Here is a 45964-nt window from a genome sequence, read left to right as displayed (position 1 = left end):
TCTAAAAAAATTACAGTAGATGTTAAAGGCGAAATTCTCGAACTGAAAAACACGATTAACATCATGGTGGATCAGTTGAGTTCCTTCGCATCAGAAGTAACGCGGGTGGCGAGAGAAGTAGGAACCGAAGGCAAATTAGGCGTACAAGCTGAAGTGCGGGGAGTAGCAGGAACCTGGAAAGATTTAACGGATTCAGTTAACTCAATGGCGGGCAATCTTACCGCACAGGTGCGGAACATTGCCGACGTGACGACGGCTGTGGCAAATGGCGACTTATCTAAAAAAATTACAGTAGATGTTAAAGGCGAAATTCTCGAACTGAAAAACACGATTAACATCATGGTGGATCAGTTAAATTCCTTCGCATCAGAAGTAACACGGGTGGCGAGAGAAGTAGGTTCCGAAGGTAAACTCGGCGGTCAAGCTGAGGTGAAAGGAGTTGCCGGAACTTGGAAGGATTTAACTGATAGCGTTAACTTCATGGCAGGCAGTTTGACAGCACAAGTGCGGAACATCGCTGAAGTGACAACCGCTGTGGCTAAGGGCGATTTATCTAAGAAAATTACCGTAGATGTTAAAGGGGAAATTCTGGAGTTAAAAAACACCGTCAACACGATGGTTGACCAGTTAAATTCCTTTGCTTCGGAAGTAACCAGGGTTGCTAGGGAAGTGGGAACGGAAGGGAAATTAGGCGTACAAGCTGAAGTGCAAGAAGTAGCAGGAACCTGGAAAGATTTAACGGATTCAGTTAACTCAATGGCCGGAAACTTAACAGCACAAGTCCGCAACATTGCTGAGGTGACGACGGCTGTTGCTAACGGTGACTTATCTAAAAAAATTACGGTACAGGTTAAAGGCGAAATTTTAGAACTGAAAAACACCATTAACGTGATGGTGGATCAGCTTAATTCCTTTGCATCTGAAGTAACCAGGGTTGCTAGGGAAGTCGGTTCCGAAGGTAAACTCGGCGGTCAAGCGGATGTGCGAGGCGTAGCAGGAACTTGGAAGGATTTAACGGATTCAGTTAATTTTATGGCGGGTAGTTTGACAGAGCAAGTACGGAATATTGCGGCTGTTACTACTGCTGTGGCAAATGGCGACTTGTCGAAGAAAATTACTGTAGATGTTAAAGGTGAAATTCTGGAGTTGAAAAACACCGTCAACACGATGGTGGATCAGTTAAATTCCTTTGCTTCGGAAGTAACCAGGGTTGCTAGGGAAGTGGGAACCGAAGGGAAATTAGGCGTGCAAGCTGAAGTCAGAGGAGTTGCAGGAACCTGGAAAGATTTAACGGATTCAGTTAACTCGATGGCGGGGAATTTAACAGCACAAGTGCGGAACATTGCGGAAGTGACAACCGCTGTGGCAAATGGCGATTTATCCAAGAAAATTACCGTAGATGTAAAGGGTGAAATTCTCGAACTGAAAAACACGATTAACATCATGGTGGATCAGTTGAGTTCCTTTGCATCAGAAGTAACGCGGGTGGCGAGAGAAGTAGGAACGGAAGGTAAATTAGGCGTGCAAGCTTACGTGCGGGGTGTAGGGGGAACTTGGAAAGATTTAACCGATAATGTTAACTTGATGGCTGGGAATTTGACGGCGCAGGTGCGGAATATTGCGGAAGTGACGAAAGCGGTGGCAAATGGGGATTTGTCTAAGAAAATTACCGTCGATGTCAAAGGCGAAATTCTCGAACTGAAAGACACTATTAACGTGATGGTGGATCAGCTTAATTCTTTTGCTTCTGAGGTAACGCGGGTGGCGCGGGAGGTGGGAACTGAGGGTAAATTGGGCGGTCAAGCTGATGTGAAAGGAGTTGCGGGAACGTGGAAAGATTTAACCGACAACGTAAACTCGATGGCGGGAAATTTGACAGCGCAAGTGCGGGGTATTGCTAAGGTTGTGACGGCGGTGGCGAATGGCGATTTGAAGCGCAAATTAATGCTGGAAGCTAAGGGAGAAATTGCGACTCTGGCAGATACGATTAACGAGATGATCGACACGCTGGCGACGTTTACGGATCAAGTTAGTACGGTGGCGCGCGAGGTGGGAATTGAAGGGAAGTTAGGCGGTCAGGCGAAGGTTCCGGGTGCGGCGGGGACGTGGCGAGATTTGACGGACAACGTGAATGAATTGGCGGCTAATCTGACTACTCAGGTGCGCGCGATCGCCGAAGTGGCAATTGCTGTTACCAGAGGCGATTTAACAAGGTCAATTTCCGTCGCCGCTGAAGGAGAAGTTGCGATCGTCAAGGACAACATCAACCAGATGATTGCCAATCTCCGGGAGACAACGCAGAAGAATACTGAGCAAGATTGGCTGAAAACAAACCTCGCTAAGTTCACTCGGATGCTACAAGGTCAGCGGGATTTAGAAACTGTTTCTAAATTAATTTTATCAGAATTAACGCCACTGGTTTCTGCTCAGCATGGCGTCTTCTTTATGATGGAAACTGTAGAACACGATCCCTTCCTCAAACTGTTAAGTACCTACGCCTACCGGGAACGTAAAAGTTTAGGAAATAGATTCCATTTAGGCGAAGGTTTGGTAGGACAGTGCGCCCTGGAAAAGGAACGAATACTGTTAACAGAAGTGCCGGACAACTACGTTAAAATTAGCTCGGGTCTGGGAGAAGCTACGCCGCTGAATGTGGTGGTTTTACCCGTATTATTTGAGGGACAAGTGACGGCAGTAATCGAGTTAGCTTCGTTCCGCCGCTTCAGCGAAATTCACTTGACATTCCTCGACCAACTTACAGAAAGTATCGCCATTGTCTTAAATACAATTGCGGCCAGTATGCGGACGGAAGAGTTGCTGAAACAGGCGCAATCTTTGGCTGAAGAGTTGCAAACTCAGCAAAAGGAACTAAGGGACACTAACCAGCGGCTAGAACAGCAAGCGCAGGTGCAGAAGACGAATGAGGAACTGTTGAAGAAGCAGCAGGAAGAGTTGCAACAAACGAATGAAGAACTAGAAGAACAAGCTGAATTGCTAGCGCTGCAAAATAAGGAAGTTGAGCGGAAAAACCGAGATATCGAACAGGCGAGGGGGTTGTTGGAAGAAAGAGCCGAACAGTTGGCTCTAACTTCTAAGTATAAGTCGGAGTTTCTGGCAAATATGTCTCACGAGTTGCGAACTCCGCTAAATTCGCTGTTGATTCTGGCTCGATTGCTTTCTGACAATACTGAAGGCAATTTGACTATGAAGCAAGTTGAATACACGCGCACAATTTACTCGGCAGGAACAGATTTGTTAGGGCTGATTAATGACATCTTGGATCTCGCTAAAATTGAATCGGGCACGATGTCGGTGGAAATTGAGCAAGTGTTGTTTACGGACTTGCGAGATCATTTGGATCGGACTTTCCGCCAAATCGCCCTCGATAAGAAGTTGAGTTTTAAAATAGAGCTTGAGGCTGGGTTGCCAAAAGGTCTCTATACTGATGCTAAACGCCTGCAACAAGTTTTGAAGAATCTTCTCTCTAATGCGTTTAAGTTTACAGAGCGAGGTGAGGTGAAATTGCGTGCCGAAGTAGCGCGGGAAGGGTGGAGTTTAGAGATAGAAAGTTTAAGGACTTCCCCTACTGTTTTGGCTTTCTCAGTTAGCGATACCGGGATAGGGATTTCTGCTGAAAAACACAGGGTTATTTTTGAGGCTTTCCAACAAGCAGATGGTAGCACTAGCCGCAAATACGGGGGCACGGGTTTGGGTTTGTCAATTAGTAGAGAAATCGCTAATTTGTTAGGTGGAGAAATTAAATTGACAAGTCGCCCTGGTGAGGGTAGTAAGTTCACGCTTTATCTGCCACAAACTTACCAAGAATCGCGAATAATGAATGAAACGGGTTCGGGAACGGGCAAGCAAACGCCTCAATTACCCGCTGCTAATTCTCCCGCACTTCCTTTGCCGAATTTCCACTTGCCGATCGCGCCTTACCCCTTACCTTTAATTTCTGATGATAGAGAAAATATTGAGAGTGACGATCGCGTGCTTTTGATTATTGAAGATGATGTAAACTTCGCTCGAATTCTGTTGGATATGGCGCAGGAACAGGGTTTTAAAGGTTTGGTGGCTTTGCGGAGCGATATCGGTTTGGCGATGGCGCGAGAGTTCAAGCCAACTGCGATTATGCTGGATCTAAATTTGCCTGTGATGGATGGCTGGACAGTGCTCGATCGCTTGAAGCACGACCCAAGTACGCGCCACATTCCGGTTCACATTGTATCAGTTGAAGAAGGGCGGCAGCGCAGTTTGCAGTTAGGGGCGATCGCCTACTTACAAAAGCCTGTCAGTCGCGAAGCCTTGAGCAAAGCTTTGACTGATATTAAGGGTTTTGTCGAGCGGCCAGTGAAGAGTTTGCTAGTCGTGGAAGACGACGAAACACAGCGTCTGAGCATTGTGGATTTAATCGGCAATCACGATGTTTCTACCACGGCTGTGGGGAGTGGTGCAGAGGCGCTAGCAATTTTGAAATCGGGGCATTTTGACTGCGTTGTACTCGATTTGGGACTACCAGATATGACGGGTTTTGAACTGATCGAGCAGATCAAGCAAGAGGCTAATTTGAAAAGTCTGCCGCTTATTATTTATACGGGCAAAGAGTTGACACGCTCCGAAGAAACTCAACTCAAGCGCATGGCGGAAACAATCATTGTTAAAGATGTGCAATCGCCGGAACGTTTGTTAGATGAAACAGCTTTGTTTTTGCACCGAGTCCAAGCAAATTTGCCGGAACCAAAGCGCCAAATGCTAGAGCAATTGTATCAAACAGATTCGACGCTCGCGGGCAAAACAGTCTTGATTGTTGACGACGATATGCGGAATATTTTCGCCCTCACGAGTATGCTGGAGCGCCATAAAATGAAAATTGAGTATGCTGAGAATGGCAGAGAGGGCATTGCTAAATTGCAAACTACGCCTGACATAAATATTGTGTTGATGGACGTGATGATGCCAGAAATGGACGGTTACGAAACCATGCAAGCAATTCGTAATATGCCTCAATTTGCTTCCTTGCCAATGATTGCTCTTACTGCGAAAGCTATGAAGGGCGATCGGGAAAAATGTATCGAAGCTGGTGCGTCTGACTACATTACCAAACCTGTTGATACCGAACAGTTGCTCTCGCTGCTGCGTGTCTGGCTTTATCGATAATGGAAGTCCGTTGTCAGTTGGCAGTTGACTGTTGGCAGTTGTTAGTTATTAGTTGTCAGCAGTCAGCAGTCAGCAGTTAGCAGTCAGCAGTCAACAGTCAACAGTCAACAATGCCCCATAACCAATTACTAATTAAAAATGCCCGAAAGCCATGAACTTGAAACAATCGAAATTCAACTCCTACTAGAGGGAATGTTTCGCTATTACGGATTTGATTTTCGCAATTATGCTCTTGCCTCTCTCAAGCGCCGTATTTGGAACACTATTCGCTCGGAACGGCTCACCACTGTCTCTGCACTTCAGGAAAAGGTACTTCACAATCCTGCTTACCTAGACCGTTTACTGCTGGACATTTCTGTCAATGTAACGGCGATGTTTCGCGATCCCAGCTTTTACATTAGTTTCAGAAATAAAGTGGTGCCTCTACTGCGTACTTATCCTTTTATTCGGATTTGGCACGCTGGATGTTCAACCGGAGAAGAAGTCTATTCTATGGCAATCTTGCTGCAAGAAGAAGGACTGTATGACCGTTGTCGGATTTACGCTACGGACATGAATGAATTAGTTTTGAGAACCGCCAAAACAGGGATATTCCCGCTGAAACAAATGCAAGAATATACGCAACTCTACCACCAATCGGGGGGCAAAAAAGCGTTTTCTGAGTATTACACTGCTGCCTATGAAAATGCGATTTTTCGCTCTTCACTTAAAGAGAATATTGTCTTTGCTCACCACAACCTAGCAACGGATAATTCTTTTAATGAATTTAATGTTATTTTATGCCGTAATGTGATGATTTATTTCAATTCACACCTCCAAGAGCGGGTACACAAGCTTTTTTATGAAAGCCTGGGAATGTTTGGGATTTTAGGACTAGGACATCAGGAGTCTCTGACTTTTACACCTTATGAAAAATACTATGAACCAATTGAAAGTAGTGAGAAACTCTACCGGAGAATTAAATAAAAAAAAATTTGAAATAGTGGTTGTGGGCACGTCTTTGGGAGGGCTAGAGGCTCTGACTGTGCTGCTGGCAGATTTGCCCCAAAGCTTTCCTTTGCCTGTAGTGATTGTCCAACACCGACATAAGAGTTCTCAGAATAGGCTTACTTATTTTTTACAAAAGCAAAGCTCTCTCCAAATCACAGAGGCCCAAGACAAAGAGGAGATCGCACCGGGACGGGTTTACTTGGCTCCTGCTGACTATCACTTGCTAATAGAATCGCCCTCTGACGAGGAGTTTAGCCTGTATGAAAACGAGTTTACAGAATGGGGGAGCGTGGCAGTGGAGTCAATCCATAATTCAAAATCCCCAATTCCCAATCGCGGAGCTCCTACATTTGCACTATCAACTGAGGCTCCTGTCTCCTACGCGCGGCCCTCAATCGATGTGCTGTTTGAGTCTGCTGCGGATGCCTTTGGGGAGAAAGTTATCGGCATAATTTTAACGGGAGCTAATTCGGATGGCAGTAAAGGGCTGGCAAAAATTAAAGCTGAGGGAGGATTGACATTTGTGGAAGAACCGGCTTCAGCTCTATGCCCGACTATGCCAGCGTCGGCGATCGCAAATGTTGAAGTAGACTGGATTTTACCCCTCTCTAAAATCGCTCCCTGTTTAGTCAATTTGCTAAGAATTAAAGATTAAAAAATTTATGAATCTGCAGCCCCCCCATCGAGTAAATGTCCTTTTAGTTGACGATCGCCCAGAAAATTTGGTAGCTCTAGAAGCTATTCTCAACAGCCCCTCTTATCATCTAGTACAAGCTAATTCGGGCGCGGAGGCTCTGAGATGTCTGCTTCATGAAGATTTTGCGGTAATTTTGCTTGATGTGCAGATGCCGGGAATGGATGGATTTGAGACAGCAACATTGATTCGCTCTAGAGATCGATCGCGCTCGACTCCGATTATTTTTATCACAGCATTTAGCAGTAATGACACCCACGTGTTTAAAGGTTATTCTTTGGGTGCGGTGGATTACCTGTTCAAACCCTTGGAACCGGAAATATTGACATCGAAGGTGGGGGTATTTGTGGAATTGTTCCAAAAAACAGTCGAGGTGAAACAGCAAGCAACACAGTTAGCTGCTGTTAATAGTGAACTAAGTAAAAGTGAAGAGCGGTTTCGCACTTTGTGTGCTTGTTCGCCGCTAGGAATTTACTTAGCTGACGTTGAAGGCCGCTGTACATACATTAATCCCCGTTGTCAAGCAATTTGCGGGTTAACATTGGAGGAAAGTTTAGCAGAAATTTGGCAGCGGGAAGTTCATCCAGAAGATCGCGAGCGCGTAGTAGCAGATTGGTTAGCTTGGATTAAAGAAGGCCACGAATATTCTAACGAGTTTCGATTAGCTGGTAGCGAAACCGTGCGTTGGATTCATGTGCAGTCGTCGCCAATGTTTTCGGATTTGGGAAAACTGATGGGTCACGTGGGCACGGTTAGAGATGTCACAGACCGCAAGCAAGCAGAGGAAGAACGCAGCCGACTAATCCGCGAACAAGTGGCGCGGCAAGAAGCGGAGAGAGCTAACCAGATGAAGGATGAATTTCTAGCTATTCTCTCTCACGAACTCCGGACTCCTTTAAATGCAATTCTCGGCTGGTCTAGGCTGCTTCGTACCAAAACATTTGACCAAGACACTATAGAGAAAGCCCTAGAAACAATTGAGCGCAATGCTAAATCTCAATCTCAACTCATCGAAGATATTTTAGATGTTTCGCGGATTCTGCGGGGGAAACTAAATTTAAATAAGCATCCGATTCGGTTGGAATCTGCGATCAAGCTGGCAATAGATTCTTTGCAGCCGCTGACTGAGGAAAAATCAATAGTCATAGAATTAACCTGCAGTCCAAATGTAGGCGAAGTTATCGGCGATTTCGATCGCTTGCAGCAAATTGTGTGGAATTTGCTGTCAAATGCGATTAAGTTTAGTCCGCAAGAGGGTAAAGTAGAGGTGCGGTTAGAGTCAGTTGGAGATGAGGCTCAAATTCAGATAATTGATAGCGGCATTGGTATCGCTCCTGATTTTTTGCCTTATGTTTTCGATCGCTTCCGCCAAGCTGATAGCAGCACAACTAGGTCTTACGGGGGTTTGGGACTGGGATTGGCGATCGTCCGTCACTTGGTGGAACTGCACGGCGGTAAGGTGCATGCAGAGAATAATCCGGGCGAGGGTGCGAAATTTACGGTGGCTTTACCTGTGGCACAGAGGAACGCCCTCGCTGCTGACGATGATTGGTCGCCGCTCAATGACGCGACAGAGGTTCTCCCCACTCTGGCTAATTTGCAATTGCTGGTGGTGGATGATGACGATGACACGCGGGAGTTTTTGATTGCTTTACTCGAAGACGAAGGAGCTATAGTGCGATCGGCGGCATCGGTGGCCGGGGCTCTAGCTGCACTGGAGAGTTATTGGCCGGATCTGCTGCTGAGCGACATTGGAATGCCGCAAGCAGATGGCTACGAGTTGATCGGGCGGGTGAGAGAAATGGAAGTGATCAGGGGTGGAAAGATGCCTGCGATCGCTCTGACGGCTTACGCGAGAGAGGAAGAGCGCCAGCAAGCGCTGGAAGCGGGTTTTCAGATGCACTTATCTAAACCAGTTGACATAAATAAGTTAATTGCCGCAATTGCTAACCTCACAGGAATGCTCGGAAATCCTGAACCGACGGACTCGGCAGTTGAAACCGCTTTATTGACCCCCCAATCCCGTGCCGATTAGTGAGAAAAATATTAAGCTAGCTTAAAGGACAAGCGATCGACAGTTCGGAACAAGACACCCGTTTTTCCACAAAAAACTGGATATTTGCCGTTTTTTTTGCTTCAACCTGCCGTCAAAGTACAAAATTACCCGCCAATCAATACGTCAGGAACCTCAGCCTAAAGGCATGAGGCTTGAAAGAGAAATCTAACAAGCCATTCTGACCAGCCTCAGTCTTAACTGACTACGTTTTTTGAGTCACGACACCCTGGGATGCGAAGCTAGTCCCTTGCTCTGTCGCTAGTGGTTAAACAGTTCTAAGGTCACTGGAACAGTGCTGCTAGCCTAACAAGCTCACTAAACATTGGCGAAGCTAACTTTACCCCAGAAATGGGAGATTGAGGACAACCATATCCTCACGGGGGGGCAACCATACCCCCCTACCCCGCAAGGGGATTCAATTCAATGTAAAGCCGTCCTGTAAGGACGGGGTTTCAGACTCAAGGACTTTTGATGAATATTTTTAGCAGTCTGCTTTCTAGCCCAACTCAAGCACCACAAGTCAAAAAACAGCGTCGAGGCATTGAAATTAAGTCGGAACGCGAAATCGAAATTATGCGGCAAGCAGCAAAAATCGTTGCAACGGTACTCAAAGAAATTTCCCAAATGGTGAAACCGGGAATGACTACTGCTGATTTGGATGCTTATGCCGAAAAACGCATCCGCGAAATGGGGGCAACTCCGAGTTTTAAAGGCTATCACGGTTTCCCCGGATCAATTTGCTCTAGCATTAATAACGAAGTTGTTCACGGCATCCCCAGCGCCAAAAAAGTAATTCGGGCCGGAGATGTTCTCAAGGTAGATACGGGGGCATATTACCAAGGTTTTCACGGCGATTCTTGCATTACGATCGCAGTTGTGGAAGTTACTCCAGAATCGGCAAAATTAATCCGAGTCGCAGAAGAAGCTCTCTACAAAGGCATCGAACAAGTGAAAGCAGGAGCCTATTTGCTCGATCTGGCTGGTGCGATCGAAGATCATGTCAAAAGCAACGGTTTTAGCATCGTTGAGGAGTTTACCGGTCACGGTGTCGGGCGAAATTTGCACGAGGAACCGTCGGTTTTCAATTTCCGCACCCGCGAAATGCCGAACGTGAAATTGCGATCGGGCATGACATTGGCGATCGAACCAATTCTGAATGCGGGTTCTAAGTACACTCGGACGCTTTCTGACAAGTGGACTGCTGTAACCGTTGACAATGCTATGTCGGCTCAGTTTGAGCATACTGTGTTGGTGACAGAAACTGGCTATGAAATTTTGACCGATCGTTCAAAAGTTTAAGTGGAAGGGTTCAACAATAATTTTGAGTTTTGAGTTTTGAGTTTTGAATTAAAGATTTAATAAGTTTATAATCGTTAGATCAAAACACAACTCAAAACTCTAGAGTTGAAAAACAATTTTTTAAGTTCCTTCGATGGATGGAGTGACAATAAGACTTAACTTCGGCTAAATTAAAAAATAGTGGTAAAGCGTAAGGGTAACAACTATGTCAGCACGATTATTATTGGTAGATGATGAACCGGGCTTGCGGGAAGCAGTACAAGCTTATTTGGAAGATAGCGATTTTGCGGTTGAGGTGGCCAGTAATGCTCGGGATGGGTGGGAACTCTTGCAGCAGTACAATCCCGATTTGGTGATTTCAGACATTATGATGCCCCAGGTGGACGGTTATCAATTTCTCAAGCAAGTGCGGGAAGATCCTCGCTATAAGGCTTTACCGGTGGTGTTTTTGACGGCTAAGGGGATGACGAGCGATCGTATTCAAGGCTATCAAGCAGGCTGCGATGCTTATCTTTCTAAGCCCTTCGATCCCGACGAGTTAGTAGCAATAGTAACCAATTTGCTGGCCCGCCGCGCCGCTGCTAAGGAGACGAGCGAAAATGCTGAAAGTCCCGATATTGCTGCTTTGACAAGCCAAATGGCGAGAATTGAGTCTTTGCTGAGTGGGCGGAGTTCGATCGCCCAAAGTCCTTCGCCGATTAAAATTGATTTGACTCCGCGAGAACAAAGTGTTTTGGATTTGGTTGCTCAAGGTTTGATGAATAAGGAAATTGCCCGCCGCTTGGAAACTAGCGTGCGTAATGTGGAAAAGTACGTCAGCCGTTTGTTTAGCAAGACGGGTACTAACAGCCGTACTGAGTTGGTTCGCTTCGCTCTCGAACACGGCTTGACGAAATAGGAGTCCTCTCGACTTGGCTGGAGGCTCTGCCTCGCCGAGCTGCGTTACCAGGCTCTTCCTGGTAACGAGAATTATGCAACAACTTAGAAATGTTAAGATATAAGTATTGACAGATTTCCGGTGGCTGTGGTATGTCACATCAGCTTGCTGGTGGCAGCGCGGGAGTGCGAAAACTGGTGTGCGATCAAACTTCTCACCCACTTTGCTTTGAGTCTGAGATGAACACTCGCAAAGGCTGGGGAATTACTTAACGGGAAAACCTGACTGTTTAAGAGTTTTCACGTAGTAAATACAAAGGCAAACAGTTGACCGGATATGCTCAGTTAAGCAAACTTGCCGCGAAGAGTCACACATAAGGTTATATCCTGTGGAAAAACAAGCCACTATTAATTAATGACTCTGCTCAAAAACGGATACTTGCAAACGGCAGGAGTGGTAAGTAGCCCACAATTTTAGACCCTAGTTCAAGCTCTCAGATTCATCTGTGGAGTAAATCTAAACTCTAAAATCTAAAATCGACTCACAGCGCTCTAAAGTAGCGGCGGATGTTGAATGTATAGCAGCAAAGCTTAGTTTATATGAGGAGGATACCATGAGGAAAATCTCGGCGCGACAAACAATAAGTGCCATAGTAGCACTGCCGATCGTATTAATAGCCAATACAACTCAAGCTTTAGCCACTGATACCGGTCAGAAAATAGAGCCAATTAAGAAAGTTTCGGATTTTGGCGATGAGCTAGATTTTGATATTGGGCCACCAACAACAATCAGCATTGAAGAAAGCGAGGATTGGGATGAACCTGATTTTACAGCTACTTTAGATATGGAGATTAGTAAATTTATGACAAAAAATCTTCAAGCTGTAATTGATGAGCCGCCCCCGGTAGTTTATCTCAGTGCTGCAAGGGGTCAGTCAAGCAAGGAATGCCGGATTTCAGCGATATGCGAATAACTGAATCGGATTTGTGCGATTTGGGCGATGGCTGGGAACCCTGCAAACAAAGACTCTTTTGCTGGCTAGAATTTGAGCAATTATCAAGATTTCAGTAAAATCCGGTTGATTTTGCTGGGAATATGCGAATAACAGAGTATGTATTTTTTTGGGTATGCTTTAATTGCGATCGGCTAAAACAATAAGTATGCAGGCTGAAATAAACTTAACTAATTGATAGTTCCCACTGATGGGAAATCGCCCCAAATGGCAGAAATAAAATTAATCATGTGATTGTTCGCTGTAATTGGCAAACGTAAAAACGGGTAAAAGTAAACTTAGTTAGAGCAACCGCCAAAACGGTTAGGACATTCTTAATTGCACTTTCCCCCTGCGGTCAATTCCTTCCATCCGTTACACCCCTTACATCCGTTACATCCGTTAAAAAATCCGTTGCCGAACTTCCTTTTTTCGGCAGTTGACAGCACCTATCCTGAGAAACTTTTTCAAAAATTAATTATGATTAATTCGCACTGCCAGCAAGAAACCGCAGCACAGCAAAACAAAAGTTCGCTGCAAACTCTCACCCGGACTCTGAGAATGTCTCAGGGGCAATTTTCGCTGATTTTGGTACGGTGCAATTACAGTGCGATGAGAGAGCAAACGGCACGGCAATTGCGGGAGGAGTCTGGGATCGAGATTCGAGAAATTGTCCTCCCGCCATCTGTTAAAACTCTTTACACGACTATAGAAACCAAAGTTTCCTGCAGCCACCCGTCAGCTTTAATGGTGTTTGGATTGGAATCGGTAAGTGCGATCGATCGACTGCTGACTTCTACCAACTACGTGAGGGAAGAATTTCGGAATAATTTTCCCTTTCCGGTGGTGCTGTGGGTGACAGACAAAATATTAAAAAAACTGATTCGGTTAGTAACAGATATCGAGACTTGGACGACCACTGTTGAATTTGTTCTCGGGCCAGACGACTTGGTGGATTTCCTGGGCAAAAGTGCCGATCGCATTTTTTCCCACATTTTAGAAAGTGGCAATTGGCGTTTAACTAATTCTGCCATTCTCGGAGCCAATTCTTTGAGTGAACTAGAGTCGGCTAGCCAAGACTTGCAAACTTGCAACATCAGGTTAGAACCAGCTATTGAAGCGAGTTTGCAATTTATTCGCGGTAGGCACGAATATGCTTGTCACCGCATCCCTGCGGCTATTGAGTTGTATCAAAAAAGTCTCAGTTTTTGGAAGCACCAAGTAGCATTTAGTGGACAAAAAACAGAATTTAGCAATTTGTTATTTACCGTTCACCCAGCACCGGTTTTAGAGGGAATTCTGCTATTCCACATCGGTCTTTGCTACCGCTTCCAAGCAGAACAACACCGCAGCGGCAACCGTCCTTACTGGACGGAAGCTAAGAATTATTTTCAGGAATGTATTGATGTTTTAGAACGCGCGGGACGATCGGATGCCGTTGGTATATTCATCAATCAACTCGGCGAAGTATTGCAGCATTTAGAAGATTGGGATGCACTCTGGAATTTAGCTATCAAAGCTCGGAGGTTACATGAAAATATGGAAAATTCAGAAGTTAATTTGGCTCAAGATTACGGCTTTTTGGCTAGAGTAGCCTTAGAGCAAAACAACTGGGAAGGGGCGAAAAAATGGGCTTTAGTCGCTCTAGACGCTCTCAACTCAAATTTAGAAGCGACGGGACAGGGAACGCCTGTAAAGTCGCATCATCAAGGCTTGTATCTGTTAATTTTAGCAGAGGCCCAGAGTCAGTTGGGCGAGATGGAGGAGGCGATCACACATTTAGAGCTTGCTCGCTTGGAAACCGAACCTTGCTACAACCCGCAACTGTATTTGCGGGTTTTAGAAATGCTGCGATCGCTCTATTTTCAGCGGGGAAAATATCTCGAAGCATTTCAAATTAAGCAAGATTATCGAGCGGTGGAACACACGTATCGGTTCCGAGCTTTTATTGGAGCCGGAAAGTTGCAGCCGCACAGAGAAGCGGTTAATTCCGTCGCCGAAACTCTTGCCGACGCTGCTACTATTGCTGACGAAATTACTGCTTCCGGCAGAGAGCAAGACCTCAACCGCTTGATATATAGGATGAACAATACCCCCGACAAACTGACAGTAATTTACGGTCAGTCTGGAGTTGGCAAAAGTTCAATTGTCACGGGAGGATTAGTACCAGCTCTCAAACAAAAAAAAATAGAAATGCGGACTGTTTTGCCGATAGTGCTGCAAGTTTACAACAACTGGCCGCGGGAATTGACCCGACAGTTATCTGCTGGGAAAGCTGAAATATTCGATCCGGAAATTGCCGAAGCAGTACCAGAAATTGCTCCTGTAGATTTTCCAGTAGAAGCAGGTGGAGTCAAGGGAAATCTTATTTCGGGATTTCACGGTGGAGCGACTGGGAATAATGAGGATCAAAGGGAGCAGTCACAGCCAGTAGAATTAATCCTACAACAACAGGCGATCGAATACGAAAACATTATCAAGGAGCTGCAAAGAAATTCAGAACATTTAGTGACTGTTCTGATATTTGACCAATTTGAAGAATTCTTTTTCGTGTGGAAAGAGCCAGGGGAAAGACAAATATTTTTTGATTTTTTGCGGGAATGCTTGAAAATCAAATATTTAAAAGTAGTCCTGTGTTTGCGAGAAGATTACCTGCACTATTTGCTGGAATTTTCCCGACCCAAAAACCAGACTGGATTCGTTAACAATGATATTTTGGAGGACATTCTCAGCAAAAATATTCTGTTTTATTTGGGAAATTTTTCGCTGGTAGATGCGCGCTCCGTAATTCGCACTTTAACTGAGCGAGCACAGTTTTACTTAGAACCGGAGCTGATCGAAGAATTAGTCAAAAATTTAGCTGGAGAATTGGGAGAAGTCCGCCCGATCGAACTACAACTTGTCGGCGCTCAACTGCAACAAGAGAACATTAGAACTTTAAGTCAATATCAGGAACTAGGCAACAACCCGCAACAAAAATTAGTCGAAAGATTTCTCGAAGAAGTCATCAAAGATTGTGGCCCCGAGAATGAAGTAGCTGCACGCAGAGTATTGTATTTGCTCACAGATGAAGATGAGATACGTCCCCTAAAAACCCGCGCCGAATTAGCCTCGAATTTAGCGACATTTGCCGAAGCTGACAAATTAGATTTAGTATTAGAACTGTTAGTAAACTCTGGTTTAGTTTTTCGCTGGACGGAACTGCCGGCCGAGCTTTACCAGCTCGTTCACGACTATCTAGTTAGTTTCATCCGCCAGCAGCAGGAATTAGATAAAAAGGCAGAATTTGAGGAACTGCGAAAGCAAAACCAAATTAACCGAGATGAAATTGAACAAATTCGCAAAGACAGAGAGCGAGATGCTTTGCTGTCGGAAGCTAGAGAGAAACAGCACGAAGCGGAAGCTCAACTTTACCAATCTCGGAGATGGCAATTGCGGGCGGCGGTTCTAGGACTGCTTGTACTCGCAGGTGTTTCGGGGATGGCATTCGAGCAAGCAAAATTAGCAGAAAGCGCACGGCAGGAAGCAGAAAAAAGTCGGACTGATGCCCTAAATTCGGCGTCGGAAGCTTTAGTGATATCTAATGAAAAAAATCAATTAGGAGTGTTGGAAAATAGTATCAAAATTGCTCGTGATTCTCAGAAAAGTACAGCGCTACCTGTGGAGACTAAAAATCAAATTTCTGAAAGACTCAGACAAGCAGTTTCCGGGGTGCAAGAACGCAACCGTTTCGAGCAGCACAGCAAGTTTGTTCTGGATGTGAGTGTCAGCCCCGACGGCAATTCAGTTGCTTCGGCAAGTGCTGACAAAACTGTTAAGTTGTGGAGTAAAGAAGGTAAGTTATTAAAAACTTTCAATCACCCAGATAGCGTGACGAGTGTTACTTTTAGTCCCGATGGGAAAACGATCGCTACTGGTTGTGCCGATCGCACAATTAGAATTTGGCAAGTAGATAACGACAAAAGTGCGATCGGCATTTTATCCGGCCACCGCGATATCGTCACCAGCGTCAGTTTCAGTCCCGACGGCAAAACCCTAGCTTCCGCCAGTCACGACAACACCGTCAAAATCTGGAACCTTGCGGACAAAAAATTGCTGCAAACCTTAACCGGACACAAAGACTGGGTGCTCGGCGTCAGTTTCAGTCCCGACGGCCAAACAATTGCCTCAGCAAGTGTTGACAAAACTGTCAAACTTTGGGATCGAGAAAGTAAAACCCAGAAATTTAAAATTAATCCCAAAACATTAACCAAGCATTCTGGCATTGTTTACAGCATTAAGTTCAGTCCAAACAGTCGAGAACTCGTCTCAGCAAGTGCCGACACCACAGCCAAAATTTGGAATCGAAACGGTGAGGAAATCAGAACTCTCAAAGGACACAACGATGAAGTTGTCAGCGCGAGTTTCAGTCGCGACGGCGAAAAAATTGTCACCGGCAGTGCAGACGATACGGTAAAAATTTGGAGTCGCAGCGGCATTTTGCTCAACACTTTTCGAGGACATCAAGATGACGTGAGGGCCGTAAGTTTCAGCGGGGACGGCACTATTGCTTCCGCAAGTAAGGACAAAATAGTGAAAATTTGGAAACCGGATAGCACTCCGCTGAATAAGATTTTATCGGGACATGGAGACTGGGTTTACAAAGTCAGTTTTAGTGCTGACAGCAAAATAATTGCCTCTGCTAGCGGGGACAAAACAGTGAGACTTTGGCGGGCTGACGGCAGTTTATTCAAAATCTTAGAAGGCCACAAGGATTCTGTTACCTGGGTGAGCATTTCACCTGATGATAAAACTGTTGCTTCGGCCAGCGATGACAAAACCGTGAAAGTCTGGAGTTTAAACGGCAAACTGTTAGATACTCTCAGCCACAGCGGCATTGTCAGAAGCGTGAGTTTTAGTCCCGACGGAAAGATAATTGCCGCCGCAAGTGCCGATCGCAAATTGTACCTCTGGCGCTGGAACGGTTCTAAAGCAACTTTGTTTGCAAAACTCGATCACAGCAATCCAGTAATTAGCGTTAGCTTCAGTCCCGACGGCAAAACTATTGCTACTGCTACCGCTGCTGAGGACAAGGCAAGCGGGAAGAAAAAGGCTTTTGAGATTACCGGAGAAAAGAGAGTTTACCTGTGGCAATTTAACGGTTCGTCGGCGAAAATTATGAAAACTCTCGACCACCAAGACAGCGTTAAAAATGTTAGTTTCAGTCCCGACGGCAAGACTATTGCTGCTGCTTGCGCTGACAAAAAAGTTTATTTGTGGGGGTTTGATGGAAAGGTGGCAAATTTAACTGAAAAACTCGACCACAGCGATACTGTAGAAAGCGTGAGTTTTAGTCCAGACGGCAAATTAATTGCGGCGGCGAGTGGGGGAAATACTGTTAAGCTGTGGAATTTTGACGGCAAGAAGGCGCTGCTATCGAAGACTTTGGAGTCGAGCGATCGGGTGTTGAGCGTTACTTTTAGTTCTGATAGCAAAACTCTGGCTTTTGCTAGCAGCGATAAAACTGTAATTCTGTGGCCTGTGGAGAATTTTGAACTGAATAAAATCATTGCTCGGAGTTGCGAATGGTTGGGAGATTATTTGCAGAACGACCCGAATGTTGCTGAGGGCGATCGACTGCTGTGTCTTGGGTTTGGGAAACAGGCGTTAAATAAGAGGAAGTAAACCTGGTTTGTAGTGAGGACTCCAGTTTTCTCTCTGCCTGTGAAGGAGGATTAAAGTCCTTACTGCGAACCTATTCTTGAATAGAGATTAAAACATCTATCTGTTGAGTAGTTTTTTCTGTTGTAAATTTGCGGTAAAATTCGAGTAATAAATTTAACTCCTCTGGCGGTTCCCCCGTCGAGCCAATAGAAGTAAGTCGGTCTGTGGCAGAATTGTATTGTACAGTGCGCTCAAAAAAAACGCTTTGAAAAACAACAAAATTCTTGCCTTCAAAATTTTTATTTCATTCTGCCGAATGCCTTGTGCTCCGGCTGCCTTTCTTCAACTAATCCACAATTCAAACAAAAGGTAAACCACATGGATGTCAACTCCCAAAATGTCCAACCAATCCCGCCATTCAACGAGACAAACGAGGAAACACCAGAGATAGGTGGCGGCTTGCCCGTAATAGAATATTGGGCAAAACATACATTGTCCCCGGAAGGGCCGAAACTTTGGAAAACTTTGCTGCACAAAAGTGCTTGCTTGTCCTGTTCTTGGGGCACTGGCGGGCAGAAAGGAGGTTTTACAAATGAAGAGGGCGAAAAACTTCAGCGGTGCATGAAAAGCGTCGAAGCAATCTCCGCTGAAATCAAGCCGGCTATCTCAACTCAATTTTTTGAACAGCAGAGTATTGCACAACTTCAGCAATTAACTTCAATGGAAGCCGATAGGTTGGGAAGGCTGAGTTTTCCGATGATTTTGCGGGCTGGTTCATCTCATTACGATCGCATTTCTTGGGAAGAAGTTTATCAAATTGCCGAAGCTGCTTTTCGCAAAACCCCCGAAAGAGTCGCATCTTACAGTTCCGGTCGCTCTTCCAACGAAGCGGCTTTTCTGCTGCAATTGATGATGCGGGCGATGGGTTCCAATAACTTAGCAGATTGTTCAGATCTCTGCCACGCTCCCTCGACAACTGGCTTAAGCGAAATGTTTGCCACACGCACCTCGGTAGTGAGTCTAGAAAACTTGAAGCAAGCAGATTGCGTGGTACTCGCGGGCAGCAATTCTTCCTACAACCATCCCCGCTTGATGAACGAGTTAATTAAAATTCGCGACAAAGGCGGTAAAATAATTGTAATCAATCCGGTGATGGAAATCGGGTTAGTCAAGTTTGGTTCTCCCGCATTTCCCGTCAAGTCGCTCATCCCCGGTTCCGATATTTCCTCTTTATACTTGCAACCAATTCCCGGCAGCGATACGGCGCTATTTGTCGGCATTCAAAAGTCTATAATCGAACAAGGATTGCTGGACAAAAAATACTTACAAGCCTATACAGAAGGCTGGGAAGCAGTAGTCCAGCACGCCCGGGAAACGTCTTGGGAAAATATTACTAAAACCTGCGGAGTTTCCCGCGCAGAAATTGAGGCAGCCGCCAACATTATCGGCACGTCCCAGCGGGTTGTCTTCGGTTGGGCGATGGGAATTACCCAACACGATAACGGTGTAGATAACGTTTTCAGCATTGCCAATACTGCCTTAATGACAGGAAATGTCGGCAAAGAAGGGGCGGGATTAATGCCCGTGAGAGGACACTCAAATGTCCAAGGATTCGGCTCGATGGGCGTCACTGTGAAGCTGAAAAAAGAAATTCAACAAGCTTTAGAAAAGTTATTGAATCGTCCCCTCAGCCCTGTTAAAGGCTACGACACTCGATCGCTCATTGAAGCAGCAGATGCAGGCAAAGTCGATACGCTGATATGTCTGGGCGGCAACTTGTACGGGGCAAATCCAGATTCAACGCAGGCCAAACGCGCTTTAGCCAATGTTGAAACCGTTATCTACCTCGCAACCAAACCGAACTTAGGGCATTTTCACGGATTGGCAAAGCACAATACAATTGTGCTCCCCGTCCTGAATCGCTTTGAAAACCCCCACAAAACAACGGTGGAATCTGGGAATAACTTTGTGCGTTTAAATGATGAGGGCGAAACTCATCTCCAGAATTCGGATTTGATTCCTGAAGTGCATTTTTTGACAGAATTAGCTAGCAGAATTCACGGCGATTTTCCCGTTGATTGGCGCAGGCTTCAAGACACAAAATACGTTCGCCAATTGATTGCTAAAACTATTCCTGGCTATGAAAAGATGGCGACAATTGATGAAACAAAAGAGGAATTTACCATCAGCGGTCGCATTTTTACAGAACCTAAATTCCCTACAGAGTCTGGGAAAGCGAAGATGTTTGTCACGCCTTTACCTAAGCTGAAATTACCGCAACCTCAAGAGTTTGGAGTACCGGAATCGGTGCGGGGTTTAGTTGTGGCATTGATGACGGGACGAAGCTATTCTCAGCACAATACTGTCGTCTACAAAATTGATGACAAGTACCGGGGAATGCCGCACCGTAACTGCATTTTGATGAATCGTGCGGATGCAGAAAGCACGGGTTTTCAAGAACATCAGCGGGTTACGGTGCAGGGAAATGTGGGGAAAATGGAAAATGTCGAGGTGATTTACGGGGCGGTTCGTGAGGGTGCTGCTTTGATGTTTTATCCTGAAGTTAATGTGATTTTTCACTCGGAGATTGAAAAGCGATCGGGTACGCCTGCTTACAAGCGCGTACCTGCTTTTGTATACGCGGAAGTTCGGGAACGGATTCTGTAACGGATGTAACTGATGTTATGATTAGCTCTGCCTTATTTCTTCTATAACTCACATTTTGGATGATTTTTAAGAACAGGCAAGATGCCTGTTCCACAAGGAGTTAATTTTTTGTGGGGTGGGCATCTTGCCTGCACCTATGCAAGTCTTAATTAACTCTTAATTTGCAAAGTTCTACCGCGCCAAGTCCATCCCCAACCGGTTTCAGTTTTAATCGCAGAACCGATCGCCATTGCCGCCACTAACGCACCTCCGAAACCTCCTAACCACCAGTATTTCGTCGGAACTTCAGAAATCTCGGCACCCAGGCGGCGCAAAGTGTAATGCTGCCAAATTACGATTACGGATAAACAGATAGTTAACCAGGTAATTGGCAATTGGTAATTGGTAATTGGTAATTGGTAATTGGTGATATTCAGAATTTCTGCGAAGTCCCCGTTTGCCAGCAAAATAGCTAATGCCAACCACGGCATCGGATAAAGAAAAAACATAATTGCAGCCATGTAAACCATCAAGCCCCAACTGCGGTTAGCGCCGAGATACAGATTCTTTGTCCAGCCTTCCCACAATGCGCTCCAAGACCGATACATCCGCACGGATGCCAAATTTGACCCGGAATAAAGTCCGAGCTTTAAACCCGCACGTTTGATGCGCCTAGCTAATTCCACATCTTCAACAATTTCGCTTGCAACTGCTTCGTGACCGCCGATTTTTTCATAAGCCGATCGCCTAAATAACATGAACGGCCCGCCCGCAAAAGCACTGTTTGTTGTCGGATCGTTGACGGCGGTAAAGTCGTAGCAAACTGCTAGGTGACTGAACATTATCGGCTGCACCAACCACTCGGCAAAACACTCGCAAACCAGGGCTGGCATACAGGTGAACAAATCTATTTTCTCAGTTTCTGCTGTTGCAATAGCGGTTTCGATCGCCCCTGGTTTGAGTCGCACGTCGGCATCGATAAATAATAAGAAGTCTCCGGTTGCTATTTGAACAGCTTGGGCGCAGGCCCAGTTTTTGCCGGCCCAATATTGGTTCGCAGGTCGCGGCTGACCTGCTAATATTTTAAGCCGGGGGTCGTTGAGATGCTGTTGCAGGGATTGCCCGATCGCCTTGGTGTCGTCTGTCGAGCGATCGTCTACAATTAAAACCTCTAAGTTGTCCACAGACAGCGGTGTACTCTCCAAAATGGCGATCGCGCAATCCCGAATATTCTCTTCCTCGTTGTATGCTGGTACGATTACCGAAACTTTAGGGAACTGCGCGGCGGGTTCCGGTGAGGGCGTCGCGGAACTTCTGTCGGTTCGAGGCGCATTTTTGACCGATCGGCGCAAATTCTTAGTGTAAGCTCTACTTACAATGAGAGAAAAAATTAGCAGGGTTAACAATATCAAAGCGAACTGACCTCAAAATTTCGGTACACCATTTGTCTCCCTAAATATTAAAAAATATTAAAACAAAAAGCTAGTCGATCGCCCGAAAAGTTATTTTGACCGAAAGCATCCAGGATACAAGCCCCCGGATTCATCCGTGGGGTCAATGCTTCAATCTAAAATCTAAAATCTAAAATCTAAAATCGATTGACCGCCTCTTTTGCTATAATTTGTGAGCATCTTTCGGGTCGCCCGCAGCGAGGGGCAAGACCCCTCACCCAGACAGCGACCGAAAAGCCGAGGATAGATATCAGTTGTCAGAGGAGATTGCAATGGGCGAATTTTTTACAGTCGATGTGTTTGCGAACACGATAGCGGTACTCGGCGCTTTGGGTTTTTTCTTTTTGGGATATCAAGCTTTGCAGATGTTGAAAAAATAAAGTATGTCAGAACACAGATGTTGCACCATTGTCAAGAACGGGCAGGATGCCCGTTCCACAAAGAATGAGTTTTCTGGTGGAACAGGCATCTTGCCTGTTCCTAAACAAGTAATTGAGAATGGTGCAATATCTCAGTCAGAAGTCACAAGTCAGAAGTCAGAAGGAAAGAAGTCAGAAGGAAAGAAGGAAGAGGGAAGAAGTCCGATGGAAGTCGGAAGAAGGAAAGAAAGAAGAAGGAAAGAAAGAAGAAGGAAAGAAACAACTATTCCGAATACCCAATGCCGTGTTTTGCCAATGCCCAATGCCCTGTTTGGCAAATGCCCAGGAACACCTAATTTACCTCAAAAAGGCTATACAACTGACTCAACAGTGCAACTGTTTCTTGCGAAAATCAACCAAAAAAAGGCTGCGTTATTATCATGGTGAGCCAACTTTTAGATGGACGCTATCAAATCATTGAAGTCATAGAAACAGGAGAATTTGGACAAACCTATCTTGCCAAAGATATTCGCCGTCCCGGAGAACCGCAGTGCTTTGTCAAGCACCTGCGTCCCGGTACTACCGAACCGAAATTAATTAATACTACGCGCCGTCTTTTTCAAAAAGAAGCCGAAGTTCTAGAAAAGCTCGGTCAACACGACCAAATTCCTCAGCTATTCGCTTATTTTGAAGAAAATGAAGAATTTTTCTTAGTAGAATCCTTTGTTGCCGGTCACTCGCTATCAACCGAGATTGTACCGGGCAAGCCTCTAACTGAAGAAAAAATGATTGCTTTGCTGAAGGAACTGTTAGAAATTTTAGTGTTTGTACACGGACAGGGAGTAATTCACCGAGATATTAAACCGGCAAATTTAATCCGCCGCTATTCAGACAACAAGTTAGTTTTAATCGACTTTGGCTCGGTGAAAGAAATTCACATCGCTCAAAGACAAGCGCCGGTAACTGTGCGGATTGGCACTCTGGAATATATGCCGATCGAACAATTTCAATACAACCCGCAACTCAACAGCGATATCTACGCTTTGGGAATGATTGGCATCCAAGCAATGACGGGTTTGCCGGCTTACGATTTGCCGAAACTGCGGGATTTGAAAAATTCTAATAAAGGCGAAATAGTTTGGCGGCATTTAGCCACGTGTTCCCAAGCGCTGGCCGATGTTTTGGATAATATGGTGCGCTACGATTTTCGGGAGAGGTACCAGTCGGCGGCGGAAGCTTTAGCCGATTTGAGGAAAATTGGCGATCGCTCGCGGGCGCGGATTCCAAAGCTGACAATATATCGCGAAGAAGTCGATCGGCGCAGCAGCAGCCGCGGTGACATTACAGTAGTCGGTCGTAGAATATTAGATGAACTGCGCGTCAGTTTGGAATTACTGCCAGAAGAAGCAGAGGCGATCGAAGATGAGGTATTGAACCCTTACCGGAAATACAGAGAAAAAGGCGAACGCTACGAACAATCACTGCAAGAAGCAATGCAGCAAGAATATCCCTTTTCTCAGGAAACTCGCGACGAATTAAAACGCTTGCAGCAAGTTTTAGGGCTTACCGACGAAGATGCCGCGAAAATCGAAGAATTAGTGATTCCTAAATCTTTATTTGCTAAATTGTACAAGGCGATATCCGCAGTTTTGGAGGGACACCGCAATCCCAGTGGGCCACCCGCCAGCAGCGCCCCTCAACTCGAATTGCAGGCAAGTCCGGCGGTATCCTCGCAGGTAAATCTTAACGGAAAAACCGATTTCTCGTTAGCGCAGCCCTCGGAGAGGATCGCCAGCGCAGCAACAATTGTCCCTAAAGAAACTCGCAAATTCAATCCTTATCTCGCCGGGGCAACAATTGCGGCTATCTTAGCTGCGATCGGCGGAATTTACGGATATCTCAAGTGGCAAGAATGGCAGCAGCGAGTCCAGAAAGAATCCCAACAGCTCAATCAAATTGAAGCTCTCTATAAAGCCAGCAATTATGAAGGTTGCATCAGCCAAATACCAACAATTGCCAACACTTCCAGCAGCTATTCGTCTGCTCAGGAGTTACAGGAACAGTGCCAAGCAGGTCTGCGGTGGAAAAACGCCAAAGTAAAAAATTTCGCTCAGCATTCAGATGCCGTTGGGTCTGTTGCTTTCAGTCCAGACGGCTTAATGTTAGCGAGCGGTTCTAAAGACAAAACCATCCAAATTTGGGATTTAGCTACAGGCAAGTCGATCCGCACTTTTCCAGGAGATTCCTCCACTATTTGGTCGGTTGCTTTTGACTCAACCGGTACGAAACTGGCGACTGGAACCGGTTTTTGGCGAGTCATGCTGTGGGATTTGAAAACAGGGCAAGTGATTCGCAGTCTCGACCATACTGCTTCTGTTTGGTCTGTCGCTCTGAGCCCCGACGGACAGCTCATTGCTAGCGGCAGCGGAGACAAAACCACGAAAATTTCGGATGCAACAACTGGCAGTTTGATTCAGAATTTGCCCGACCATACAGATTTTGTTTATTCTGTTGCTTTCACTCCCGATGGAAAAAGTTTGATTAGCGCTTCTAAGGATAAAAAAATTACAGTTGTTGATGTAGCCACGGGGAGGTTGCTCAAAACTCTGGAGGGACACGGCGACGCGGTGAGGTCGGTTGCTGTTAGCCCGGACGGCAAGACAATTGTTAGCGGTTCCTACGATGAAACTATTAAAATCTGGAATCTCGAAACAGGAGATTTAATTCGCTCTATCAAGGGGCATTCTGACGATATTGTCTCGGTTGCTATCAGCCCGGACGGGAAGTTTATTGCGAGCGGGAGCAAGGATAAAACTATTAAAATTTGGGATTTTGCTACCGGAGAACTGCTGAACACTTTGACGGGACATTCCGATGAGGTTTATGTGGTGACTTTTAGTCCCGATGGCAAAACTATTGCTAGCGGTTCTAAAGACCATACTATTAAGTTGTGGTTGAGGTAATACCATTTTAGGTTTAAGATTTGAGATTTTAGATTGGAAGGACGGCGTTGCTGATTCACGGTATGAATTACCTTTTCGCTTGAAGTTACAAAAGTCACCCGCTTCTTCCTTCATATATAGCAATCCTAAATCATTATCAAGACTATGATGCAATTATATGCAATACTTGATTCTGACAATAAAAAAATGAATAACTTACAACTGCCACAAAAAGATAGGGAAAAAGAAATAGCTTATGAGAGAATCTTTCATTAAAAGCGATATCGAGGCCAGAGAACTAAAACGAGCAATAGCTGTAAAGATGGCGATCTCAGGTAATATCTACCATGAAATTAGCAAGATATGGCGTGTCAGTAATTTTTTTATTGGTTATTAGATAGAAAAAGCAATTTAAAACCAAAGGCATCGCCGGAATCAAACTAGGACATAAAGGGTATTTAACAGCTCTAAAAAATACTGAAGTAATCGAGTGATTAAAGAATAAATAATATTGGAATTTAGATGAGCTGGTTACTTATTTAGAGCGCTAATTTGGTGTGATATAAATCAAAACAGAGTTACTATGAACTTTTAGACTGGCGAAAATTAGTAAAAAAAACACTCAAAAAACCAATTCTAAATTTGATAAAGAACGGGTCAAAAAAAGACGGAAGAAATTAACGATATTTTATTTAAAAACAAGGCAGGTATAGAATCTGGGGAAATAATAGTATGATTTTTAGAGGAATGTCATCTACTTCATAGTGATTTGACTGCTTATGTTTGGGGTCAATCCTTGCATCAGAATTGAAGTCCCAATTATCAATGAAAAAGCATAGACCAACTTATTTGGGCGCCCTCAATTATCAAAGCAAAGAATTCCATGTTCAGAGCCATCCATCTGGTGAGGAAAATCAACAGTTAAATTCATAAAATACTTACAAAATAAATATAAAAATCGCAAGTTATCTTGATTGGGGATGGAGCTAGTGATCATAAATATGGAGAAGTTATAAACTTTTTATTAGAACTAAATGGTGACAAACAACCTGATAATTGGTCAATTACTTGTATTTTATATGCTCCCAATTCTCCCCATCAGAATCCCGTTGAAGATATTTGCTTACAAGCTAAAAAAATTTTTAATAAAGTATTGGTATTTATGTAGGTATTTTAAGATTGTCAAATTTTTGGAGAGAGTTTTTCACTAACGAACATAAATTTGATTTCCCCAAAACACGTCAATATACTTACACAGAGAAAATCATTTAGGATTGCTCTAGATATAGAAAATCATTTAGGATTGCTATATGCAAGAGGACTGAAGAACAACTCATTAGTCCTATGCAAGAGGACTTGCGCTTTGAGGTAGGGGTTTCAACAAGAGCCGGACTATGGGTTTAACGTGTTTGTTGACACCTATGGGCATTGCCGTGTCCTCTTTTCCTCCGCCAGTCCTCCCGCCTACCCGACAGTTCGCCAGGGAATGAATTCCACGGGGCTTATAGCGAAAGTCCTCTGAAAGAGGACTGAAGAACAACTCATTATATCAAATCCGTTAGCATCGGAATAGTAAATTCGAGTTCACTGTTGACTGTTGACTGTTGACTGTTCACGGCGTCAACCGTCAACCGTCAACATCATAAGGAGTGTAACCGGAAATGATATTAGTCCTATGCAAGAGGACTGAAGAACAACTCATTAGTCCTATGCAAGAAGAATTTCGCTTTGAGGCAGGGAATTCAACCCTTGCCGGAGTCGGGCAGGCGGGAGGACTGTCGCACTGTCGGTTTAACGTGTTTGTTGACACCTACGGGCAGTTCCGCGTCCCTACAGATTTCCCAAAAAAAATGTAACGAGTTGTAAAGTATAATTAAACCGAAGCGAACACAGAGGCCAAGTAGTATCAAATGCGAGTTGCGATCGCCGGAGCAGGCTTAGCAGGACTTTCCTGCGCTAAATATCTTACCGACGCGGGCCACACCCCCATCCTCCTAGAAAGTCGGGACGTACTCGGCGGCAAAGTCGCCGCGTGGAAAGATGCAGACGGCGACTGGTATGAAACCGGCCTCCACATCTTCTTCGGCGCATACCCGAATATGCTCCAACTCTTCAAAGAACTTGACATTGAAGACCGGCTGCAATGGAAAGAACACTCGATGATTTTTAATCAGCCGGAAACCCCCGGAACCTATTCCCGCTTTGACTTTCCCGACCTTCCGGCTCCCTTCAACGGCGTCGCAGCCATCCTGAGCAACAACGATATGCTCACCTGGCCCGAAAAAATCCGCTTTGGTATAGGTTTGATTCCGGCGATGCTTCAGGGTCAAAACTATGTCGAAGCAATGGACAAATACTCGTTTTCCGACTGGCTGAAAAAGCAAAACGTCCCCCCCAGAGTCGAAAAAGAAGTATTCATCGCCATGTCCAAGGCGCTCAACTTCATCGACCCCCACGAAATATCTGCAACCATACTGCTGACAGCCCTCAACCGCTTCCTGCAAGAGAAAAACGGCTCGAAAATGGCCTTTTTAGACGGTTCCCCCACAGAGAGGTTGTGTCAGCCGATGGTAGACTACATAACTGAGCGCGGCGGCGAAGTCCGGCTGAATGCACCCATCAAAGAGTTTTTGCTCAACGATGACAACACGGTGCGCGGTTTCCACATTCGGGGAGTAAAAGGGGCAGAGTCAGAAATTCTGACGGCCGATATTTACGTTTCCGCGATGCCGGTTGACCCGCTGAAGTTGATGATGCCGAAACCTTGGGGCGAAATGGATTATTTCAAACAGCTCGAAGGCTTGGAGGGAGTACCCGTCATTAATGTACACTTGTGGTTCGATCGCAAGCTAACTGAAATCGACCATTTGCTGTTCTCGCGATCGCCCTTGCTGAGCGTCTACGCCGACATGAGCAACACCTGCCGCGAATATGCCAACCCAGACAAATCCATGCTGGAACTGGTTTTAGCACCGGCCAAAGACTGGATCGGCAAATCTGACGAAGATATCGTCGCAGCCACAATGGTCGAGTTAGAAAAACTCTTTCCCGATCAAATCCCAGAACCAGCCAAACTGCTCAAATATCACGTAGTCAAAACCCCTCGTTCCGTTTACAAAGCCACTCCCGGACGCCAGCAGTGCCGTCCCACACAAACAACTCCCATTAGCAATTTCTATCTAACGGGGGATTATACAATGCAGCGTTATCTTGCGAGTATGGAAGGTGCCGTGCTTTCTGGTAAGCTGACAGCGCAGGCTATTTCAACGGCCAATAACCAATGAAAAATTAAGAATTTTTCATAAAGACGTAAAAAATCTCCCGTTTTCTAAACGGGGGAAAATCAGTTCTAATCTTTAAATTTCTTATTCTCGGATGCTGCAACTGTCAAAACTCCAGTGCATGAGAACTCTGGCCTCTGTGGATGACTCTTACGAACTGTGCCGCCAAGTCACGGCGAGTTATGCCAAAAATTTTTATTTAGGCACTCAACTCATGCCCGAAGCCAAGCGTCGGGCGATTTGGGCGATTTACGTCTGGTGCCGCCGCACCGACGAACTCGTAGACGGGCCGGGTTCTGATGCAACGACCCCTGAAACCCTCAATCTGTGGGAAAAACGCCTAGAATCTGTGTTTGCCGGCCATCCTCACGACGACTACGACGTAGCGTTGGTGGATACGCTGTCTCGTTTCCCGATCGACATTCAGCCGTTTCGAGAGATGATTGCGGGCCAGCAAATGGACTTGTACCGCAGCCGCTACGAAACTTTTGAAGAGCTCAATCTTTACTGTTATCGAGTAGCGGGTACTGTAGGGCTGATGTCGATGTCTGTCATGGGTGTAGACGAGTCGAATTCCGCTGCTAACTGGAATTGGCACTGGGGGAATAGAATTCCCAAAGAAGAAGCCATCTCCCTCGGTATTGCCAAGCAGTTGACTAATATTCTGCGCGATGTCGGAGAAGACGCCCGCCGCGGCCGCATTTACATTCCCTTAGAAGACTTAGCCTTGTTTAACTACACCGAAGAAGATTTATTCAACGGTGTAATTGACAACCGCTGGCGGGAATTGATGCGGTTTCAAATTCAGCGAGCTCGCAAATTATACGCTAGCGCCGAACCGGGAATTAAAGTGCTGAGTCCCGATATCCGTTGGACTGTTTGGGCTGCTACTATGCTGTACAGCAGAATCTTAAATGCGATCGAACGAAATCAGTACGATGTTTTCCATAAGCGGGCTTATGTTAGCAATTCTCAGAAACTGCTGTGTCTCCCCGCCGCTTGGCTGAAGTCAAAAGTGCTTTAGTCGCAGCCCGTATTGCTGGCGATTTGGCAACGGGTAAGGGGTATTTGTCAAGTTACAAATTATATGATGTCCAGCAAATTGCATATTAGGTTTGTGGGGATGCGGTAGTGGCGTATCCCTACGTTTGGTGTGTTAATTTAAATCAAATTATAAGTCAAATTAGTGGAGTAGCGGGCGGAATTTGCAATTGGGCGATCGAACTTTCCAACAATTGCTTTTCCTGCTGGAGTTTTACTTCTAAATTTTGAATTTGTTCTCGGCGGGCTTCAACTTCTATCAAGCGGCGAGACAATTCTTGACTCTGCAAAGTGAGAGATTGCCTCCAATCTTCTGCTTTTTGGGCTTCTTGCTGCAAAAAATCGGGAGTAAAGCCTGTTGTTAAATATTTATCTACTAATTGTAGCACCCAGTTGGTCGCTGCTTGAATATGCAAAACCTGGCTATTTTCGTCAACATTTGCTAATACTAAAATCCCTTCATTTAAAACATTAGTTGCAGAGTTAATTGGATTTTGAGCAAAATCTTTCTCTAATGTCAAAAAACTTTCTTCACTAAGAATAGCCCAAGTATCATCAGAATTTTGGCAAGCCAGCAATTGCAGACTTATCTCGCCTAAAATTTCCTGATTTTGTACTTGGGCTAAATATAACATGAGGGTAATTAGTAATGGGTGATGGTTGTAGGATTTGCGATCTTCTAGGGGCGGGTTTTACAAAAAATCTATGCCTGAAACTAACTATCTCGTAAACCCGCCCCCACCCCTGTCAACAGTCAACAGTCAACTCTTAAAACAACTTTAGCCGATCGCGCAAAATTTCCGCTTGTTTTTCCGCTTCCGCCAAAGCATCCCTCGCCCCCTGAACCACATCAGGAGTAGCCTTATCCACAAACTTCTGATTAGTCAAGCGCGCCGCAGTATGCTTAATTTCAGCTTCCACTTTGCTCAACTTCTTCTCTAATTTAGCACGCAAGGCCACCAAATCCACCACCCCAGCCAGAGGAATCAATACTTGCACAGTACCGACAACCCCAGCAATTGTCTGTCCCAAATCTGCATCCAAACTAGCAGTTACGGTCAGATTTTCGACTTTGGCCAAATCCTGAATGTAAACGCCTCCATCTGAGATTATTTGTCGTTCTTTCTCGCTTTCGCTTTGCAAAATCGCCGTCACCTTCACACTGGGTTTGATATCAGAATCTGCCCGTAAATTGCGAATAGTGCGAATTGTACCGAACAACAACTCAAACTGCTGTTCCAAATCAGTATCAATTAGCGAGATATCGGCTTCAGGATAAGCTTGCAAAGCCAAACATTGATCATCACCTGTTTGAGTCACAGTGTGCCAAATCTCCTCAGTAATGTGTGGCATAAAAGGATGTAGCAGTTTCAGAATCCCTTCCAACACAAAAGCAAAAGTTTGCTGTGCCACTTTCTTAGAATTTGGTTCAGCATCCTGTTGCAAGCGAGACTTGACTAACTCAATATACCAGTCACAGAAATCGCCCCAAATAAACTCATAAAGTCCCTTTGCCGCTTCTCCCAAACCGTAAGTTTCCAAAGAATTGCGGCTTTGCTGCACAACTTGATTGTAGCGAGAAAGAATCCAGCGATCGCACAATTCCAACCCTTCTTCTCTCCCTCCCTCAGTCAGGGCGGGTTGGGGGCGGTGAGGAATTCCCAACTGCTGAGGCGTCTGTCCCTCCAAATTCATCATCACAAACCTAGCCGCATTCCACAACTTATTCGTGAAGTTCCGCGAAGCTTCCACTGATTTCGATTCATCAGTTTTGCGATCGTACTCCATGCGAATATTTTGACCGGCCCCAACCACTTCCTTAACCAAAGTGTAGCGCAAAGCATCAGTACCGTACTTGCCAATCAACAGCAGCGGATCGATACCGTTATTTTTACTCTTAGACATTTTTTGACCGTTTTCATCCAACACCAAACCGTGAATGTAAACAGTATCAAAAGGCATCTTTTCAGTAAAATGTCCGGCCATCATCGTCATTCTAGCCACCCAGAAAAAGATGATATCAAAACCTGTAACCAAAGTAGTTGTCGGATAGTAAAACTCCAAATCTTTAGTTTCGTCCGGCCATCCCAAAGTTGAGAAAGGCCACAACCCAGACGAAAACCAAGTATCCAATACATCTGGATCTCTTGCTAGCTGCACGTCATTACCAAATGTAGCGGTTGCTTTTTCCCTAGCTTCCGCTTCTGTTTTCGCCACCACAAACGGCGTCGTGTCAGTAATTTCTCCTTGGGTTTCGCTAACAGCATACCAAGCCGGGATTTGGTGTCCCCACCACAATTGTCGGGAGATACACCAATCCTTCAGCTTCACCAACCAATCCCGATAAACCTTTGTCCATCTGTCAGGAACAAAGACTGGTGAGTTACTTTTATCTAATGCTTCTAAAGCACGTTGAGAAAGAGGCTCGATCTTCACAAACCATTGCGTAGATATCAAAGGTTCGACCGGAACTTTGCCGCGTTCGCTGTAGGGAACAGTATGCTTATAATCTTCTATTTTAACCAAAACCCCGTCATTTTCTAACCGCTGCACCACATTTCTCCTGGCAACAAATCGGTCTTGTCCCTGGAACTCTCCGGCATTTTCATTTAAAGTGCCGTCCTTATTCATAATGTTAATAAACGGCAAGTTGTGACGCTTACCCATCTCGAAGTCATTCGGATCGTGGGCGGGAGTCACCTTGACACAACCAGTTCCGAAAGTCGGATCGACAAACTCATCAGCAATGATTGGGATATCGCGATTGACGATCGGCAAAGTGACAGTTTTACCGATAAGATGTTTGTAGCGATCGTCCTGTGGATTCACAGCCACTCCAGTATCGCCCAACATCGTTTCCGGCCGAGTCGTCGCCACCTCCAAATAACCAGAACCGTCGGTCAAAGGATAGCGGAAATGCCACAAATGCCCGTCAACTTCTTGCTGATCAACCTCCAAATCCGACACAGCAGACTGACTAGCCGGACACCAATTCACCAGGTAATTACCGCGATAAATCAGCCCCTCATCGTACAGGCGGACAAACGCTTCTAAAACCGCAGCGGATAAGCCTTCATCCATCGTAAAGCGTTCACGCGACCAATCGACAGACACGCCCAAACTGCGTAATTGATTAGTAATAGTATTGCCCGATTCAGCTTTCCACTCCCAGGCCCGTTCCAAGAATTTTTCTCGGCCTAAATCGTGGCGAGTTTTGCCTTCTGCTTTGAGTTGCTTTTCGAGAATAGTTTGAACGGCGATGCTAGCATGATCCGTTCCCGGCAACCACAGCGTATTGCGTCCAGTCATGCGGTGATAGCGGACGAGGACATCAATCAGCGTCTCTTCAAAAGCGTGTCCCATGTGGAGACTGCCGGTGACGTTGGGCGGCGGGATGACGACGCAGTAAGGTTCGCCGCCGGCTTCTGGGTCAGCTTTGAAGGTTTGGTTGTCTTCCCAGTATTTTTGCCACTTGGCTTCGGTGGCTTGGGGGTCGTATTGGGGGGGTAGGTTTGCGGTCATGGTGGCTTGAGAGTTTGATCTTATTTATGATTGTGCCACAGGAGAGGGAGGAGAAGAGTTTTGAACCGCATCCGCGTCAGAGGCAGAAGGAAGAGCGATATTCAAGGCGGGGCGGGTTTACGTTAAAATGAAGGTAAAATTAAAAGGTTTGATGGCATTATGAATGTAGCAGCACTTCGACATCAAATCGATCGATGGCTCGATCGACTTTCTCCAGAACATCTGGCATTAGTTGCGAGTTTTATAGAGTTTCTAAGCCAAAAGCAACGTCAGGGGGTAATTATTTCGCAAGATAATCTGCCAGAGGTTTTCTCAGCAGAAATCCAAGAGATGCCTCCTGCTAATTCTTTTAGTATTCCAGAACCCTCAGAAATTGACGGAGAGGGCCAATCTAAAGCAGCGCTTATACAAGATTTTCGGCAAGCTTGGCACGAAGCCATGACTGGGCAAACCATTTCGGTTGCTCAAATGTGGGAAGGAATTGAAAATGACTGACTTGCCCTTAATTCAAGTTATAGTTTCACCAACCTTCAATCGTAATTTACGCATTCTTGCAAAAAAATACCGCAGCATTCGCAATGATATTCAACCCATTATCGAACAACTCGCACGGGGAGAACTGCCAGGATATCGAATTGCTGGAGTGGGTTATGCAGTCTTCAAGTTGAGAGTCCGAAATAGCGACACTCAAAAAGGTAAAAGTGGTGGATACCGTTTAATTTACTACGTCCAAACAGCAACGGGAATCATTTTGCTGACCCTTTACACCAAATCCGAACAAGTCGATGTTGCAGCAGAGGATATTCAAAACATTATTACAGAATACGAGCAGCAGCAGAGCGAAGATCGAGAAGATATCTAAGAGTTGGGGAATCTTGCGCCGTCGAATATGAGGTTTCGACATCTTCAGTGGTTAAATCCTTTTAATATCTTATTTGACAGAAATCCCTAATCCAAAACCCGCCTTCTCTCGGAGAAAGCCACGATTTTGCAGAGAAACCGATTTTCTTTTTGCCTTAGTCCTACTGGTAAAATAACTTGCAATAATTAAGAATCGCAATGAATAACAGTTATCAAACTCCAGGGATTGCGTTTTTTGTTCTCAAACTTAAACAAAAATTTCTAGTTTGTATGCCGGGTTTAACATAGTTTAGCAATACGGGCGACTGCTATACCTCGATTACTTCACCTCCTTATAATCCACTCCATAACTCGTATCTCTCCCCGACAAATACGTAGTTTTCCCCGTTAAAGTCTCCAGAGTTTGTTTCGTTTCACTCGAAGTAATTGTATTCAGCGGCACGCCGAACTTGCTAGCCAAACCAGCGGCGACGCCCACACCTTGTCCTTGATAAATATTGACCGTCGCAATTCGCCCGACAGATACTGCCATACCGACATAACCCGACGATCGCCCGACAATGGCTAAATTATTCACTTTGCTAGCCAAAGCGCTTTCTATCCCGAAATTATACACTGGCAGTGGCGGAACTCTTGTAGATAAATTCTTGATTCCGCCCCGCACATCGAAATCGTAGGAAAAACTGCCGATCGACTTTTCGGGTGCAGTTCCCCCTTTGATAATCTCCTTCCCTGTCAGCGGATCTACCACATCGCGAACGTTCAAAGTTTGCCTGATATAAATCTCGTCTGGAAGAAATACTCTCACATCTTTACCAGACTTCTTTTGTAGCCAGTATTGGAGAAATGACATTTCTCTAATCATTTCAGGAGTCGGTTTTCTGCCGTTAGCTTCCATCTTCATGATTTGGTCAACTTGGTATTTAAACAGAAACCCGTTCCAGGACAGCACATTTTTGTTATAAACGCAGACATTGCCTTTATCAAAAAAGAATCCTTTATTTTGGTTAAAGGGCAGATTTCTGTCTATGTGATAGGCTGCACCTATAGCTACGCTTCTGATGTCGTAGCCGTCTGTATATGGCTGATAAATCGTACTCCAGAAATTCCTCATCCAGAATTTTGTACTAGCCGGATCTTTGGATTTCATAATGCTTTCTTTAATCTTTTTTACCAAAGGCTGATTGTATAGAATGTCATCTTCTATCCGGCGGAATTCGGACATCGTTATACCTGTAATTCTCGGAACTATAGAGACAGCTAAAGTTTCATTTTTGGATTTAATATTTTGAGATTCATATCCGGTATAATAAGATAATCCGGCTTTTCTGGCTAATTCCGCGTCTTGAGTTACGTCAATAAAAGAGTTGGCTTTAATCGTTAAATTCCTGCCTTTTACTTCGGCATATTCGATTTTTTTATCTACGACGCGGGGAGTAAGAGTTGAGTTGGAAATAACTTTGATTCCGGCTGCTGAAAGCATCTGTTTGAGAGCTCTATCTGCCTTTTTTGGATCTAAGCAAGATTCGGGCGCATCCGCTTTATCTAAGAATTCCTTAAAACATTGGGCGTAGGGTTGGTGATACCAACCGGGGATTTTATCTAAATCGATGTAAGCTAAACCGCCGCGGGTGAGTAAGCCGCCCAAAGGAGCACTTCCGTAGTTCGATCGCACGATCGCAACTTTGCCCTTTGGGCCTAAAGTCTTCTTAGCCCATATCGCCGCACATATCCCCGGTACTTCATCACCATATACTACTACATCAAACTTTTGCTCCGGTGATTTTTTGGGAGGTACCGGAGGCGGGCTGCTGGATTTTTGCTGCTGATTTCCAGCGTCTAAGGTAGCACTTGCTGGGTCTCTATTTGCGATATAATTTTCTATTTCTGTGAAAGGCGGATAATTACGTAAAAGTTCTAGGGCGGCAAAGATGATTGCAATTGAAGCTAATTTCTTGAAAGTAGAGAGCATTCAGTTGACTCGTTTATAAATTTGCATTACCTGAAAGCGCAGTTCAGGGTTTACGGAATTGAATATAGCACGTTTAGATAATTTCGACACAAGTTTAAATTTTCCGGGAACTGTGGTAATCGAATCTTCTCAACCCAAACCTGGTGATGCTGTGCTTGGCAGCCCAAATGCTACAATTACACCAATCACAAATTGAAACATAAAAACCATGACTTTTGAGGCGGTTTTAAATCTTGTTAAGCACTTGTCTCTAGCCGAAAAGTTACGATTGATTAAGTTGATTGTTCCTGAAATAGAACGAGAATTAGTTGTTCGGCCCGCTCCCCAAATCATTGTGGGGTTTATGTGCTGACTTGGGAATTGCACCTTCTACCGCTGATATAGATGAAGCTCGCAGCGAAGAATGGGCGAATTTCCCAAGGGAGGATTTCTAATGCTGCGCGCTGTAGCGGATACTCATGCTGTGATCCTGGTATATCTTTGCCGATTCACGACTTTCGGTGACTGCTAGAACGACAATAGAACAGATAGCTGCTGAGGGAAATCAGGTGGCTTTTTCATCAATTAGATTAGCAAAAATTGTCTATCTGAGCGAGAGAGGGCGGATTAATTCAACTACTCTCGATCTATTCTTGAGAGAAGTTGAGAGCGATGATGCGTTATTGGTTGAAATTCCTTTCGATGGCAATATAGCTTTGACTTTAAGGCAAGTTGACCGATCGCAAATTCCCGATTGGCCCGATCGCATTATTGCTGCTACTGCTTTGTATCTTAATGTACCCGTTATTAGTCGCGATCGCCGGATTCAATTATCTAGTATAGACACAATTTGGTAAATCTGAGTCACTCGGCGCAAGTTGAAATTTTCCGGGAACGGTTGTTAGCGGTTTTGCCTGTGTTACTGATTTGGGAGGGTTATTGATGTGGGTAAGGATGGGGGGTGCGATCGTATCTCAGATATCTGGTGTCGGAAAGGGCGATCGGCTACAATAATTTAAGAACAACAATTGAGTCACCTTAAAGATACAGAAAAAATGGAAAAAGTTTTTGTACATCCTGAATGTCCTTTTTCAGAAAGCACATTTAACCTATTGGCACAATTTTATAAAAAAACTCCCCGCTCAGATTTTTACCGGGAACACAAAAAAGATTTATTAAAATATGTAGAAGAGCCAGTCAAGTATATTTTAAGCCAGGTGGAATATCTGTTGCCTGATTTTATTAAAAAATATATAAATATCAAGTGTGAGAAAGTTGGACAGATCATTGCAATCAACGATTTGCAATCCATAGTGTACAGTGTAGCTTTGGGTCTCAAAGATTTCTACTCTCTGGATAACAATACTCAGTTAATGATAAGTTTTGAAAACCAAAAATTAACTTTTGGTTTTTACTCAAATATAAAAAATATTCCGGAAATTATTGATAATTTTTATTCTAACTATGGACCTAAAAAACACCTTGAAAAAAAACTTCGACTCTATAATTTTTCCAATCCAATCTATTGCTATTTAAATCACGGAACGGAGCCTGAACCTGGGCAATATGCGCTATTTGATACCCCTAACAAAAAATTTAAAAGTCTTAATGAATTATTATTATACTTGTGGGTTTTACAACAACGAGACGTTCCCTTCATACATAAAATTAATAGTATTCAGGTCAGTGTCTCACTTGAATCAGAAGAAATATTAGGATATTCTGCTAAACAGTTAATTCATAAAATCACACAAACCTTTAAAAAAGTATTTCCATTGTTTTTATTATTCAATATGTGCGATTATTACCCACATTTTATTGAATATCTTTCACTCTATGAAAAGGAATTTAATCCAGTGTATCAACTAGAAGAAATCTCAGAAATTAGTGGTTTTCAAACAACCCAACTAACCCAATGGATACACGCCATTAACCGCAAAGGTCAAACCATCATCCAAGGCCCACCCGGAACCGGAAAAACCTTCCTTGCTCAAAAACTCGCCCAACACTTAATCGGTGGCGGTGACGGTTTTTCAGACATTATCCAATTTCATCCAGCTTATACTTATGAAGACTTTATTCAAGGCATCCGCCCCCAAAGTCAAGATGGGCAATTAACTTACCCAATAGTTCCCGGTAGGTTCCTAGAATTCTGCGAAAAAGCCGAAGTCTGTGAAGACACTTGTGTTATCATTATTGATGAAATTAATCGCGCAAATTTATCTCAAGTCTTTGGCGAGTTAATGTATCTCCTAGATGACCGACAGGACACAAAACGCTTTATTACACTAGCCAGCGGTCAAAAGTTTAGAATCCCTACAAATGTCCGCATTATCGGCACAATGAACACCGCAGACCGTTCTATTGCCTTAGTCGATCAAGCCCTCCGCCGCCGCTTCGCATTCATTCCTGTCTATCCAAACTATGAAGTGCTGCGACAGTATCACCACAGAGAGGAAACAGGTTTTCCAGTTGATAAATTAACTAGCATTCTAGAAGATGTCAAGCGCGCAATTAACAACAAACACTATGAATTAGGCATCTCTTTCTTTTTGACAAAAACCTTAGCTGAAGATATCCAAGATATTTGGCAAATGGAAATTGAGCCATACCTAGAAGAATATTTCTTTGATCAGCAGGAAAAAATGGATGAATTTCTCTGGGATAAAATTAAAGACAAATTAAGCAATTCATAATCTAACGCTACCATTATTACCGAAAACACGGCGTTACAGCATCTATGAAACCAGAATCGCCCCAAATGATCGAACTCACAGAATATAAATCCGAAAGCTTTGAACGAGATTTTATCCCGGAATCAGTAGGACAAAAAATATACCAGAATTATGCCAAGGAGATAGATATAGAATTTCCCAACCCTAAAACTAAATATAAATGGGAATTAAAATCTAAAGGCAGAGTTGGTAATATTCCAATTACTCCAGAATTTAACATTTTTATCCGCCCAAAAGTTCCGATAACAAACTTATTCGGAATGCTTGACTATGCCTACAAACTTAATATCAATTTTCCGAAGGGACAGATTGAGTGCGAATCTTTAGAACAAGTCTATGAACGATTAGCTAACATTCTTGCCCAAAAAATTCTAGAACGCTGTCGCAAAGGATTATATCGCGATTACTTATCCAAAACAGAAAGACTCGCCTACATTCGCGGCCGCGTCGATTTGCGGTCAGCCCTGCAAAAACCTTGGGATGTTAAACTAAAATGCCACTATAGCGAACAAACAGGCAACATCGAAGACAATCAAATACTCGCTTGGACACTTTTCATCATTGGCCGCAGCGGTTTGTGCCGTGAATCAGTTTCATCCACTGTGCGAAAAGCCTTTCACGCACTCCAAGGATTTGTCACATTAAAACCTTTTAAATCAGAAGCTTGTATTGATAGAAATTATCACCGTTTGAATCAAGATTATCAACTTTTACACGCCTTATGTCGATTCTTTTTAGATAACACAGGGCCCAGTCACGAAACAGGCGATCGCGAAATGCTCCCTTTTCTGATAGACATGGCTAAGTTATATGAACAATTTGTCGCTGAATGGCTCAAAGCAAATACACCAAAAGGCTTTGAGGTCGAACCACAACACCGAGTTGAACATGACACAAATTATTTCGATAAGATTGACTTAATTATACGCGATAGTGAAACAAAAAGAGTCCAATACGTCCTCGATACAAAATACAAAGCTCCCGATAAAGTAGCCAATAATGACATTCATCAAATAGTTGCTTACGCCAATGCCTTAAAGTGCCAAGATGCAATTCTCGTTTACCCGCAAAACCTCAAACAGCCACTAGATATAAAAAATGACGATATCCGAGTTCGCAGTCTAACTTTTTCCCTAGATAGCGACCTCCATGAAGCCGGAAAAACCTTCTTAACCTCTCTACTTCCAAACACCCTCCCCTAACTCTTCTCTGCGCCCTCTGCGCCCTCTGCGGTTCATTTCTCCACAAAAAAAGAGGCGCAATTGCGCCTCTCAAATCTTTCATGTCTGCGTTCTAAACACTCATAGCCACTTTCGCTTCTTTTGCAGTCAACTTCTCGTAAGTCGCCCGCATCTTCAATCCGACTAACACTTGGAACAAACCAGTTCCATTGTTAGAACCAGGATATTCGCGGTGCTGGAGCAACAGGTGAGTTAACTCGCCTTCATACTTCGCCGAAGTCTTGCTCAAATGGCTTTCGATGTAAATAACTTCTTCGAGATTCTCGAATTGACCATCTACTTCCAAAATCGAGACTTCGTGACCGTAGAAAGCATCGGGCCCGTAGTACATCTTAATTCCGGGATAGGAACAAGTCAGCTTGCGGCCGCAAGGAACCCAGTTAATTGTTGAACCTTCGTCAAACAAATACGCAGGCTCAAAATTGGCGATGCCTTCGCGCTGGATCATCTGCACACGCAGAACTTTCCGCTCTTTGTCATCTTTAATCAAGTTGGTCGGCAACACTTGAATTACCACATCAGCATATTGCTTTTGCGGGTCGATGTAGGCGGTAAAGTCCGGTTTGCGAGCATTGATCGCAAACAGCACGTCTTCGTAACGGTGGCCCCGTTCCGCCATGTCGCGCTGGATTTTCCAAGCAATTTTTACCTCGTCGCTGATGTCGAGGTAGACGCTGAAGTCGAGGAGCGATCGAACTCGCTCGTCGTAAAGGGGATGCAGCCCTTCAATCACAATCACGTGATTCGGCTCTACCCGCTCAGGAGGATCGAGCAGACCGGTTTCGTGGTTGTAAATCGGCTTGTCGATCGCCCGACCTTCTTTGAGCGCCTTCATTTGCTCGGCCATCAGGTCAAAATTGTTGGCTCTGGGGTCAAGGGCTGTAATCCCTGTTTCCTTGCGCTGCTTGCGATCGAGACAATGATAGTCGTCAAGGCAGATTACAGTAACGAAATCTTCCCCGAACAAATCTGTCAATCGGCGTAAAAAAGTAGATTTTCCGCATCCGGAATCTCCGGCAACGCCAATTAAAACCACGCGATCCGGCTTACTGGTCATAGTTTCCCTCTAACAAAATCACTGTTTACTAACTAACTCAAGTCTAGATTCCACAAAATTTCAGCCCGCAGGTAGCCGCAAGCAGGCTTTGTGCTGCTTTGCTACCCCGAGAGGATCGAGTTCTCACCAGCATACAGCAGTGAGTTGACTGCCTGCCCGGAAAGACCCAAGCAATCTTCAAGGCAAGTAATTAATACTAACTTTAGCGGTTAATCTTACCAGAATGCGTCCGCCCCCTACAAGCTCAACCTCATTAAACAGCTCGAATCTTCCTTTCTCTGGTGGGGCGCTCCCCAAATCAGAAGGACTTATCGGGGCAGATCCCCTGATCGGGTAAAATATTGGCAGTACGCAGACAACAATAGCTATAGGTCAACAGCCGAACGCAATAGGGCTCGGTGAGCGCGGCGTTCGGCTAGTAGGGATTTGAGACGCGAGCGATCGCAACTTCAACATTCCCGCCGGCGTGGCGAGGCCCAAAAATTGGCGAGGCCTATTAGTCCCGATGGCCTTAAGAAAAAAGTAAATTGAGTCTAACGTCACATTCTCTTTCTTTATAACTCTGTATCGTGAAGGACAAGCAACAAATGTACAGCCCAAGCATATCTGGTGTGGCGGCCAACTCAGAATCAGGCAGCCGCATCTTTGTTTACGAAGTGGAGGGTATGCGTCAGAGCCAAGCAACTGACCAAACAAGTAACCCGATTCGCCGTAGTGGCAGCGTATTTATCTCCGTGCCCTACGATCGCATGAATCAGGAAATGCGCCGGATTGCTCGGATGGGTGGCAAAATTATCAGCATCCGCCCCTCAAACAGCGCTCCCGAAACAAATGGCAAAGTTGCACCAGAAGCAGGGCTACAGAGTCAGAAATCTGGAGAAAAAACTAAGCCCATGACTCAAGCCAAGGAAAAAGTTCAGGTTCCTGTTAACCTCTACAAGCCGGCCAATCCCTATATTGGTAAGTGCATTTCTACAGAAGAATTGGTCAGAGAAGGCGGCGAGGGTACAGTCCGTCACGTCAAATTTGACATTTCGGGAGGCAATTTGCACTATCTCGAAGGTCAAAGTATCGGGATTATTCCCGATGGGACGGATAAAAACGGCAAACCTCACAAAATTCGGCTGTATTCGATCGCCTCCACCCGTCACGGAGACGATGTAGACGACAAAACAGTCTCTCTGTGCGTCCGCCGCCTAGAGTACAAAAGCCCAGAAACCGGTGAAAAAGTCTTTGGTGTTTGTTCGACTTTTCTCACCGGTTTGCAACCTGGAGATGATGTCAAAATCACCGGCCCCGTAGGCAAGGAAATGCTGTTGCCCGACGACGAAGAAGCCACCGTTATTATGATGGCTACCGGTACGGGTATTGCTCCTTTCCGGGCTTATTTGTGGCGGATGTTTAAAGAAAACAATCCAGATTACAAGTTCAGAGGTTTAGCTTGGTTGTTCTTTGGAGTTGCTTACACTCCCAACATTCTTTATAAGGAAGAGTTGGAACAATTGCAGCGCGAGTTCCCCGATAATTTCCGCTTGACTTATGCCATCAGCCGCGAGCAAAAGAATGTTGACGGCGGCAAGATGTACATTCAAAATCGGATTCAAGAGAACGCAGACCAATTGTGGGAATTGGTTCAAAAGCCTAATACTCACACTTATATCTGCGGTTTGAAGGGCATGGAAGGCGGAATTGATGAGGGAATGTCGGCCGCGTCTAGCAAGCACGGTGTTGAATGGGCTGGCTATCAGAAACAGTTGAAAAAAGAACACCGTTGGCACGTTGAAACTTATTAATGTGTTACCTGATTTAATCTGATTTGTAGGGTGGGCTTGGCTCGCCCTACAATTGTTTTTAGGGCAATTATATCCGACTCGTAATATCATTTCCGGTTACACCGGAATGATGTTGACGGTTGACGGTTGACTGTTGACAGTGAACAGTGAACAGTCAACCGTCAACAGTGAACTCCAATTTACTATTCCGATGCTAACGGCTTTGATATAGGGTAGGGAATGCGTACCCTACAATACTATTTTCATTGCTCCGGTACGCCAATAGCCTACAATGGTTGTGGCTTAATTGAGTTTCTACGGGTCAAAGTCGTGGCTTTCAAAATTGGTTTGTTAGGTTTGGGTACAGTTGGCGCGGGAACAGCAGAGATTTTGCTCTCCCCAGATGGCCGCCATCCGCTGTTGCAGGAATTGGAAATCTATCGGGTGGGAGTGCGCGATATTTCTCGAACTCGGTCTTTACAATTGCCAGAAAATGTGCTGACAACTGACCTAGAAGCGATCGCAACTGACCCGGAAATTGATATTGTAGTAGAACTGATTGGCGGATTGGAACCGGCGCGATCGCTCATTCTGCAAGCTATTGCCAGCGGCAAGCACGTCGTCACTGCCAACAAAGCAGTTATCGCCCGCTACGGTAATGAAATCTTCGAGGCCGCCAACAAAAAAGGTGTTTACGTAATGCTAGAAGCTGCTGTCGGCGGCGGCATTCCGGTCATTCAAAGCCTCAAACAATCTTTAGGTGCAAACCGCATTCAAACTGTCACCGGCATCGTCAACGGCACAACTAATTACATCCTGACGCGGATGCAAACAGAAGGCGCAGACTTTGCCGAAGTGCTCGCCGACGCTCAGCAATTAGGTTATGCTGAAGCTGACCCCACAGCAGATGTAGATGGATTAGATGCGGCCGATAAAATTGCTATTTTAGCCTCCCTAGCTTTTGGCGGACGCATCAAATTAGCAGATGTTCACTGCGAAGGTATTAGAAAAGTTAGTGCGGCTGATATTGACTACGCCGACAAGCTGGGATTTGTGATTAAATTGTTGGCTATTGCTCAAGAAACCTCCCACTACAATGGCAAGCAAGCGGAGGGAGAAAGCGAACTGCTGTCAATTCGAGTGCATCCGAGTTTTGTGCCGAAAACTCATCCGCTGGCTAGTGTTAACGGGGTTTACAATGCAATTTTAGTCGAAGGAGAGCCGATCGGGCAATTGATGCTGTACGGGCGCGGCGCGGGTGCAGGCCCAACAGCTAGCGCCGTAGTATCCGACATCATGAATGTGGCGGCCATCCTGAAAACCGAAACTGTTCCGATTCCCCATCCTTTGCTGAGTTGCAGTCACCAACACTACTGCAAAATTGCTCCGATGCAGGAACTTGTTACTCGCTTTTATGCCCGTTTTCTGACGCGCGATACTCCGGGCGTAATTGGCAAACTCGGCACTTGTTTCGGCAACCACAAAGTTAGTTTGGAATCCGTTGTGCAGACGGGAATTCACGGCGATTTAGCAGAAATTGTCGTCGTGACTCACGATGTTAGGGAAGGGAATTTTCAACAAGCACTCGATGAAATTCGCGCGCTGGAAGCAGTCGATAGTGTTGCTAGCACGTTGCGAGTTTTGTAAAAGTGATTTGCTAGGGGCGGGTTTCACATATAATATTGGCTAATAATTGACAATCTCTAAAACCCGCCCTATCACTCCCCCAACGGTAAATGTCATGTAGATTTTGGCTATCTGATAAAAGTAAAAGTTAATTTAGATTCTTCGTTGCGCGGTGGCGGGTTTATGTAGCTTTTTTGTACTTATTAAATATTGTTGGTAAAATCGGCGGCTACGCGATAATGAAAGGAACAGAATTCGATTTGGTTGATCGGAAAACGGGAAGGCACTTGCTAGATTCCCTCTACGAAAAGTTTGCCAAACCTCAAATGCACGATACTTTTAAACCCAATAATCCTTCAATTTACATTCGGCACGAGTCAGGGCAAGTTATTGATGGAAATTATATCATAGAAAAAGTGTTTGAAGACTCTCGCACTGGTTTTTATGCTGAAAGTCGCGTTCCCATTTCTGGCAATAATCCGCCTGTTTTCGTGATTCGCGGATACGGTTCTTGGTATCCTTTCGATCGCGTTTTGGAAGATACGCCCGATGTATTTATGGCAAAACTAGAACGCCAGTTAAAATCGGCGCAAACTGTGGGTGCTATTGATTGGATAAAGCAGCAATTTTACAGCGGAAATCCGCCGGATGTCATCGGAGAAAGTTTGGGTGGCAAAGTTGCTCAGCAAATAGCAGCAAAATACCCGGATTATATTAGATCCACTGTAATTTTTAATTCTTTGGGCGTTTCTGAAAAGTTAGCTAAAACTTCCACCGCTAACAATGTTTTTCACTACTTTACTTTAGGCGAAAGGTATGCTTTCTGGGCAAATGAAGGCGATTACATACCGGGAACGATTTTTGTGATTTCCCAGAAGGGGAAAAGCTGTTGTTATAAAATCGAAGAGGCGATCGTCCGAATGGCGCGTTTTGAAGGCAAGTTTCTCAAAAGACGCGCGCTTGTGGCAATATTGGCCCAGTTGCTTTTGCTAAATAGACACAATGCGATCGTCCTCAACAAGCGGCGACCAGTAGTCGTTCAGATCGATCGCACTCAATTGCAAATGTTCCGAAAAAAGCGCTTTGTTTAAACTCACACAGAATTGCTTCAGGCCGCAGATGGCTGATTTTCCCGCGCTGCGACTGCGAGAACCAGACAAAGTGCTGCGATCGCTTTTTCCCATTTTTGCTTTACAGCCGTGGGTTGAACTTCATCAAAGGCGCTAACTAAACGAGGGATCGATCGTTCTAATGCCTGTCTGGGAATTGATTTGTGCAGATCGACTAAACGAGTTAAACTTTCTTGATTCTTCAAAAAACCGACTACCCATTTCGTAGTATGGTCGGGACTCTCAGGGACGTTTTTAATTCCTAGTTCTGTTTGCAACCAGTCGTAAAAAGGCGGCAGCTTTTGAGCTAAAACAGTTCCAGCAGTTGGCAAAGTTTCTTTGAGCAAACCACTATCCAAACTTCCGAATAATTGATTAAATTCCGGTGAATCGAGCAAGCTGGTTAATGGAAGTGAAAGCAGCGCTTCCGAAGCGTCAGGGGATACATTTAAAGTCCGCGAAAATGTTTGCAGCATGGGAAAGTCTCGGGTAAGGATGACTTTTTTAGCCTACCAATCCCGCGAATCAAGGAATATGAGGTAGCTCATACAATTCTATGATTTACTGAACCTACCATGTGAATTAAGGCTCTCCTGAGTTTATGGTGTAAAATAGATCAACCAATACAGTTATAGTGATGAGCTTTCATTTAGACTATCTATT

General features: G+C 44.8%; 28 protein-coding genes. 22 read left to right on the top strand and 6 right to left on the bottom strand.

Annotated features, from left to right (window positions below):
- The 9 genes from QUA04_RS12465 to QUA04_RS12425 all read left to right on the top strand — a co-directional run.
- Window positions 1-5157, top strand: a 5157-nt coding sequence (locus QUA04_RS12465) for a HAMP domain-containing protein (protein WP_333257393.1), incomplete at its 5' end; no start/stop codon positions are given.
- Between the two features lie 138 nt (window positions 5158-5295).
- A complete protein-coding gene (locus QUA04_RS12460) occupies window positions 5296-6123 on the top strand; it encodes a protein-glutamate O-methyltransferase CheR (RefSeq protein WP_333257390.1) in 828 nt (275 codons plus the stop codon).
- Window positions 6077-6802, top strand: a complete 726-nt coding sequence (locus tag QUA04_RS12455) for a chemotaxis protein CheB (protein ID WP_333257388.1) — start codon at window positions 6077-6079, stop codon at window positions 6800-6802. Before QUA04_RS12460 ends, QUA04_RS12455 begins: the two co-directional genes overlap by 47 nt.
- A gap of 7 nt (window positions 6803-6809) precedes the next feature.
- Entirely contained in the window at window positions 6810-8876 is a 2067-nt protein-coding gene (locus tag QUA04_RS12450) for a response regulator (RefSeq protein WP_333257385.1), read from the top strand.
- Between the two features lie 492 nt (window positions 8877-9368).
- Complete coding sequence (gene map, locus QUA04_RS12445; protein WP_333243465.1) at window positions 9369-10196, top strand: type I methionyl aminopeptidase; 828 nt, start codon at window positions 9369-9371, stop codon at window positions 10194-10196.
- Window positions 10197-10401: 205 nt separating this feature from the next.
- The gene (locus QUA04_RS12440; protein ID WP_333038110.1) at window positions 10402-11094 is read left to right on the top strand and encodes a response regulator transcription factor; all 693 of its coding nucleotides are present in this window, start codon (window positions 10402-10404) and stop codon (window positions 11092-11094) included.
- A gap of 592 nt (window positions 11095-11686) precedes the next feature.
- Window positions 11687-12046 (top strand): hypothetical protein, encoded by a 360-nt coding sequence (locus tag QUA04_RS12435; RefSeq protein WP_333257382.1) that lies wholly within the window; start codon window positions 11687-11689, stop codon window positions 12044-12046.
- A 498-nt stretch (window positions 12047-12544) separates the two neighbouring features.
- On the top strand, window positions 12545-17728 hold the full coding sequence (locus QUA04_RS12430; protein WP_333257380.1) for an nSTAND1 domain-containing NTPase: 5184 nt from the start codon (window positions 12545-12547) through the stop codon (window positions 17726-17728).
- Window positions 17729-18085: 357 nt separating this feature from the next.
- Window positions 18086-20374: an FdhF/YdeP family oxidoreductase gene (locus tag QUA04_RS12425; RefSeq protein WP_333257376.1), complete on the top strand. Its 2289-nt coding sequence runs from the start codon at window positions 18086-18088 to the stop codon at window positions 20372-20374.
- A gap of 149 nt (window positions 20375-20523) precedes the next feature.
- Here the strand turns inward: QUA04_RS12425 and QUA04_RS12420 are convergent, their stop codons facing one another.
- Window positions 20524-21765: a glycosyltransferase family 2 protein gene (locus QUA04_RS12420; protein ID WP_333257373.1), complete on the bottom strand. Its 1242-nt coding sequence runs from the start codon at window positions 21763-21765 to the stop codon at window positions 20524-20526.
- A gap of 422 nt (window positions 21766-22187) precedes the next feature.
- Between QUA04_RS12420 and QUA04_RS12415 the strand changes: the two genes are divergently transcribed.
- The 5 genes from QUA04_RS12415 to crtB all read left to right on the top strand — a co-directional run bounded on the left by QUA04_RS12415 (window position 22188) and on the right by crtB (window position 29410).
- Window positions 22188-22610 (top strand): hypothetical protein, encoded by a 423-nt coding sequence (locus QUA04_RS12415; RefSeq protein ID WP_333257370.1) that lies wholly within the window; start codon window positions 22188-22190, stop codon window positions 22608-22610.
- On the top strand, window positions 22604-25126 hold the full coding sequence (locus QUA04_RS12410; RefSeq protein ID WP_333257367.1) for a protein kinase domain-containing protein: 2523 nt from the start codon (window positions 22604-22606) through the stop codon (window positions 25124-25126). Before QUA04_RS12415 ends, QUA04_RS12410 begins: the two co-directional genes overlap by 7 nt.
- Before the next feature lie 1640 nt (window positions 25127-26766).
- Window positions 26767-26961, top strand: a complete 195-nt coding sequence (locus QUA04_RS12405) for a hypothetical protein (RefSeq protein ID WP_333257363.1) — start codon at window positions 26767-26769, stop codon at window positions 26959-26961.
- A 54-nt stretch (window positions 26962-27015) separates the two neighbouring features.
- Window positions 27016-28389, top strand: a complete 1374-nt coding sequence (pds, locus tag QUA04_RS12400) for a 15-cis-phytoene desaturase (RefSeq protein ID WP_006632784.1) — start codon at window positions 27016-27018, stop codon at window positions 28387-28389.
- A 91-nt stretch (window positions 28390-28480) separates the two neighbouring features.
- The gene (crtB, locus tag QUA04_RS12395; RefSeq protein ID WP_333257359.1) at window positions 28481-29410 is read left to right on the top strand and encodes a 15-cis-phytoene synthase CrtB; all 930 of its coding nucleotides are present in this window, start codon (window positions 28481-28483) and stop codon (window positions 29408-29410) included.
- A 154-nt stretch (window positions 29411-29564) separates the two neighbouring features.
- Here the strand turns inward: crtB and QUA04_RS12390 are convergent, their stop codons facing one another.
- Window positions 29565-30062, bottom strand: coding sequence for a hypothetical protein (locus tag QUA04_RS12390; protein ID WP_333257356.1), 498 nt, complete (start codon window positions 30060-30062; stop codon window positions 29565-29567).
- Window positions 30063-30195: 133 nt separating this feature from the next.
- Complete coding sequence (locus QUA04_RS12385) at window positions 30196-32949, bottom strand: valine--tRNA ligase (RefSeq protein ID WP_333257353.1); 2754 nt, start codon at window positions 32947-32949, stop codon at window positions 30196-30198.
- 159 nt (window positions 32950-33108) lie between these two features.
- On the opposite strand from QUA04_RS12385, the gene QUA04_RS12380 reads away from it, so the two are divergent.
- Window positions 33109-33444, top strand: coding sequence for a hypothetical protein (locus QUA04_RS12380; protein ID WP_333257351.1), 336 nt, complete (start codon window positions 33109-33111; stop codon window positions 33442-33444).
- Window positions 33437-33811, top strand: coding sequence for a type II toxin-antitoxin system RelE/ParE family toxin (locus tag QUA04_RS12375; protein WP_333257348.1), 375 nt, complete (start codon window positions 33437-33439; stop codon window positions 33809-33811). Before QUA04_RS12380 ends, QUA04_RS12375 begins: the two co-directional genes overlap by 8 nt.
- 318 nt (window positions 33812-34129) lie before the next feature.
- Here the strand turns inward: QUA04_RS12375 and QUA04_RS12370 are convergent, their stop codons facing one another.
- Window positions 34130-35782, bottom strand: coding sequence for an FAD-dependent oxidoreductase (locus QUA04_RS12370; protein ID WP_333257345.1), 1653 nt, complete (start codon window positions 35780-35782; stop codon window positions 34130-34132).
- A gap of 500 nt (window positions 35783-36282) precedes the next feature.
- Between QUA04_RS12370 and QUA04_RS12365 the strand changes: the two genes are divergently transcribed.
- The 3 genes from QUA04_RS12365 (at window position 36283) to QUA04_RS12355 (ending at window position 39698) form a co-directional block, all read left to right on the top strand.
- Entirely contained in the window at window positions 36283-36618 is a 336-nt protein-coding gene (locus QUA04_RS12365; protein WP_333257341.1) for a PIN domain-containing protein, read from the top strand.
- Between the two features lie 198 nt (window positions 36619-36816).
- Complete coding sequence (locus QUA04_RS12360; RefSeq protein ID WP_333257338.1) at window positions 36817-38457, top strand: AAA family ATPase; 1641 nt, start codon at window positions 36817-36819, stop codon at window positions 38455-38457.
- A gap of 44 nt (window positions 38458-38501) precedes the next feature.
- Window positions 38502-39698: a 5-methylcytosine restriction system specificity protein McrC gene (locus tag QUA04_RS12355; RefSeq protein WP_333257335.1), complete on the top strand. Its 1197-nt coding sequence runs from the start codon at window positions 38502-38504 to the stop codon at window positions 39696-39698.
- 91 nt (window positions 39699-39789) lie between these two features.
- Here QUA04_RS12355 and QUA04_RS12350 read toward each other — a convergent pair whose 3' ends face one another.
- The gene (locus tag QUA04_RS12350) at window positions 39790-40794 is read right to left on the bottom strand and encodes a phosphoribulokinase (RefSeq protein ID WP_333241886.1); all 1005 of its coding nucleotides are present in this window, start codon (window positions 40792-40794) and stop codon (window positions 39790-39792) included.
- A gap of 587 nt (window positions 40795-41381) precedes the next feature.
- Between QUA04_RS12350 and petH the strand changes: the two genes are divergently transcribed.
- From petH to QUA04_RS12335, 3 genes are all read left to right on the top strand, one after another.
- Window positions 41382-42587, top strand: coding sequence for a ferredoxin--NADP reductase (gene petH, locus QUA04_RS12345; protein WP_333257332.1), 1206 nt, complete (start codon window positions 41382-41384; stop codon window positions 42585-42587).
- Window positions 42588-42896: 309 nt separating this feature from the next.
- Entirely contained in the window at window positions 42897-44213 is a 1317-nt protein-coding gene (locus QUA04_RS12340; RefSeq protein WP_333257413.1) for a homoserine dehydrogenase, read from the top strand.
- A gap of 218 nt (window positions 44214-44431) precedes the next feature.
- Window positions 44432-45283, top strand: coding sequence for a hypothetical protein (locus QUA04_RS12335; RefSeq protein ID WP_333257329.1), 852 nt, complete (start codon window positions 44432-44434; stop codon window positions 45281-45283).
- A gap of 17 nt (window positions 45284-45300) precedes the next feature.
- Here the strand turns inward: QUA04_RS12335 and QUA04_RS12330 are convergent, their stop codons facing one another.
- A complete protein-coding gene (locus QUA04_RS12330; protein WP_333257326.1) occupies window positions 45301-45777 on the bottom strand; it encodes a hypothetical protein in 477 nt (158 codons plus the stop codon).
- Between the last annotated feature and the right edge of the window lie 187 nt (window positions 45778-45964).

This window comes from Microcoleus sp. S13_C5, assembly GCF_036700845.1.
Lineage (GTDB): Bacteria > Cyanobacteriota > Cyanobacteriia > Cyanobacteriales > Microcoleaceae > Microcoleus.
The sequence above is the reverse complement of the archived record's forward strand: the minus strand, read 5'-3'. Positions and strand labels throughout refer to the sequence as shown.

Excerpts from the sequence above, each read along its gene's own strand:
- QUA04_RS12350 (WP_333241886.1), bottom strand. The coding sequence starts at position 40,794 with ATGACCAGTAAGCCGGATCGCGTGGTTTTAATTGGCGTTGCCGGAGAT.
- QUA04_RS12450 (WP_333257385.1), top strand. The coding sequence starts at position 6,810 with ATGAATCTGCAGCCCCCCCATCGAGTAAATGTCCTTTTAGTTGACGAT.
- QUA04_RS12385 (WP_333257353.1), bottom strand. The coding sequence starts at position 32,949 with ATGACCGCAAACCTACCCCCCCAATACGACCCCCAAGCCACCGAAGCC.
- QUA04_RS12440 (WP_333038110.1), top strand. The coding sequence starts at position 10,402 with ATGTCAGCACGATTATTATTGGTAGATGATGAACCGGGCTTGCGGGAA.
- QUA04_RS12355 (WP_333257335.1), top strand. The coding sequence starts at position 38,502 with ATGAAACCAGAATCGCCCCAAATGATCGAACTCACAGAATATAAATCC.
- QUA04_RS12360 (WP_333257338.1), top strand. The coding sequence starts at position 36,817 with ATGGAAAAAGTTTTTGTACATCCTGAATGTCCTTTTTCAGAAAGCACA.
- QUA04_RS12390 (WP_333257356.1), bottom strand. The coding sequence starts at position 30,062 with ATGTTATATTTAGCCCAAGTACAAAATCAGGAAATTTTAGGCGAGATA.
- map (WP_333243465.1), top strand. The coding sequence starts at position 9,369 with ATGAATATTTTTAGCAGTCTGCTTTCTAGCCCAACTCAAGCACCACAA.
- QUA04_RS12330 (WP_333257326.1), bottom strand. The coding sequence starts at position 45,777 with ATGCTGCAAACATTTTCGCGGACTTTAAATGTATCCCCTGACGCTTCG.
- QUA04_RS12460 (WP_333257390.1), top strand. The coding sequence starts at position 5,296 with ATGCCCGAAAGCCATGAACTTGAAACAATCGAAATTCAACTCCTACTA.
- QUA04_RS12455 (WP_333257388.1), top strand. The coding sequence starts at position 6,077 with ATGAACCAATTGAAAGTAGTGAGAAACTCTACCGGAGAATTAAATAAA.
- QUA04_RS12375 (WP_333257348.1), top strand. The coding sequence starts at position 33,437 with ATGACTGACTTGCCCTTAATTCAAGTTATAGTTTCACCAACCTTCAAT.
- QUA04_RS12425 (WP_333257376.1), top strand. The coding sequence starts at position 18,086 with ATGGATGTCAACTCCCAAAATGTCCAACCAATCCCGCCATTCAACGAG.
- QUA04_RS12405 (WP_333257363.1), top strand. The coding sequence starts at position 26,767 with ATGATATTAGTCCTATGCAAGAGGACTGAAGAACAACTCATTAGTCCT.
- petH (WP_333257332.1), top strand. The coding sequence starts at position 41,382 with ATGTACAGCCCAAGCATATCTGGTGTGGCGGCCAACTCAGAATCAGGC.
- QUA04_RS12410 (WP_333257367.1), top strand. The coding sequence starts at position 22,604 with ATGGTGAGCCAACTTTTAGATGGACGCTATCAAATCATTGAAGTCATA.
- QUA04_RS12370 (WP_333257345.1), bottom strand. The coding sequence starts at position 35,782 with ATGCTCTCTACTTTCAAGAAATTAGCTTCAATTGCAATCATCTTTGCC.
- QUA04_RS12415 (WP_333257370.1), top strand. The coding sequence starts at position 22,188 with ATGTCAGAACACAGATGTTGCACCATTGTCAAGAACGGGCAGGATGCC.
- QUA04_RS12430 (WP_333257380.1), top strand. The coding sequence starts at position 12,545 with ATGATTAATTCGCACTGCCAGCAAGAAACCGCAGCACAGCAAAACAAA.
- QUA04_RS12380 (WP_333257351.1), top strand. The coding sequence starts at position 33,109 with ATGAATGTAGCAGCACTTCGACATCAAATCGATCGATGGCTCGATCGA.
- crtB (WP_333257359.1), top strand. The coding sequence starts at position 28,481 with ATGCTGCAACTGTCAAAACTCCAGTGCATGAGAACTCTGGCCTCTGTG.
- QUA04_RS12435 (WP_333257382.1), top strand. The coding sequence starts at position 11,687 with ATGAGGAAAATCTCGGCGCGACAAACAATAAGTGCCATAGTAGCACTG.
- pds (WP_006632784.1), top strand. The coding sequence starts at position 27,016 with ATGCGAGTTGCGATCGCCGGAGCAGGCTTAGCAGGACTTTCCTGCGCT.
- QUA04_RS12335 (WP_333257329.1), top strand. The coding sequence starts at position 44,432 with ATGAAAGGAACAGAATTCGATTTGGTTGATCGGAAAACGGGAAGGCAC.